At 62.1% G+C, this 55,388-nt stretch carries 45 protein-coding genes, 1 tRNA gene and 1 riboswitch (1 of these 47 only partly in view); of the genes, 34 read left to right on the forward strand and 12 right to left on the reverse strand.

Annotation, left to right across the window (positions count from 1 at the left end):
• On the forward strand, positions 1 to 213 hold the end of the coding sequence (locus tag BTW08_RS01325; protein ID WP_075560697.1) for an aconitase X. It extends 756 nt beyond the left edge of the window; the window shows 213 of its 969 coding nt (coding positions 757-969); the start codon falls outside the window, past its left edge; its stop codon occupies positions 211 to 213.
• Between the two features lie 50 nt (positions 214 to 263).
• Here BTW08_RS01325 and BTW08_RS01330 read toward each other — a convergent pair whose 3' ends face one another.
• From BTW08_RS01330 to BTW08_RS01340, 3 genes are all read right to left on the reverse strand, one after another.
• The gene (locus BTW08_RS01330; protein ID WP_075560698.1) at positions 264 to 1,022 is read right to left on the reverse strand and encodes an alpha/beta hydrolase; all 759 of its coding nucleotides are present in this window, start codon (positions 1,020 to 1,022) and stop codon (positions 264 to 266) included.
• 121 nt (positions 1,023 to 1,143) lie between these two features.
• Positions 1,144 to 1,872 carry an LrgB family protein gene (locus BTW08_RS01335; protein WP_075560699.1) on the reverse strand — a complete coding sequence of 243 codons (729 nt, stop codon included), beginning with the start codon at positions 1,870 to 1,872 and terminating at the stop codon, positions 1,144 to 1,146.
• A complete protein-coding gene (locus BTW08_RS01340) occupies positions 1,865 to 2,245 on the reverse strand; it encodes a CidA/LrgA family protein (protein ID WP_075560754.1) in 381 nt (126 codons plus the stop codon). Before BTW08_RS01340 ends, BTW08_RS01335 begins: the two co-directional genes overlap by 8 nt.
• A 561-nt stretch (positions 2,246 to 2,806) precedes the next feature.
• Here BTW08_RS01340 and BTW08_RS01345 point away from each other — a divergent pair.
• From BTW08_RS01345 to BTW08_RS01360, 4 genes are all read left to right on the forward strand, one after another.
• Positions 2,807 to 3,859: a class I fructose-bisphosphate aldolase gene (locus BTW08_RS01345; RefSeq protein ID WP_075560700.1), complete on the forward strand. Its 1,053-nt coding sequence runs from the start codon at positions 2,807 to 2,809 to the stop codon at positions 3,857 to 3,859.
• A 349-nt stretch (positions 3,860 to 4,208) separates the two neighbouring features.
• Positions 4,209 to 5,261 (forward strand): ABC transporter substrate-binding protein, encoded by a 1,053-nt coding sequence (locus BTW08_RS01350; RefSeq protein ID WP_075560701.1) that lies wholly within the window; start codon positions 4,209 to 4,211, stop codon positions 5,259 to 5,261.
• A gap of 97 nt (positions 5,262 to 5,358) precedes the next feature.
• Positions 5,359 to 5,802, forward strand: coding sequence for a tripartite tricarboxylate transporter TctB family protein (locus BTW08_RS01355; protein ID WP_075560702.1), 444 nt, complete (start codon positions 5,359 to 5,361; stop codon positions 5,800 to 5,802).
• A 32-nt stretch (positions 5,803 to 5,834) separates the two neighbouring features.
• Entirely contained in the window at positions 5,835 to 7,337 is a 1,503-nt protein-coding gene (locus BTW08_RS01360; protein WP_075560703.1) for a tripartite tricarboxylate transporter permease, read from the forward strand.
• A 71-nt stretch (positions 7,338 to 7,408) separates the two neighbouring features.
• Here the strand turns inward: BTW08_RS01360 and BTW08_RS01365 are convergent, their stop codons facing one another.
• Complete coding sequence (locus tag BTW08_RS01365) at positions 7,409 to 7,906, reverse strand: 6,7-dimethyl-8-ribityllumazine synthase (RefSeq protein ID WP_075560704.1); 498 nt, start codon at positions 7,904 to 7,906, stop codon at positions 7,409 to 7,411.
• 153 nt (positions 7,907 to 8,059) lie between these two features.
• A riboswitch (FMN riboswitch) is annotated at positions 8,060 to 8,224 on the reverse strand.
• Between the two features lie 153 nt (positions 8,225 to 8,377).
• Here BTW08_RS01365 and BTW08_RS01370 point away from each other — a divergent pair.
• Positions 8,378 to 9,364 carry a sugar-binding transcriptional regulator gene (locus BTW08_RS01370; RefSeq protein WP_075560755.1) on the forward strand — a complete coding sequence of 329 codons (987 nt, stop codon included), beginning with the start codon at positions 8,378 to 8,380 and terminating at the stop codon, positions 9,362 to 9,364.
• Between the two features lie 88 nt (positions 9,365 to 9,452).
• Here the strand turns inward: BTW08_RS01370 and tkt are convergent, their stop codons facing one another.
• The 3 genes from tkt to BTW08_RS01385 all read right to left on the reverse strand — a co-directional run bounded on the left by tkt (position 9,453) and on the right by BTW08_RS01385 (position 14,274).
• A complete protein-coding gene (tkt, locus tag BTW08_RS01375; protein ID WP_075560705.1) occupies positions 9,453 to 11,447 on the reverse strand; it encodes a transketolase in 1,995 nt (664 codons plus the stop codon).
• Positions 11,448 to 11,659: 212 nt separating this feature from the next.
• Positions 11,660 to 12,427: a triose-phosphate isomerase family protein gene (locus BTW08_RS01380; RefSeq protein ID WP_075560706.1), complete on the reverse strand. Its 768-nt coding sequence runs from the start codon at positions 12,425 to 12,427 to the stop codon at positions 11,660 to 11,662.
• Positions 12,428 to 12,549: 122 nt separating this feature from the next.
• Complete coding sequence (locus tag BTW08_RS01385; protein WP_075560707.1) at positions 12,550 to 14,274, reverse strand: dihydroxyacetone kinase family protein; 1,725 nt, start codon at positions 14,272 to 14,274, stop codon at positions 12,550 to 12,552.
• A 362-nt stretch (positions 14,275 to 14,636) separates the two neighbouring features.
• Between BTW08_RS01385 and rpiB the strand changes: the two genes are divergently transcribed.
• The 6 genes from rpiB (at position 14,637) to BTW08_RS01415 (ending at position 20,985) form a co-directional block, all read left to right on the forward strand.
• The gene (gene rpiB, locus BTW08_RS01390; protein WP_075560708.1) at positions 14,637 to 15,098 is read left to right on the forward strand and encodes a ribose 5-phosphate isomerase B; all 462 of its coding nucleotides are present in this window, start codon (positions 14,637 to 14,639) and stop codon (positions 15,096 to 15,098) included.
• A 293-nt stretch (positions 15,099 to 15,391) separates the two neighbouring features.
• Positions 15,392 to 16,504 (forward strand): alcohol dehydrogenase catalytic domain-containing protein, encoded by a 1,113-nt coding sequence (locus tag BTW08_RS01395; RefSeq protein WP_075560709.1) that lies wholly within the window; start codon positions 15,392 to 15,394, stop codon positions 16,502 to 16,504.
• A gap of 31 nt (positions 16,505 to 16,535) precedes the next feature.
• On the forward strand, positions 16,536 to 17,186 hold the full coding sequence (locus BTW08_RS01400) for a DUF2291 domain-containing protein (protein ID WP_075560710.1): 651 nt from the start codon (positions 16,536 to 16,538) through the stop codon (positions 17,184 to 17,186).
• On the forward strand, positions 17,186 to 18,742 hold the full coding sequence (locus BTW08_RS01405) for a sugar ABC transporter ATP-binding protein (protein ID WP_075560756.1): 1,557 nt from the start codon (positions 17,186 to 17,188) through the stop codon (positions 18,740 to 18,742). Before BTW08_RS01400 ends, BTW08_RS01405 begins: the two co-directional genes overlap by 1 nt.
• A gap of 39 nt (positions 18,743 to 18,781) precedes the next feature.
• Positions 18,782 to 19,951 (forward strand): ABC transporter permease, encoded by a 1,170-nt coding sequence (locus BTW08_RS01410; RefSeq protein WP_075560711.1) that lies wholly within the window; start codon positions 18,782 to 18,784, stop codon positions 19,949 to 19,951.
• A 77-nt stretch (positions 19,952 to 20,028) separates the two neighbouring features.
• Positions 20,029 to 20,985, forward strand: coding sequence for a D-ribose ABC transporter substrate-binding protein (locus tag BTW08_RS01415; RefSeq protein WP_075560712.1), 957 nt, complete (start codon positions 20,029 to 20,031; stop codon positions 20,983 to 20,985).
• Between the two features lie 82 nt (positions 20,986 to 21,067).
• Here the strand turns inward: BTW08_RS01415 and BTW08_RS01420 are convergent, their stop codons facing one another.
• Together BTW08_RS01420 and BTW08_RS01425 are read right to left on the reverse strand one after the other, a co-directional pair.
• Complete coding sequence (locus tag BTW08_RS01420) at positions 21,068 to 21,874, reverse strand: DeoR/GlpR family DNA-binding transcription regulator (RefSeq protein WP_075560713.1); 807 nt, start codon at positions 21,872 to 21,874, stop codon at positions 21,068 to 21,070.
• A complete protein-coding gene (locus BTW08_RS01425) occupies positions 21,871 to 22,977 on the reverse strand; it encodes an alcohol dehydrogenase catalytic domain-containing protein (protein WP_075560714.1) in 1,107 nt (368 codons plus the stop codon). The genes BTW08_RS01420 and BTW08_RS01425 overlap by 4 nt, the downstream gene beginning before the upstream one ends.
• A gap of 264 nt (positions 22,978 to 23,241) precedes the next feature.
• Between BTW08_RS01425 and BTW08_RS01430 the strand changes: the two genes are divergently transcribed.
• The 15 genes from BTW08_RS01430 to BTW08_RS19080 all read left to right on the forward strand — a co-directional run bounded on the left by BTW08_RS01430 (position 23,242) and on the right by BTW08_RS19080 (position 44,223).
• Positions 23,242 to 24,804 (forward strand): FGGY-family carbohydrate kinase, encoded by a 1,563-nt coding sequence (locus BTW08_RS01430; RefSeq protein WP_075560715.1) that lies wholly within the window; start codon positions 23,242 to 23,244, stop codon positions 24,802 to 24,804.
• Complete coding sequence (locus BTW08_RS01435; protein WP_075560716.1) at positions 24,801 to 26,558, forward strand: glycerol-3-phosphate dehydrogenase/oxidase; 1,758 nt, start codon at positions 24,801 to 24,803, stop codon at positions 26,556 to 26,558. Before BTW08_RS01430 ends, BTW08_RS01435 begins: the two co-directional genes overlap by 4 nt.
• Positions 26,555 to 27,358: a hypothetical protein gene (locus tag BTW08_RS01440; RefSeq protein ID WP_075560717.1), complete on the forward strand. Its 804-nt coding sequence runs from the start codon at positions 26,555 to 26,557 to the stop codon at positions 27,356 to 27,358. Before BTW08_RS01435 ends, BTW08_RS01440 begins: the two co-directional genes overlap by 4 nt.
• 207 nt (positions 27,359 to 27,565) lie before the next feature.
• A complete protein-coding gene (gene metK / locus BTW08_RS01445; protein ID WP_075560718.1) occupies positions 27,566 to 28,786 on the forward strand; it encodes a methionine adenosyltransferase in 1,221 nt (406 codons plus the stop codon).
• Between the two features lie 293 nt (positions 28,787 to 29,079).
• Positions 29,080 to 30,327, forward strand: a complete 1,248-nt coding sequence (locus BTW08_RS01450) for a sodium:proton antiporter (RefSeq protein ID WP_075560719.1) — start codon at positions 29,080 to 29,082, stop codon at positions 30,325 to 30,327.
• A 125-nt stretch (positions 30,328 to 30,452) separates the two neighbouring features.
• Positions 30,453 to 31,811: a TAXI family TRAP transporter solute-binding subunit gene (locus tag BTW08_RS01455; RefSeq protein ID WP_083627617.1), complete on the forward strand. Its 1,359-nt coding sequence runs from the start codon at positions 30,453 to 30,455 to the stop codon at positions 31,809 to 31,811.
• Positions 31,812 to 31,874: 63 nt separating this feature from the next.
• Positions 31,875 to 32,372 (forward strand): DUF1850 domain-containing protein, encoded by a 498-nt coding sequence (locus BTW08_RS01460; RefSeq protein ID WP_075560720.1) that lies wholly within the window; start codon positions 31,875 to 31,877, stop codon positions 32,370 to 32,372.
• A 24-nt stretch (positions 32,373 to 32,396) separates the two neighbouring features.
• Positions 32,397 to 34,586, forward strand: a complete 2,190-nt coding sequence (locus tag BTW08_RS01465) for a TRAP transporter permease (RefSeq protein WP_075560721.1) — start codon at positions 32,397 to 32,399, stop codon at positions 34,584 to 34,586.
• Positions 34,587 to 34,820: 234 nt separating this feature from the next.
• Entirely contained in the window at positions 34,821 to 37,895 is a 3,075-nt protein-coding gene (fdnG, locus tag BTW08_RS01475; protein WP_280951135.1) for a formate dehydrogenase-N subunit alpha, read from the forward strand.
• 10 nt (positions 37,896 to 37,905) lie between these two features.
• On the forward strand, positions 37,906 to 38,886 hold the full coding sequence (gene fdxH, locus BTW08_RS01480) for a formate dehydrogenase subunit beta (RefSeq protein ID WP_083627618.1): 981 nt from the start codon (positions 37,906 to 37,908) through the stop codon (positions 38,884 to 38,886).
• Positions 38,883 to 39,530, forward strand: a complete 648-nt coding sequence (locus BTW08_RS01485; protein WP_075560723.1) for a formate dehydrogenase subunit gamma — start codon at positions 38,883 to 38,885, stop codon at positions 39,528 to 39,530. The genes fdxH and BTW08_RS01485 overlap by 4 nt, the downstream gene beginning before the upstream one ends.
• On the forward strand, positions 39,514 to 40,521 hold the full coding sequence (gene fdhE, locus BTW08_RS01490; protein WP_083627619.1) for a formate dehydrogenase accessory protein FdhE: 1,008 nt from the start codon (positions 39,514 to 39,516) through the stop codon (positions 40,519 to 40,521). The genes BTW08_RS01485 and fdhE overlap by 17 nt, the downstream gene beginning before the upstream one ends.
• A gap of 142 nt (positions 40,522 to 40,663) precedes the next feature.
• Positions 40,664 to 42,130, forward strand: coding sequence for an L-seryl-tRNA(Sec) selenium transferase (selA, locus tag BTW08_RS01495; RefSeq protein ID WP_246837616.1), 1,467 nt, complete (start codon positions 40,664 to 40,666; stop codon positions 42,128 to 42,130).
• Positions 42,127 to 44,097, forward strand: coding sequence for a selenocysteine-specific translation elongation factor (gene selB / locus BTW08_RS01500; RefSeq protein WP_075560724.1), 1,971 nt, complete (start codon positions 42,127 to 42,129; stop codon positions 44,095 to 44,097). Before selA ends, selB begins: the two co-directional genes overlap by 4 nt.
• A 30-nt stretch (positions 44,098 to 44,127) precedes the next feature.
• Positions 44,128 to 44,223, forward strand: a tRNA-Sec gene (locus tag BTW08_RS19080).
• An 837-nt stretch (positions 44,224 to 45,060) separates the two neighbouring features.
• On the opposite strand, the gene BTW08_RS01505 is transcribed toward BTW08_RS19080, so the two are convergent.
• Positions 45,061 to 45,606 carry a ferritin-like domain-containing protein gene (locus tag BTW08_RS01505; protein WP_075560725.1) on the reverse strand — a complete coding sequence of 182 codons (546 nt, stop codon included), beginning with the start codon at positions 45,604 to 45,606 and terminating at the stop codon, positions 45,061 to 45,063.
• Positions 45,607 to 45,826: 220 nt separating this feature from the next.
• On the opposite strand from BTW08_RS01505, the gene BTW08_RS01510 reads away from it, so the two are divergent.
• From BTW08_RS01510 to BTW08_RS01530, 5 genes are all read left to right on the forward strand, one after another.
• A complete protein-coding gene (locus tag BTW08_RS01510; protein ID WP_075560726.1) occupies positions 45,827 to 46,810 on the forward strand; it encodes a cation diffusion facilitator family transporter in 984 nt (327 codons plus the stop codon).
• Between the two features lie 324 nt (positions 46,811 to 47,134).
• A complete protein-coding gene (metF, locus tag BTW08_RS01515; RefSeq protein ID WP_075560727.1) occupies positions 47,135 to 47,971 on the forward strand; it encodes a methylenetetrahydrofolate reductase [NAD(P)H] in 837 nt (278 codons plus the stop codon).
• 183 nt (positions 47,972 to 48,154) lie between these two features.
• On the forward strand, positions 48,155 to 48,688 hold the full coding sequence (sodC, locus tag BTW08_RS01520) for a superoxide dismutase family protein (protein WP_075560728.1): 534 nt from the start codon (positions 48,155 to 48,157) through the stop codon (positions 48,686 to 48,688).
• A gap of 169 nt (positions 48,689 to 48,857) precedes the next feature.
• A complete protein-coding gene (locus tag BTW08_RS01525) occupies positions 48,858 to 49,529 on the forward strand; it encodes a metal-dependent hydrolase (protein ID WP_075560729.1) in 672 nt (223 codons plus the stop codon).
• Between the two features lie 84 nt (positions 49,530 to 49,613).
• Positions 49,614 to 50,276, forward strand: a complete 663-nt coding sequence (locus BTW08_RS01530) for a haloacid dehalogenase type II (RefSeq protein WP_075560730.1) — start codon at positions 49,614 to 49,616, stop codon at positions 50,274 to 50,276.
• 31 nt (positions 50,277 to 50,307) lie between these two features.
• Here the strand turns inward: BTW08_RS01530 and BTW08_RS01535 are convergent, their stop codons facing one another.
• Both BTW08_RS01535 and prlC read right to left on the reverse strand, forming a co-directional pair.
• Positions 50,308 to 50,565 (reverse strand): YheV family putative zinc ribbon protein, encoded by a 258-nt coding sequence (locus BTW08_RS01535; protein WP_075560731.1) that lies wholly within the window; start codon positions 50,563 to 50,565, stop codon positions 50,308 to 50,310.
• A gap of 59 nt (positions 50,566 to 50,624) precedes the next feature.
• Positions 50,625 to 52,676 carry an oligopeptidase A gene (gene prlC, locus BTW08_RS01540; protein ID WP_075560732.1) on the reverse strand — a complete coding sequence of 684 codons (2,052 nt, stop codon included), beginning with the start codon at positions 52,674 to 52,676 and terminating at the stop codon, positions 50,625 to 50,627.
• Positions 52,677 to 52,899: 223 nt separating this feature from the next.
• Here prlC and BTW08_RS01550 point away from each other — a divergent pair, with 223 nt between their 5' ends.
• On the forward strand, positions 52,900 to 54,240 hold the full coding sequence (locus tag BTW08_RS01550; protein ID WP_075560734.1) for a sodium-dependent transporter: 1,341 nt from the start codon (positions 52,900 to 52,902) through the stop codon (positions 54,238 to 54,240).
• Positions 54,241 to 54,319: 79 nt separating this feature from the next.
• Positions 54,320 to 54,853, forward strand: coding sequence for a gamma carbonic anhydrase family protein (locus BTW08_RS01555; protein ID WP_075560760.1), 534 nt, complete (start codon positions 54,320 to 54,322; stop codon positions 54,851 to 54,853).
• Positions 54,854 to 55,388 lie beyond the last annotated feature (535 nt).

The following is a 55,388-nucleotide window of genomic DNA, read 5'->3' on the forward strand; positions in this document are numbered from 1 at the left end:
CGCCTCGACACGACCGTTTCGACAGTGGAAACGACCAGCGACTCGCTGGCTGCGTCGACGGAGGCGACGGAACGACTCATCGAGCTTTGCCGGAAGCTCGGTGCATCGCCCGTTGCCAGCGCAGAGACGGTGCTGGAGCGCACGCCATTGCCATGGCCGCTCGCACTATGTGTCGCGTTGACCGGGCGGGCGCCGGCGCCATTCGTCCACTGATCCCGCCACGGTCTCCATAGCCATGTTCTCCACAGCAACGTCCTCGTCGCTCAGCGGCTGGCGCTCCATTGGGCGGCGATCGCGTTGAGCTGTTCCGCCAGCGTTTCCGGCATCTCCATCGGCAGTAGATGGCCGTAGCCGGGGAACACCTCGAGCTTGCCCTGGGGCAGGTGCGGCATCACTTCCGCGCGCTGAGTGTCGGGAGGCAGCGATGGATCCTTGTCGCCGACCAGCACCCAGGCCGGGTAGGGGAGTTTGCCGACGGCCTCGCGCCAATCCTCGGCGTAGGTCGTCGTCGGCCAGGCGCGCCACGCCGCCGGGTTGGCGTTGATCGCGTCCTCCACCGCCTGCTGGTAAAGCGTGGGAGCGAGCGAGACTTCGCTGGCGCCGTCGATGAACTGACGAGCCTGGACCTCGCTGAAATCGAAGTCGAGCTGGAATCGATGCTCCTCGTCGCCGATCGACTGCGGCCCCGGCGGCGAGGGTGCGATCAGGACCAGCGCGCGCAGCCACGCCGGCCGAGCGGCGGCGACGGTCATGGCGATGCGACCGGAAAACGAGTGCCCGACCAGGATGACGTTGTCGAGTCCGGCGGCTTCGATGTACTGCTCGACATGCCGGGTCATCGAGGCGACGTCGAATCCCGCCACCTCGCTGGCGCGGCCGAATCCCGGCATGTCCAGCGTGACGACCCGGTATCGCTCGTCGAGAAGCGGCAGGACCGCTTCCCACTCATGGTGGGAACTGCCGAAAAAGTGCATCAGCACCAGCGTCGGGTCTCCCTGACCGCTATCACTGGCTATCGTCATCGAGGCTCTCCTTGAGGATCTGACTGAGACGTCGAAACATTCGACGAACTGCTCACAGCGTAGCGGGATCTGGACTGCTGTCAGGCTTTGGCGCCATTCGAACGACGACCGGTCGCGACGTTCAGTAGAAGAGATGCCAGACGAGGGGCAGCACGACGGCGGTGAAGGCGCCGGTCAGGCTCATGCCCAGGGAGGCGAAAGCGCCGGCGACGCTATTGATCTCGAAGGCGCGGACCGTGCCCAGGGCATGGCCGTTGATGCCCAGCGCCAGGCCGATCAGTCTCGGGTCGCGAATCTGCAGAATCCGGCTCAACCACTCCACGCCAAAAATGGCTGTCACGCCCGTGGTCAGTAGGGCGCCCATCAGCAGTGCTCTGGAGCCGCCGAGCTCTTCGGCCAGGCTCAAAGCGATGGGGGAAGTCACCGATTTCGGCGCCAGCGAGGCGAGCACGTTCTCCGGCGCTCCCATGACGGCGGCGATGATCACCGCGTAGCAGGCGGCCAGCGTCGCCGACAGTGGCAGCGTCATCAGGATCGGCTTCCACAGGGCGCGAATCTGCGGCAACTGCTGATAGAGCGGCACGGCCAGCGCGACGGTGGCAGGCCCCAGCAGCAGCATCAGCCAGCTAGCCCCCCGGTTGTAGTCCTCCACGCCGATCGGCAACAGGGCGATGATCACGGCAATCATGATCGCCGCGATCAGCATCGGCGGGCACCAGCTGGGCCTGCGCATCAGCTTGAACAGGCGAATGCCGATGAAATAGGCGCCAAGGGTGAGCGTGATGGCGGCGATGGGCGACTCGAACCACTGCTGCGGTAGCTGGGCAAGTCGTCCGAGCCAGTCACTCATGGTCGGCGCTCCTCAAGTCGCTCTCGGCGGCGCCCTGGGGCAGGTAGCGACGCATCAGCAGCAGACTCGACAACACGCTGAGCAGCGTGCCGACGATCAACGCGGTGAGAATTGCGGCCCATTGATCGGCAAATTGATCGGCGACAAAGAATATCTCGACGACACCGGGCATGATCAGTAGCGCCAGCATGGCGATCAGCGGCTGACTGATTCGAACGACGTCCGCATTCATCCCGCCGCGGTAGCCGAACCATAGCGTCAGCAGCAGCATGCCGATCACGCCGCTGGGCATGGGAATATGAAACAGTCGCACGAGGGCCTGGCCCAGCATCAGAAAGACGAGCAGCCACAGGAAACCGCGCAGAACGGACATCGCAGAAATCTCGGATTGCTGAAAGACGAGCATCATACCAAATGCGTCGTGCGGTTCCGGACGACATCTGCCATGACGGGCGCTCAACACTTTCCCATGACGATTTTCAGCCGATGCCCGGATACGAAACGTGACAATCTAGGAAAGCCCCGCCAGGGCGCCCGGCGACGGGAACAGGCAGTGCAGAAATGGTGCATGGGCGTGAACTGCGACGCATTGTCGCTTATTCTTGGCGCAGATATGGCCGCTGATCGAGGATCGCTGCGAGAGCGGAGGCCTGAAGCCGAGCGACGTGGCATGAAACGGCAGCGGATTTTGTCGATAAATTTGTGCGATGAACTTGTTCAATGGATTTGTTCGATGGATTTGTGCAACGGACAAGCGCGTGGTCGGACCGGGTGGGCTGATGCCAGCCTCTCGTGACGATACGCGGTAAAGCGACGCCAGGGCAGCCATTACCGGTTTGCCCTCTTTGGTAGAACGGGTAACCATCGCTGGTGGGCGGGAAGCGGTCGAGGTCGAGCCCCGCATGCCCCATCTTGAGTACAGAGGAAAAGCAACATGACCGATATCGCCAAGCTGCTGGGCAAGGAAGCGGATAGCCTTCTCGGCTACACCTGCACGGGTTTCAAGAAAGAGGACCTGTACCTGCCGGGACCCGACTTCGTCGATCGTGTGTTCTCCGACAACGATCGCAGCCCGCACGTGATGCGTAACCTGCAGACCCTGTTCAATACCGGTCGTCTCGGTGGCACCGGCTATCTCAGCATTCTGCCGGTCGATCAGGGGATCGAGCACTCGGCCGGGGCCTCTTTTGCGCCCAATCCGATGTATTTCGATCCCAAGAACATCGTCGAACTGGCGCTGCAGGGCGGTTGCAACTGCGTCTGTTCGACCCTGGGCGTGCTGTCGTCCGTAGCGCGGCGCTATGCCCACAAGATCCCGATGATGCTCAAGCTCAATCACAACGAGAGCCTGACGTTGCCGGCGATGTACGAACAGACGATGTTCGCGCAGATCGAGCAGGCCCATAACATGGGCTGCATCGCGGTCGGTGCCACCATCTATTTCGGCTCAGAAGATAGCCGTCGGCAGATCCAGGAAGTCAGCGAAGCCTTCGAGCGCGCGCACGAGCTGGGCATGGTCACCGTGCTGTGGTCGTATCTGCGCAATCCGGAGTTCAAGAAGGACGGCACCGACTATCACGTCTCCTCCGACCTCACCAGCCAGGCGGTGCACCTGGCGGCGACCATCAAGGCGGATATCGTCAAGCAGAAGCTGCCGGAGAACAACGGCGGCTACAAGGCGATCGGTTTCGGCCATACCCACGACAAGGTCTACAGCGAACTGACCAGCGATCATCCGATCGATCTGGCCCGCTATCAGGTGGCCAACTCGTTCATGGGGCGCGCCGGGCTGATCAACTCCGGTGGCGGCGCCAAGGGCCATTCCGATCTGGGTGAGGCGGTGCGTACCGCGGTCATCAACAAGCGCGCGGGTGGCATGGGGCTGATTTCGGGGCGCAAGGCGTTCCAGAAGCCGCTGAAGGAAGGTATCGAACTGCTCAATGCGGTTCAGGACGTCTATCTCTCCAAGGACGTGACGATCGCTTGATCGTGACCGTCCGACGTTAGACGTTGGTTGTCAGCGGTAAAAGCCCGGCCTAGTGCCGGGCTTTTTTTCGCCTCGATATCAGGTAGTTGCTAAAGCTCGTTGGGTGCGACTTTGGTCGGGCGACTTAAGTTGAATTGTCTGACAAAGTCGCTTTCTCTACCTTGCAAGACGTGTTCGATGATAACGCTATCATCTAGATCTTACGGACTGTCATCGAGATCTTGCGAACGGTCATTTGGATCTTGCGAACGGTCATTTGGATCTTGCGGACTGTCATTTAAATCTTGCGGAAGAGCGGAGCAGTGGTTCGTGCTCCGGCCGTGAGACAACGGTATGAGGGAGACGCATCATGAAAGCGATTCTGAGCAAGACCTGCCTGGCCGTGCTGGCTACCGCCGCTATCGGCGTATCGGCCTCCGCCCAGGCCGCCGACGACTGCCCGATTCCGGGCAACCTGCGGGTGGTGATCGGTTCGACGTCGACCGGCGGGGATACCTATCAGGCCTCCAGCATGGTGGTCGACAAGCTGGCCGACCAGCTCGATATCAACGCCAAGGTCGACGCCGTCGGCGTCATGCCCGGCTTCCAGGCGTTGGAGCGTAGTCGCCACGGCAACACGATCATGATCTTTCACGATGGCGCCTACCTGGGCAACCTCTACGGCGTGAACGGCTATCCGAACATCTTCGACAAGTTCGTCGTGGGGCCGACGGTGGCGATCAATCCGGGTAATGCCTACCTGGTACCCAAGAATTCACCCTATCAGTCGATGAGCGACATCATCGAAGCGGCGGGTGAGGGCAAGAAAGTGAAGGTCGCCATCCAGCCGGGCGGCGTTTCCGAGATCGGCCTGACGGCAATGAAGAACGCTGTGCGTGCGAAGTATCCGGGCAAGGAGAGCAACCTCGTTGCGGTCAACACCGGCTCTCAGGCCGACAAGAACCAGCTTCTGTTCGACGGTGCGGTGGATGTGATCAACGGCTCGGTCCAGGCCAACGAGCAGTACACCCAGCTGCCCGAGGACGACCAGAAGGCCATGCGCTTCGTCTGGATCACGGCGCGGGAAAAGACCATCGCCGAGACCAACGAAGAAGGCATGGGTGACACCACGCGGGAGCAGTTGCTGCAGTACGTGACGCCGAAGTCCAGCGTGCCGATGAGTGAAGACGAGGACTTCACCTTCGATAAGGAATTCTTCCTTCTCTACAACAAGGATATGGATCCCGCTGCCATCAAGTGCATCGATAATGCGCTCGCTGAGGTCTATAAGGACGACGAGTTCAAGGACCAGCTGAAGCGTTCGTTCTTCGTGCCTGATTACAAGCCTTCCGAAGAAGCCGCCAGCTACCTGAAAGAGAAGAACGACGAGTACAAGACCATCATCAGCAATCTGAAAGGCTGATCCTGCCGCGTGCCGGTCGACCAGGGTCGTCGACCGGCACGACTTCGTTTCCACCACTGAGACTGCCGGCGATGACCCGGCGCAGGAGCCGCTTTCCATGGAAAGCCAATGGCTGTCGATGCTCGATGTGACTATCGACTTCGACCAATCGCATCTCTTTTTCCCCCGTATCATCACCTGGATCCTGGTCATCCTGCTGGCGATGATCGTGGTCACCCGCTACCGCTTGCTGGTACCGGGGCTCAAACGCGCAGGCCGCGTACTGGTCGGGCGCGAGGGCGAGTTCGATCACAAGCGTTTCTTCGGCACGCTGGCCCTGACGACGGCCTACTTCTATCTGATGAGCGTGCTGAGCGACGTGTTTCCCAACACCGGCTACAGCTTTCTGATCATGTCGGTGGCGTTCGTGTTTCTGTTGTCGCTGCTGTATGTCGATCATCTGACGCGGCGCCTGTTCGTCATTCTCGTGCTGAACGCGCTGATTGCGCCGACGCTGGCGTGGTACGTGCTGGCGCAGCTGTTCCGCATCACCTTGCCCTGATTTCTTAGCCCTGTCCGTCGGAGACTCGTCTCATGGATATCCTGTCTCATCTCACGCCGATGTTCTTCGGGCTGATCGCCGCGGGAACGTTGATCGGCATCATTTTCGGCGCGATCCCCGGCATGACCGCCACCATGGCGGTGGCCGTGTGTCTGCCACTGACCTACGCCTTCGGGCTCCAGAACGGCATCGCGCTGCTGCTGGGGCTCTACGTCGGCGGTATCTCGGGCGGCATGGTGCCCGCGGTACTGATCAACATCCCCGGTACGCCATCGTCGATCACCACCACGTTCGACGGCTACCCGATGGCCAGGCGCGGCGAAGGCGAGCGCGCGCTCAAGATCGGTATCGTCGCCTCGGTCTTCGGCGGGCTGTTCAGCGCCGCGGTACTGTTCTTCTTCGCCCCGGTGCTGGCGGACTTCGCGATCAAGTTCTCCTATGTCGAGAAGTTCCTGATCATCCTGCTGGCGTTGACGGTCATTGCTTCACTCTGCTCCAACATGCTGATGGGGATCTTCAGCGGCGTGCTGGGCGTCTGGTTGAGCCTGATCGGCACCTACTCGATCACCGAGGGCGGCAATGGCGAGCCGCGGTTGATGTTCGATTTCATGCAGTACTACCTGATCGATGGGTTCTCGCTGCTGCCGGTACTGATCGGGATTTTCGGTCTGACCACCGTACTGCTGGATGCCGAGAAAGGGTTCAAGGACGAGACCGGCCAGGGGCCGATCTCGCTCAAGGGCGGCGCCAAGTTCAAGTTCAGCGTGTTCAAGGGCCAACTGACCAATCTGGTGCGCTCCTCGAGCATCGGTACCTTCATCGGAATTCTGCCGGGGGTCGGCGGTAGCGCCGCTTCGGTGCTGGCTTACAGCCAGGAGAAGAACTTCTCGCGGGACTCTTCCCAGATGGGCAAGGGCGCGCCGCAGGGGATCGTCTCTTCGGAATCGTCCAACAACGCGTTGACCGGTGGCGCACTGGTGCCATTGCTTTCGCTGGGCATCCCGGGGGATTCCACCACCGCGATCCTGATCGGTGCCTTCACGCTGCAGGGTATTCAGGTCGGGCCGCTGTTCATCGGCAACAACATCGATACCTGGTATCTGATGATCATCGCGCTGCTGGCGGCCAACGTGATGATGTTCGGGATCATGTACTTCGCGATCCGCCATATCGCCAAGGTGATCGAGGTACCCAAGTACATCCTCTACCCGCTGATCATCATGATGTGTGTGGTGGGCGCTTACGCCATCAACTACGGGATCATGTTCGATGTCTGGACACTGCTGCTGTTCGGTATCTTCGGCTGGGTCGCTCACAAGATCGGGCTGGAGACGGTACCGCTGATCATCGGCTTCATTCTGGGCAAGTCGGCGGAGGTCTACTTCGTCAAGAGCATCGAGTCCTACGGCAATCTCTCGATCTTCTTCACCAAGAGCCCGATCGCGATGTTCCTGTGGGTGTTGATCGCGGTCTCCGTGGCATTCGCGATCTATCTGCGGGTGCGCAATCGCCGGCAGCCGACCGTCGAAAGCTGACGCTTCTGTCACGAAAAAGCGCCCATGTCATCGAGGATGGCATGGGCGCTTTGCGTCGGGACGACAGAGACTTAATCGGCGCTCAGTTTGCGCACTTGGTTGAGATTTTCCATCGTCGTCAGGCACGCCTCGGCGGCTTCGCGACCCTTGGTCAGGAAGTGCTCGCGGAAGAAGGTCGTGTGCGCTTCGTGCTCGTGGAAGTGATGCGGCGTCAGCACCGCGGAGAGCACCGGCACTTCCTGCTCGACCTGCAGCGCCATCAGCGCATCGATCACGGCGGTGGAGACGAAATCGTGGCGGTAGATGCCGCCGTCGACGACGAATCCGGAGGCGACGATCGCGGCGTAACGACCGCTCTTGGCCAGCAGCTTGGCCTGCAGCGGAATCTCGAACACGCCCGGGACGGTAAAGGTGTCGACCTGATCGACGGCAAAGCCGCGTTCGGCGACGGTTTCCAGAAAGGCGGTGTGGCAGTTACCGACGATATCCCCGTGCCAGTCGGCGCGGATGAAGGCGATGCGTTGCGACAGCGTCTGGGAGGAGAGCTGCGGCGGATAGGACTGATTCATGGTCGTTTCCTGAACGTTGGTTAACCAGAATCAGGGCTGCGGATCCGCTTGGGGTCGGAGCTGGCGGGTAACAGCGTCGATCAATGGTGAAACATCGATAGCGACGGATGAACCGGCCGGATCGTCATTAGGTTTTCAAATCCTAGCAAGGGGAACCGTTCTCTTTCATCCGGACTATCACCGTCGGCTTCGGAATCTCACCGAATCTGCTGACCTCGATGGCGACGCCATCAAGCGCTCGCGGGCTGAGATGCTGGCGTCTTTTCACGCTGCATCATTACCGCCGGTGGGGACTTTCACCCCGCCCTGAGAACCGACTGCGGCGAACCGCAATCCGCCGATAGTCTACGCCGTTCCTGGCTCCTGAGAAAGCCGGAGTCGGTGGCGCCTGTGGTATCGTTGGGCGGCCAAGCCGAGCCGAATTCGACCTTTTCAAACCGACTCGATCTTTTTCAAATCATGGAAGCGTGCATGAACGAGCGCAACGAGAACGCCGATATTGCCCTGATGACGGAAATTGCCACCCTCTATTACACCGAGGGGGAAACGCAGGAGGTCATCGCCAATCGGCTGGGGATCTCTCGGGTCAAGGCGGGGCGATTGCTCAAGCGCGCCCAGGCGGAGGGGATCGTCGATGTCAGGGTGCGTCAGCATCCCGCCGTCAGTGCGGAAATCGAGCAGGCGCTCAAGCGGCGTTTCGGGATCAAGCGCGCCTTGATCGCGCTCGATCACGCCGAGTCCGATGGCCAGCGCGCCAACGTGGCGAGCCTGGTGGCCGATCATCTTTCCCGCCAGCTGAGCGAGGGGGCGATCGTCGCCGTCGGCATGGGCCGCAACGTGGGTGCGGTGGCGGACAACGTGTTCGAACAGGGTCAGCGCCAGTGTTCGTTCGTCTGCGCCATCGGCGGCTCGGTGCGGGCGGGGGAGTACATGAACCCCGACCACATCTGTCGCCGGTTGGCGATCAAGTTCGGCGGCGACAGCGAGACGCTCTACGCGCCGGCGCTGGTGCAGAATCTCGAGCTGCGTGATGCAATGTACGAAAACCCGACCATCCGCCAGACGCTGGACCGTGCCCGGCGCGCCGATCTCGCCCTGATCGGCATCGGCGATCTCAGCGAAAACAGCAACATGGTGCGGATGGGCTGGTTCACGCCCCAGGAGACGGCCGAGGCACGCCTCTCCGGCACGGTCGGCGACATGATGGGCTACGACTTCATCGACATCTACGGCCGCCCGTCGATGACGCCGATGCAGGGCCGCGTCATCGGCCTGACGATCACCGACCTGGCGCGGATTCCCGACGTCATCGCCATCGCCGCCGAGAATACCAAGGCGGCCGGCATTCTCGGTGCGCTGCGCACGGGTGTCATCGATACGCTGGCGACCAGCGTCACCAACGCTCACACCATTCTGCGTCTGGACGAAGCGACACGAATCGACGACAAGCCCGATTGAACGTTTTATGACCCCCGCAACGAAAAACGCCCGGCCATTCGATTCGAACAGGCCGGGCGCTTCGTTTCGAGCTTTCAGACGCTGAAAATTAACCCAGCAGCTTCTCGGCACGCGTGACGACGTTGTCGACGGTGAAGCCGAAGTGCTTGAACAGGTCGCCGGCCTTGCCGGATTCGCCGTAGGTCGTCATGCCGATGACATCGCCGTCGAGACCGACGTACTTGTACCAGGTCGACGGAATGGCCGCTTCCACCGCCAGACGCGAGCGGACCGCTTTGGGCAGCACGGACTCGCGATAGCTATCATCCTGCTCGTCGAAAGCGCTGGTGCACGGCATGGAAACCACGCGAACCTTCTTGCCCTTGCCTTCGAGTTCCTTGGCGGCGTCCATTGCCAGGCCCACTTCGGAACCGGTGGCGATCAGGATGAGTTCCGGCTTGCCGCCTTCGGCATCCTTCAACACGTAGCCACCGCGACGGATGTTCTTCAACTGAGCCTCGTCACGCGACTGTGCCGGCAGATCCTGACGCGAGAAGATCAGCGCGGTCGGACCTTTTTCACGCTTCAGACCCTCGACCCAGGCTGCCGTGGTTTCGGTGGCATCGCACGGGCGCCAGGTGGCCAGGCCCGGCAGATTGCGCAGGTCGGCCAGCTGTTCGATCGGCTGGTGCGTGGGACCGTCTTCGCCCAGGCCGATGGAGTCGTGAGTGAAGACGTGGAGGATCCGGGTGTGCGACAGCGACGACATGCGCACGGCGTTGTGCATGTACTCCATGAACACCAGGAAGGTGGCGTCATAGGGAATGAAGCCGCCATGGGTGGCGATACCGTTGGCGATCGCGCCCATGCCGAATTCGCGCACGCCATAGTGCAGATAGCCGCCGTTGAAGTCGTCCTTGGTGATCGCCTTGGCGCCTTTCCACAGCGTCAGGTTGGACGGCGCCAGGTCGGCACTGCCGCCGAACAGTTCGGGCAGATCCGGCCCCAGTTCGTTGAGCACGCCCAGCGACGCCTTGCGGGAAGCGGTGGTCTCGGACTTTTCCTGCGCTGCCTTGATCAGGGCATCGCCGTCGAAGCTGGCCGGCAGCTCGCCGTTGTAGCGGCGCTTGAGCTCCTTGGCGAGTTCCGGATGGGCCTTCTCGTAGGCGGCCAGTTTCTCGTCGTACTCGGCTTCGCGCTTCTTGCCCGCGTCGCGCGCGTCCCACGCCTGGTAGTACTCGTCCGGGATCTCGAACGCCGGATATTCCCAGCCAAGCTGTTTGCGCGCGGCGGCGACTTCGTCTTCACCCAGCGCGGCACCGTGGCTCTCTTCCTTGCCGGCCTTGTTGGGCGAGCCGAAGCCGATCACGGTCTTGCAGATGATCAGCGAGGGCTTGTCGGTGACGCTCTTGGCTTCTTCGATGGCGGCACTGATCTGTTCGGCATCGTGGCCGTCGACATCGCGGATCACATGCCAGTGGTAGGCCTCGAAGCGCTTGCCGGTATCGTCGGTGAACCAGCCCTCGACTTCGCCGTCGATCGAGATGCCGTTGTCGTCGTAGAACACGACCAGGTTGCCGAGGCCAAGCGTACCGGCCAGCGAGCAGGCTTCGTGGCTGATGCCTTCCATCAGGCAGCCGTCGCCGGCGAATACCCAGACGCGGTGGTCGACGATCTCGTGACCGTCACGGTTGAACTGCGCGGCCAGCGTGCGCTCGGCGATGGCCATGCCGACACCGTTGGCGAGGCCCTGACCCAGCGGACCGGTGGTGGTCTCGATGCCGGGTGTGTAGCCGTGTTCCGGGTGACCGGGGGTCTTCGAACCCAGCTGACGGAAGTTCTCGAGCTCCTTCATCGGCAGGTCGTAACCGGTCAGATGGAGCAGCGAGTAGTGCAGCATCGAGCCATGACCGTTGGAGAGAATGAAGCGGTCGCGATCTTCCCAGTCCGGATTGGCCGGGTTGTGCTTGAGATGATCGTTCCACAGCACTTCCGCGATATCCGCCATGCCCATCGGCATACCGGGATGGCCGGAGTTGGCCTTCTGTACGGCGTCCATGGAAAGCGCACGGATGGCGTTGGCTAGCTGGCGACGAGATGGCATTGGCTTTCGAATCCCCTAGATCTTGGATAAATAATGGCGCGAGACGCGATCTGGCTCTCAGTTTGACACGACTAGACTCTCAGTTTGACACGACTACCTAGTGTAGCGCGGCTGGTCGGCCTCATACCGCTGACCTGTTTTGCACGTCTGACAAGTGCCGCGCAGCTGAATGAACCAGTGCCGCGCAGCTGATTCAAGTGTAGCGCGACTGACTAGTTTGATGTGAGCAGCGCGGCTTCGTTCACGATGGTCTCGAAGGCCGCCGGATCGTGGGCAAATCGACCCAGAAACAAACCGTCGACCTGTCCTGCCAACCGGGTCAATAGACCGGAGCCCGCGCTGCCGCCATAGATCACCGTAGCAGATGAATGCCGGGACAGGTGTTCGCGCAAGCCCTGACAGACCGCTGCAATGTGGGCAAGTGATGCCGGCTCCGCCGCGCCGATCGCCCAGTGCGGTTCGTAGGCAATCACCAGTGGCTGCGAGCGCTGTGCCGGCGTCGCCAAGGACAGCGCCGAATCGATCTGTTCGCGACAGTCGGCAATGGCCTCGAACGGATCGCCATGATCGGCCTCGCCGATACACAGCACCGGAACCAAACCGTGTGCCAGTGCCACCTGGGTCTTGGCGGCGACGACGTGGGCATCTTCTCCGAACAGACGCCGCCGTTCGGCGTGGCCGATCTCGACATATCGACAGCCCATTTCGGCCAGCATGGCACCACTCACCTCTCCAGTATAAGCACCGTGCGGCGACTGATACAGGTTTTGGCCGCCGACGCCGATGGGCGTATCGGCAAAACACTCGAGCACCGGTGGCAGGGCAGGAAAGCTGGGCAGCACGAAAAGCGACACCCGGCCATCCTGGATGGCCGGGTGAGGGGCAACCTTGTCAGCGATCTGGCGACACCAACTGACTGTCTGGGCGTAGCCGAAATACATCTTGAAACTGATACCCAAGGTGATCGGGAGTTTGGCCATGACGTTCTCGGGATACTCGCTCTTGATTGACCACGAACCGGTGGTGACATCGCCCGGTTCGTGGCTATCCAGTTCGTGGCTGGACAGTTCGCGGTCAGACGGCTCGCGCCTGGCCGGTACGTTCAGCGCTGATCGATGACGGCCTGGACGGCAGCGACGATCAGCGAGAGCGATACCGCACCGGGGTCCGAGGTACCCAGACTCTTTTCCGCCAGTGGTCGAGCTCGTCCCAGCTTGGGCTTCAGATCGGCCGTGGCCTTGGCGGCATTGTCAGCCGCCTCGACGGCCTTGGCCCAGGCGGCCGGAAGTGTTTCTCCCTCGGCAACGGCGCGTTCGAGCGTTTCACTGAACGGTGCCAGCGCATCGACCAGCGTCTTGTCGCCCAGTTTGGCCTTGCCGAACGCCATGACGTCGTCCTTGGCCTTGGTGATGCCCTGCGCATAAAGCGCCGGTGTCGGCTCGTCGTCATCGCCGAGCGTCACGCTCAGTGCGTTGAGCATGACGCCCCAGATGGCGCCGGACGTGCCGCCCGCGCGATCCGACCACGCCTCTGCCGCCAAGCGTAGCAGCGTGCCGGCGCCCGCGTTGCGACTGACGGCGTCCTCGGCCGCCAGTTCGGCCGCCACCACGCCGCGCTGCATGCCGATGCCGTGGTCGCCGTCGCCGGCGATGGCGTCCAGACGGCCGAGCTCTTCCACGTTCTGATCGATGATCTTGCGCGTCGCGCTCAAGGCGCTATACAGGCAGCGGGCCGCGGCGATCGATGACTCGCTCGCCGGCGGAATGGCGTCGGCGTCGGGAATATCGAGCTGGGATGCATCGATCGGCGGCGCTGCTTCGAGACTGCCCTTGCGATAGGCCGGGGCGTCCGCGGGGGCTTTCCACAGCCGCTCCAGTTCGTCGTCAAGCCAGAACAGCGTCAACGATGCGCCTGCCATGTCGAGACTGGTCACCAGCTCGCCGACCTCCGGCTCGACAATCTCGAGCCCCGCATCGCCAAGGAGTTGGTGAACCCGGCGATAGACCACGAACAGCTCTTCGTACTTGATCGAACCCAGCCCATTGAGCAGCACCGACACTCTGGCGCCCTTGGCACTGTCGATCCCCTCGGGGATCTCGTCGAGGAGATGCGAGACGAGCAGTTCCGCCAGGGCGTCGGCGGTGGGCACGTCCTGCTCGCTGATGCCCGGCTCGCCGTGAATGCCGAGGCCGACCGCCATCTTGCCCGATGGCACATGAAACAGGGCATCCTTCGCCCCCGGCAAGGTACAGCCATCGAACGCCACGCCCATCGAGCGCGTGCGGAAATTGGCGGCGCGCGAGATGCGCACGACCTCTTCGAGCGAATAACCCGCCTCTGCGGCCGCCGCCGCGATCTTGAACACGGTCAAGTCGCCGGCGATGCCGCGCCGCTTGTGAATTTCATCCTGACTGGCGCTGGAAACGTCGTCGATGACGGCGACGATCTCGCAGGGAATACCCTCGCGAATCAGGCGTTCCCGCGCCTGACCGAAATGCAGCACGTCACCAGCGTAATTGCCGAAGCTGAGCAGCACGCCGGCACCGTTGTTGGCGGCCTTGCAGACGTTGTAGACCTGCTGCGCCGAGGGTGAGGCGAACAGGTTGCCCATGACCGCGCCGTGCGCCAGGCCCTGGCCGACCAGACCGGCGAAGGCGGGGTAGTGTCCCGAACCGCCGCCGATGACGACGGCAACGGTTCCCGGTTCGCTGCGAGTGCTGCGGATGACCCCCCCGGGGATCTGACAGACGCGCTGCGCATGCGCGGCGACGAATCCTTCGGTGGCTTCATCGACGAAATTCACAGGATCGTTGTAAAGACGTGTCATGGCCGACGCTCCCGGCAACTGGGTGAATGCCAGGCTGAGCGGCTCAGGATCGTCCTGGCGCCACCGCCTGATGAAAATATGATCTTGTTGTGCGCATTTGGTTTTGCGCGGCGATAGCGATCATCATAGCGACGGCAATCCCACGCGATATGCGACTTTGGTGGACAAGTGAACGGTGGGCTAGAGCGAATTCATTCACGGCGTCAGCCTGAATAGTGCCGTTCGGCGCTTTCCAAGAGCACGATTTTCTCTTTTGGAGTACTACTATTTGCCCATATGGATGCGTGTTGTTCATATGATCGGCGTGCCGCTATGATGTCCCATCGGCAATCGACGCCGTTGACGGCATGGGAGGGTGAGTAATGGCACAGAAATGGCGAGTGGCGCTGGGGTGTGATGAAGCGGCCTATGAAATGAAGCAGGCAATGATCGAGCACGTCAGATCCCTGGGGCACGAGGTCGAGGACTTTGGAACTCATGACGCGAAGCCGGTGCTCTATCCGGATATCGCGATCGCTGTCGCGGAAGCGATTGGTGAGGGGCGCTACGATCGCGGCATTCTGATGTGCGGCACGGGTATCGGCGTGGCGATATCGGCCAACAAGGTGCCGGGGATCCGCGCTGCACAGGCCCACGATACCTACTCGGCGGAGCGCGCGCGCAAGAGTAACGATGCCCAGATTGTCACCATGGGCGCTCGCGTCATCGGCATCGAGCTGGCCAAGACGATCGCCGAATCGTTTCTCAGCAACGAGTTCGACCCGGGCGGGAGATCACAACCCAAGGTGGATCGGATCGAGGCCTACGAACGGGATCATCGCTGAGGAGGATTTTCGCAGTCAGGGCGCCCGATGAGGCGCCTTTTTCTTGAAATTGTTCATATGATCGATATCGGTTCTTTTTTGTACCAATTTGAATTTGTTTTTATTTTGCCTAGATCAAATTTTGACCAATGACTTTAGTCTCATGTCTTTTTAGAACATAGAATAAATCACTGTTTTATATGATTAAAAAATAACTTTGGCTAAAGTCTTAGAGGGCTAGCTATTGATGTCATGGTCAAGATAAGGCTAAAAACATATGACCGAAGTTTGATCATGTGTTTTCCGGAGGCCCCATGAGCGAATCTACCGTTACATTCACGCAGCCGACTCCCGCTGGCGATATCCCCAAGACGATGAAGGCGGTGGTCGCCTATGCGCCCAACGATTATCGCTATGAGGAAGTGCCGGTTCCCGAGATCGATGACAAGGAAATTCTGATCAAGGTCGAGGGATGTGGCATCTGCGCCGGTGACATCAAGTCCTACGATGGCGCGCCCAGCTTCTGGGGTGACGAGACCCAGCCGGCCTATATCAAGGCGCCGATGATCCCGGGGCACGAGTTCATCGGGCGGGTGGTCAAGGTCGGCGCTCAGGTTGAAGGCTATGCAGTTGGCGATCGTGTGATCTCCGAACAGATCGTGCCGTGCTGGAACTGTCGCTTCTGCGGTCGGGGTCAGTACTGGATGTGCGAAAAGCACGACCTGTACGGCTTCCAGAACAACGTCAACGGCGGTATGGCCGAGTACATGAAGTTCACGAAGGAGGCGATCAATTATCACGTCCCCGAGGAACTGCCGCTGGAGAAGGCGATCCTGATCGAGCCCTACGCCTGCTCGCTGCATGCGGTGCAGCGCGCCAGAATCGAGCTGGGCGATGTGGTGGTGCTTTCCGGCGCCGGTACGCTGGGGCTGGGCATGGTCGGTGCGGCCAAGAAATCGGGTGCCGAGACATTGATCGTGCTGGACCTGTTCGACGATCGCCTGGAACTGGCCAAGAAGTTCGGCGCCGATCTGACCCTCAACCCCAAGCGCGATGACGTGGTCTCGATCATCAAGGAGATGACCGACGGCTACGGCTGCGACGTCTATATCGAGGCGACCGGGCATCCCAAGTCGGTGGAGCAGGGCCTGTCGATGATCCGAAAGCTGGGGCGCTTCGTCGAGTTCAGCGTGTTCAAGGATCCGGTCAGCGTCGACTGGAGCATCATCTCCGATCGCAAGGAACTCGACGTGCTGGGATCGCACCTGGGTCCGTACTGCTACCCGCTGGTGATCGAGGGGATTCGCAACGGCGACTATCCCACCGACGGCGTGGTGACCCACAAGCTGCCGCTGGAGAAGTATGAGGAAGGGTTCGAGCTGATGAAGAGCGGTTCGAAGTCCTTGAAGATCGTGCTGATCCCTTGAGCCGACAGGTTTGCAAAAGAGGACGCTTTTCATGAGTGCAGCAGTTGCCAGTCGGCCAGCGGCGCCGAACAAGCTGAAGGGACGTCTGATCATCGGTGCCTGCGTGGTCGTGGTGCTGGCTGTAATGGCCTGGGATACCAAGGTGGTCGAGATCGGCTCGGAAGCGGCGCTCGAGGGTGGTTTCTCGGCGGACACCTACGGTGGCGAGCATTTCCCCGACATCCAGGCCAGCGTCGAGGAGCGTGCGGTCGAGGCCAGTGAGCTGGCGTCGGCCGTTCTCGATGACTCCACCGCGGCGGGGCAGAAATATGGTGTTGGCGAAGGTTTCGGACCGGTGGTGCCGGTCACGTTCACCGGCACTTTCGGCGAAGCTCGTTCCGGCATCTATCCGGTCAGCGTGGACGGCGTGTCAGACGACATCACCATTCGCGTGCAGACCGGCCCGGCGATCAACGGCACCGACCTGCGCGATGCTACCGGCGAGATATCGTTCGGCGAGTTCACCAACCAGATCGAGTATCAGAATGCGGGCGCGTCGATCAACGATGCGATGAAGAAAGCGGTATTGGCGGATGTGGACACGGCCAACCTCGAGGGCAAGAGCGTCAGCGTGACCGGGGTGTTCAAGCTGATCAATCCCAAGAATTGGCAGGTGACGCCCGTCAGTCTGGAGGTGGAATGATGCCTTCATCTCCCATCCAGCCCGCGCCTGTAAGCGAACCCGCCGACGACATCGTGCTGTCGGCGCGGGATGTCGCCAAGTCGTTCGGTAGCGTGCAGGCGCTCAAGACGGTCAACTTCGATGTCTACCGGGGCCAGGTGACCACGCTGTTCGGCGAAAACGGCGCCGGCAAGTCGACGTTGATGAAAATCCTCTCCGGCGTGATGCAGCCGACCTCCGGCGAGATTCTGCTGGAGGGCGAGCCGGTGCGCTTTTCCTCGACGACCGATGCCCAGCGTCTGGGAATCTCGATCATCCATCAGGAGCTGAGCCTGGCGCCCAATCTCAGCGTCCGTGACAACATCTTCATGGGGCGCGAGATCAAGGGGGCAATGGGCATCGACTATGCCGAGGAAGCCCGTCAGACCCGCGCCTTGATGGAAGAACTCGACGAGCCGATCGATCCGCTGACGCCGGTGGAGGATCTGCGCCTGGGCCAGCAGCAGATCGTCGAAATTGCCCGTGCGCTATCGGTGAATTCCCGCATCCTGATCATGGACGAGCCGACCTCGGCGCTGTCGGCGACCGAGGTAGAGGTCCTGTTTCGGGTGATTCGCGACCTCAAGAGCCGTGGGGTATCGATCGTCTATATCTCCCACCACCTGGAAGAGGCGCTGCTCATCACCGAGCACGCAGTGGTGCTGCGTGACGGCGTGATGACCGCCTATGCCAGACGGGCGGACATCGATCTGGAGTGGATCGTGCGCAACATGGTTGGCGAGAACTTCGATCTCGGCTCGCCGCCGACCGGTCATGCCCTGGGCGAGATAGCGCTGTCGCTCGACGACGTCAGCATCGCCGACACCGCCGTGCCGGATCGCTCGGTGGTCGATCATCTGTCGCTGGACGTCCGTGCCGGCGAGATCGTCTGCATTTACGGGTTGATGGGCGCCGGGCGCACCGAGCTGCTCGAGTGCGTCGCCGGTCGCGTGCCGCTGAGCGGCGGGCGAGTGGTGCTGGAAGGCGAGGACGTCTCGCACCTGAGCATCGCCGAGCGCATCGCCAAGGGGCTGGTGCTGGTGCCGGAAGATCGCCAGCGAGATGGCCTGGTGCAGACCATGTCGGTGGGCGAGAACCTGTCGCTGGCCAGCATCAAGGCGTTCACTCGCTGGCTGCTGACGTCGGGAAACCGCGAGCGCGGTGTGGTCGACGAGTCGATCGCCAACGTCCATATCAAGACCGACGGCCCCAGTGCCGAGATCGGCTCGCTCTCCGGCGGCAACCAGCAAAAGGTGGTTATCGGCAAGATGCTGGCGACGCATCCGCGCGTGGTGGTGCTCGACGAACCGAGCCGCGGCATCGATATCGGTGCCAAGGCCGAGGTGTTCAAGCTGCTGGCGGAAGGGGCGGCCAAAAAGGGGCTTGCGGTGGTCTTCTCTACTTCCGAAGTCGGCGAATGTCTGAGCATTGCCCACCGGATTGTGGTGATGAGTCGTGGGCGTATCGCCGCCGAATTCGGCGCCGACGCTTCCAAGGAGCAGATCATGGCGGCCTCCGGCGAAGCGGTGGTCGCCTGAAAGAACACGTTAGCGCCTTTTCTCGAACGGAGTTTTGATATGTCCAAACACAGCCAAGCGGCAGAGCGCCAACGGGGTGGCTTCGATCTGGGGCGCCTGCTGCTCGAAGGGCGAGCCTTTTTCGCCCTGATCGCGATCATCATCATCTTCTCGTCGCTGTCGCCGGTCTATTTCTCGACCAGCAACTTCCTGACCATGTCCTCCCACGTGGCGATCTTCGGGCTGCTGTCGATCGGCATGCTGCTGGTCATTCTTACCGGCGGTATCGATCTGTCGGTGGGCTCGACGCTGGGACTGTGCGGGGTGGTCGCGGGCTTTCTGATGCAGGGCGTGAGCTTCGACATGTTCGGCGTCACGCTCTATCCGCCGGTGTGGGTGGTGGTCATCCTGACCTGCGCGGTCGGCGCGTTCATCGGCGCCATCAACGGCGTGCTGATCGCCTACTTCAAGGTGCCGGCCTTCGTCGCGACGCTGGGGCTGCTTTATGTCGCTCGCGGCGTGGCGCTGCTGATGACCGACGGTTTGACCTACAACAACCTCGGCGGCAGCGCGGAGCTCGGCAATACCGGCTTCGACTGGTTGGGTTTCAATCGCCTGTTCGGCGTGCCGGTGGGGGTATTGATCCTGGCGGTGGTGGCGATCGTCGCGCTGCTGGCGCTATCCCGTACGCCTTTCGGGCGTTGGGTCTACTCCACCGGGGGTAACGCACGGGCGGCCGAACTCTCGGGTGTGCCGGTCAAGCGAGTACAGGTCTCGGTCTACGTGCTCTCCGGCATCTGCGCGGCCATCGCCGGCCTGGTGTTGTCGTCCCAGCTGACTTCCGCCGGTCCGACCGCCGGCACCACCTACGAACTGACGGCCATTGCCGGCGTGGTCATCGGCGGCGCGGCGCTGACCGGCGGCCGCGGTAACGTGCGCGGCACGCTGCTCGGCGCCTTCGTGATCGGCTTTCTCTCCGACGGTCTCGTCATCATCGGCGTTTCTTCCTACTGGCAGACCGTGTTCACCGGTGCGGTGATCGTGCTGGCGGTTCTGCTCAACAGCATTCAGTACAGCGGGCGCAAGAAGCGCGTCGACAAGGTTTCCGAGCCGGGATCGCCGAATCCCGGGGCGCCTGCCAATCCTTCTTCTCCGTCCTCGAACGCCGACGCCGCACGCGTGACGAGCGAGGCGGAAAGTACCGCCGGCAAGCCGGCAACACAGCATTGATCGATGCGATTCCAATCAATGTGAGCCAGAGCAACACCAGCTATACAAACACAACCGCAACAGAAGGGTGATTCATCATGTTCAAGACAGGAAAACGCCTGCTGATCGCCGCCCTCGCCGTGAGTGCGCCACTACTCGCCGGCACTGCTATGGCGCAGGACAAGGGGCTGATCTCGATCATCGTCAACGACACCTCCAACCCTTACTGGTTCACGGAGGGCAAGATCGCCCGTGAAACCGCGGAAGAGTTGGGTTACGAGGCCAATGTCAGCGCCCATAAAGGGGATACCAATACCGAAAGCCGCCAGATCGATACCGCGATCACCAATCAGGCCAAGGCGATCATTCTCGACCCCGCCAACGCCGATGGGTCCGTCGGGGCGGTGCGCAAGGCCGTCAACGCCGGCATTCCGGTGTTCCTGGTCAATGCCGAAATCAACGAACAGGGGCTGGCCAAGGCGCAGCTGGTTTCCAACAATGCCCAGGGCGCGGCAATGGGTGCGCAGCAGTGGGTCCAGACGGTCGGCGACTCGGCCAACTACGTCGAGCTGAAAGGCGCGCCGTCGGACAACAACGCCGCGACGCGTTCCAACGGCTATGAAACCGTATTGAGCCAGTATCCGGACCTCAAGAAGGTCGGTGAGGATGTCGCCAACTGGGATCGGACTCAGGGCAACAACAAGATGCAGAGTCTGCTGCAGGCGCACCCGGATATTCAGGGCGTGATGAGCGGCAACGACGAGATGGCACTGGGCGCGATCTCTGCCCTCAAGGAAGCCGGCAAGCTGGATGGTATCGTTGTCGGCGGCTTCGACGGCTCGCCCGATGCGGTCGATGCGATCAAGGCCGGCGAACTGGCGTATACCGTGCTGCAGCCGGTGGCGATCTTCTCCGAAGACGCCGTGCGCATGGCTGACAAGTTCATCAATACCGGTGAAACCGGGATCGACGGCGAGAAGAAGCTCTATGATTGCCTGCTGATCACCCCGGACAATGTCGACAAGTACACGTCGCCGTTCGTGCTGGAGCAGTGATGCTCTGCTGAACATGTCAGGTTCTGTTGAGACGACACCGCCGCGGGCCTCTGGCTCGCGGCGATTCCGTTCGTGGGCTTCGCTACAAAATTCTGATCAAGCGGTAGCGGATGCCGGCGTCGTCCAGCTCGCGGCGATGCTCGGCGGCGAGGCCTTCATCGATCAACACCAGGTCGAATTCCGCAAGATCGGCCAGTCGGTGCAGCGCGCTGCGGCCGAACTTGGCGCTATGCACCAGCAGGATTCGGCGTTCGGCAGCCGCCATCTGGGCGCGCTTGATCTGGGTCACGGCAGGATCCTGCACGTAGGCGGTGGTACCCAGGATCGCCGAGGCAGACAGGATCGCGACATTGGCGCGCAGATTGGCGAGGGTCTGCTCGCAGAGCAGGCCGAAGGTCGCGTTGAAGCGCGGTTGATAGTCGCCGCCTAGCGTTATCAGCTTGATGCCGCTGGAGTATTTGAGCCGATCGATGCTTTCCAGCCCATTGGCAATGACGGTGAGCGGCTCGAGTGCCGGTAGCAGCGAGGCCAGCTCGCTGGCGGTAGTTGAGTCATCGAGCATCACCGCTTCGCCCGGCGCGATCTCCTCCAGCGCCGCGCGCGCCAGCGCCTGCTTTTCCCGCGTGGCGATGTGCGATCGCAACGCGAAATTGCTCTCGAATACGCTGGAAGAGCGAGTGGTAACGCCGCCGTGCTGCTTGTTGACCATGCCCTGTTCGGAAAGCGCATCGAGGTCTCGATGCACCGTCATGCGGCTGACGGCGAAGCGCGCGGCCAGCTCGTCGACCTGGGCCGAGCCGGCCTGAATGATGTAGTCCAGCATCGCCTGGCGACGTGCTGTTGCGCCCCTCGTCGTGGGTCGAGGCGGCACGGTTTCGAGCGAGGTCATGACGCTCCCGTCGTCAGCACGACCTTGATCGAATCACGCTGGGCGGCGATCTCGAAGCCGCGTTCGAAATCGGCCAGGGGCACGTGATGGGTGACGAGGCCGCGGGTCGTCACCAACCCGCGAGCCAGCAGGTCGATCGCCACCGGATACGTGTGCGGTGATAGGTGCGAGCCGCGAATATCCAGCTCCTTGCGATCACCGATCGTCGACCAGTCGACGGTAGTGGGTTCCTTGAACACGCTGAACTCGACGAAACGGCCGAGCTTGCGCAGCGATTCCAGACCCTGGATCACCCCGCTCGACGAGCCGGTAGCGTCGATATAGACCTCGCAGCCGTAGCCGCCGGTCAAGGCGCGTATCTCCCTGGCGATATCGTCGCGATGGGGGTTGAAGCCGTGATCGGCGCCATAGTCGCGAGCCAGTGCCAGACGCTCGTCATGGGTGTCGACCAAGATCAGCTGTCTGGGCGTCTTGAGTCTGGCGAGCTGCACCATCGCCAGGCCGATCGGTCCGCCGCCGGCGATCACCACGGTATCGTCGAACTGGATCTCGGCGCGATTGACCGCATGGATACCGCAGGCCAGCGGCTCGAGGAAGGCGGCGTCCTCGACGCTCAGGCGAGGATCGACCCGATGCAGCACCGCGTTGGCCGGCACGCGCAGGTATTCCGCCATTCCACCGTCGGCGACGCCGCCCTGGAAGCCGAAGATGTTGTGCACCTCGCACATCCAGTAGTGGCCGCGCTGGCAATAAAAGCACTGTCGACAGGGCAGAATCTGTTCCGGCACCACGCGCATGCCCAACTCGACGTTGAAGTGTTCAGCGGCGCCTTCGCCAAGGGCGACTACCTCACCGGCGAACTCGTGGCCGACGATCATCGGCGGCTTGACGAAGGGCGCGAAGCGATCGCCGTCACCCCAGTACATCGCGGCGCCGTCGCGACATTTGAGATCGCTCGAGCAGATGCCGCAGGCCTGAATCCTGAGCACCAGCTCGTTAAGGCCGGGGCGAGGCGTTGGCATGCGCTCGAGACGATAGTCGCCGGGTCCGCGGCAGACCACGGCATGCATGTCCTTGGGTAGAGAAAGGCGAGAGTCGGGCATCGGGCGTGCTCCGGTCATGTCGAGGGCGTGAATGATCCCTTTAGACATAACATCAAAAAGTGACGATTCGCCGTATGACTTTGGTCGCGGCAGTTATCTGCTTTTAGCGATGCGTTTCTAGTTCATTGAAAATGAAAGATTAGATTGGTATTTGCGCGATCTTTAACACTAACGTCTAACGTCGTTTTATCTCAACAAAGTGTTAGAAATGACCGTACAAGGTGCTGATCGCGTCAGGGGCAGCGCCGTCAACAGGAGACAGTCATGTCGCGCGGTTATCTGCTGGGGCTAGATGGCGGTTCCAGCTCCACCAAGGCGGTGATCTTCGATCTCCAGGGCACCGTCGTGGGGATCGGACGGGAGGATTCTCGACTCGAACACCCTAAAGCGCACTGGGTCGAGCGCGATATGACGGCGGCCTGGTCCAGCGCCGCCCAGGCGATACGCGCCGCGCTGACGAACGCCGAGCTGAATGGCGGCGATATTGTGGCAGTAGGTGTCACCGGCCATGGCGACGGGCTCTATCCGCTCGATCGGGAGGGCCGGCCGCTCGGTCATGCCATTACCTCCCTGGATAGCCGCGCCGCGGGTATCGTCGAGCGCTGGTGCCGCGAGGGGGTGCGCGAGGAGGCGCTGGCCCGTATCGGTCAGATGCCTTTCGCGTTCTCGCCGGTGACGTTGCTGGCGTGGATGCAGCAATATCAGCCCGAACGGTTTGCGGCGCTCGGGCACGTGCTGACCTGCAAGGACTGGTTGCGATTCAAGCTGACCGGCGAGCTGTCCACCGATTTCACCGAAGCCAGCACCGGTTACACCGACGTCAATACCCAACGCTATAGCCGAGAGGCGCTGACGATGCTGGGTATCGAATCCGTGTTCGAGGCGCTGCCGGACGTTCGCCTGTCCGACGAGATTGCCGGGCGTGTGTGCGAGGCGGCTGCCCGTGCCACCGGGCTGACGGCGGGCACGCCGGTGGCGACGGGGCTGCACGACGTCACGGCCAGCGCGGTGGGCCTGGGTAATATCGCGTCGGATACGCTGACCATCGCGGCCGGCACCTTTAGTATCAACGAGGTCTTCTCCGACGCACCCAAGCCCGATCCGCGCTGGGCGACGCGCAACGGTCTGCGTGCGGGTCAGTGGCTCAACATGGCGATCTCGCCGGCCTCCTCGAGCAATCTAGAATGGTTCCATCGCCAATGGGGACAGCCCGGCGATGGCGGCACCGGTGCCTTTCTCGCCGACATGGAGGCGGCGCTCGACGCTGCATTCCGCAGCTCGTCACGACTGGTCTATCACCCGTTCCTTTACGGCTCGCCCTACGACGAACCCGCCAGCGCCGGGCTGTTCGGCCTCCAGGGCTGGCACGATCGGGGCCACGTGCTGCGCGCCATTCTGGAAGGCGTGGTATTCAACCACCGCGTTCATGTCGATGCGCTGGCGTCGACGTTCAATATCGACCGCGTCCGTATCACCGGCGGCGGCAGTCACTCGCCGCGGCTGGCCCAGCTGTTCGCCGATTCGCTGGGGCGGCCGCTGGAGACGTCGCGGATTCACGAGGCTGCCGCCTGGGGCGCCGCGATCTGCGCGGGCGTGGCCGCCGAAGTCTTTCCCTCGATCGAGTCAGCGGCTCGGCTCTGCGAGGTCGGCCATCGTTACCTGCCGGATCAAGAGCGCCAGGCCGAATGTCAGCAGGGCTTCAAGCGTTATCAGCGGCTGGTCGAGGGGATGCGGTCGCTGTGGACGATGCTCGACGCCGAGGCCACGTCTTCGAATTCGTCCGCTACCTCGAGCGAATCCATGCCGCAACCGGGAGCCACCCGATGACGCAACCCTTGAATCCACCACCGTTGAGTCGTCGGCAGACGCTGGAACGTCTGCGTGCCGATCCCTCGGTGTCGGTACTGATCATCGGTGCCGGCATCAACGGTGCCGGCCTGTTTCGCGACCTGGCGCTGCAGGGGGTCGATGTCCTGATCGTCGACAAGCAGGACTTCTGTGCCGGCGCCAGCGCCGCGCCGTCGCGGCTGATCCACGGTGGCCTCAAGTATCTGGAGACCGGCGAGTTCCGGTTGGTGGCGCAGTCGACCCGCGAGCGTAATCTGCTACTGCGCAATGCGCCCCACGTGGTGCATCCGCTGCGCACCGCGATGCCGACGCACAGCTGGTTCGGCGGGATCTGGCCGTCGATTCAGCGTTTCTTTCGTCGTCCGGCGAAGATCGATGACCGTGGCATTCTGATCAGTGAGCTGGGGCTGACGCTTTATGACTTCTTCGGGCGTCATTTTCGCAGCATGCCGCGTCACTCGCTGACGCTGGGCCGCAGGGTGCATCAGTCGCTGCCGGATATCCGTCGCGACGTTCGCGCGCTGCACACCTATTACGACGCGGCGATCAGTCAGGCCGAGCGCCTCGGGTTCGAGCTGATCGACGACGGCTGCCGAACCCATCGCGGGGCGATGGCACTCAACCACGTCGATCTAATCGGCGCCGACAGTGGAACGGTAAATTTCGAGGATGAAGAGGGCAACGCTTTCACGGTGCGACCGCAGATCATCGTTAATGCCGGCGGCGCCTGGATCGACGAGATCAACCGTCAGTTGGGGCGCAGAACGCAGCACATCGGCGGCACCAAGGGCGGGCATCTGATCGTCGATGTGCCGCAGGTTCGCGATCAACTCGACGGCCGTATGATCTACTTCGGCACCCCGGACGGGCGCATCTGCCTGATTTATCCGTTCATGAATCACGTGCTGGTCGGCGCCACCGACATTCGCTGTACCGATCCCGATCGGGCCGTCTGCGACGACGACGAGCGCGACTATATGCTCGAGGCGGTGCGCTATCTGTTTCCCGACGTGCCGATCGGCCCCGAACAGGTCCGCTATCGCTATAGCGGGGTGCGTCCGCTGCCACGTAGCGACGCCGCCGATCCGGGGCAGATCAGCCGCGATCACGCCATCGTCGAGGACCGCATCCACGACTGGCCGGTGCTGTCGCTGGTCGGCGGCAAATGGACCACCTTTCGAGGGTTCGCTGAGGAGGTCGCCGACGACGTGCTCGCCAGACTGGGCCGGCGTCGCGAGCTCGATACCCGCCAGCTGGCGATCGGCGGGGGGAAGGATTACCCCCGAGATGCGGCGGCACGCGAGATGTGGCTGGTCCGCGTCACCGAACTCTGTGATGGAGATCGTGGCCGCGCAATCGTACTGCTGGCGCGCTACGGAACACGTGGCGACGCGGTGGCACGTCACTGTGAACGGATCGGTGTCGATGGCCTCTCTCGTCAGCGCCCGCTGGATTCGCTGGTCGACTATCGTGAAGGAGAGATCGATTTCGTCTGCCGCTTCGAGCGCGTCGAACATCTGGCCGATGTGCTGTTCCGGCGCTTGCCGATCGCGCTCTCCGGCCAGCTGGACGGCGCAGTGATCGACGAGGTGGCCGCGCTCTGCGGTGTCGCGCTGGGATGGTCGGATGCGCGCCGAGGCAGTGAAATCGAACGGGCTAGAGACGTCGCCATGCACGCACACGGCGTCTCGCTGACACCGGCAGAGTCGTCTTTTCAGGAGAACTCGCCATGACGACCGTCTTTTCTTCCAGTGGGTTGCGGACCGGGCGATTGTTCCGCCGCGACACGCAGTTGAGCTGCATGGTTGCGTTTGATCGGACGCTGCTGGCGGGGCCGGTCGCGCACGCGATCGATGCGCGGCTTACCTGCGAGGCCATCGTCGCGGCCAGGCCGGAGGCGGTACTGCTGTCGCCGGGCGTGCTCAAGTCCTGCGGGGATCTGTTCGCCGACAGTCGGGCGCCCAGGGTGGTGCTGCGAATCGACTACCCCATGGTGGGCGACTTCATGCTCGCCGGGGAGGAGTATCACCGTATGATCGCAACGCCGGCCCAGGCCCAGGCGATGGGGGCGGACGCGGCGGTGATGTGCCTGATATCCGGTTACGACGATCCCAGGCGGGAGGCCGACAACCTCGAGGCGGTGGCGGAAGCCGCGCGTCAATGTGAAGCGATCGGGTTGCCGCTGATCGTCGAAGCGGTGGTGTGGGGGAGCCGCGAGGAGGGTCGCCTCGACGCCGAACGGATCGCGCGAGTCGCGAGAATCGCCGCCGAGCTGGGCGCCGATCTGATCAAGGCGCAATATACCGATGATTCCGAGGACATGCGGACCCTGGTGCAGAGTTGTCCGGTTCCCGTGCTGGTGCTGGGCGGGGCGGCGATGAACGACGACGAGGCGTTGGCGCGCTTTACCCGCGATGCCCTGGACAACGGTGCGCGTGGGGTGATCTTCGGGCGTAACGCCTGGCAGCGCGAGAACGCGACGGCGGGTATCGAGCGACTGATCGATACTGTGCACGGTATGACCCGTGTCTGATAGTGCTGGTCAATCGGTGGCTTAGGTGGCAAAGAATAGGCAGCTAGCAATTCTGTGTGTAGACTTTCGTACCCTGTCCCGGCGCGTTCGGAACAGCGATGTCGTGCGTCGTTTCAACCGTCCTTCCGACCGGCGGCGCTGTGTTTTTTTGTTTCGCGGGTCGCATTGGCGGGCCGCAACCAGTGAACGAAGGGATCTCCGTACGCCATGAGCGAATACTCTCTGTTTACCTCCGAATCCGTGTCCGAAGGTCATCCGGACAAGATTGCCGACCAGATCTCCGATGCTGTCCTCGACGCCATCATCGCGCGCGACAAGCAGGCTCGCGTGGCCTGCGAAACGCTGGTGAAGACCGGCGTCGCCATCGTCGCCGGTGAAATTTCCACCACCGCCTGGGTCGATCTGGAAGACCTGGTGCGCAAGGTGATCATGGATATCGGCTACACCTCTTCGGAAGTCGGTTTCGATGGTGAAACCTGCGGCGTGATCAACTTGATCGGCAAGCAGAGCGTCGATATCGCCCAGGGCGTCGATCGCAGCAAGCCCGAAGATCAGGGCGCCGGCGATCAGGGCCTGATGTTCGGCTACGCCACCAACGAGACCGACTCTTTGATGCCGGCGCCGATTCACTACTCGCATAGGCTGGTCGAACGTCAGGCCGAGCTGCGCAAGAACGGCACGCTCTCGTGGCTGCGCCCGGACGCCAAGAGCCAGATAACCTTCAGCTATGACGACGACGGCAAGCCCAACGGCGTCGACGCCGTGGTGCTGTCGACCCAGCATGATCCAGACATCTCCCAGGAAGATCTGCGCAAGGCGGTGGAAGATCTGATCATCCGTGATGTTCTCCCGGCGGAGTGGATTCACGACAAGACGCGTTTTCACATCAACCCCACCGGCAAGTTCGTGATCGGTGGCCCGGTGGGCGATTGCGGCCTGACCGGACGCAAGATCATCGTCGACACCTACGGTGGCATGGCACGCCACGGCGGCGGGGCGTTCTCGGGCAAGGACCCGTCCAAGGTCGATCGCAGCGCCGCCTATGCCGGACGCTACGTGGCCAAGAACATCGTCGCCGCCGGGCTCGCCGACAAGTGCGAGATTCAGGTCTCCTACGCCATCGGCGTCGCCGAGCCGACCTCAGTCTCGATCAACACCTTCGGCACCGCCAGGATCAGCGAAGCCAAAATCATCGAGCTGGTGCGCGATCACTTCGATCTGCGCCCTCATGCGATCACGCGGATGCTCGACCTGCTCCACCCCATGTATCAGCTCACCGCCGCCTACGGTCACTTCGGCCGCGAGCCGTTCGAATCGAGCTACACCTGGACTGACGTCAACGGCGAAACCCAGACCGAGACCTTCACCGCGTTCCCGTGGGAAAAGACGGACAGGGCGGAAGACTTGAAGGCTGCTGCCGGTCTGTAAAAGCCGCAGTGGCTGATACGCCCCGGCCGGTTTGGAACCGGGCGTTGAAGTCCGACCTGTAGAGACGCAATAGCGGACCCGACTCGGGTCCGCTTTTTTTTCGAGCTTGTCTTACCAGGGCTACCGTTTTTCGAATCTGCTGGCGACCGGGTAGATCACCGATCGTGGTGATCGACGGCCCGAGCCACTATCGTTAATGGCGTAGCAGCCGTTGATGACGTAGCAGCCGTTAATGACGACGCCGCGAATACATCGACCATCCGCCAGGGCTGGCAACGACGGGAAAGGATTCCATGCTGGAAATCGCAGCAGTCTTCATCACGATCACCGCGCTGTTCGCGTGGTTCAACTACCGATTCATCAAGCTGCCGGCGACGATTGGCGTGATGTTCATCTCGCTGGTGGCGTCGGTGCTGTTGATCGTCCTGAGTCATGTCGGGTTCGATGCCATTACCGACTGGGCCGAAACCTGGCTGGGGCAGATAAACTTCAACGCCTTGCTGATGGACGGCATGCTGTCGTTTCTGCTGTTCGCCGGTGCCTTGCACGTCGATTTCCATAAGCTCAAGCGCTACCGCTACTCGATCGGTTTTCTCGCCACCATCGGCGTGGTGATCTCGACGCTGGCGGTCGGCAGCGCCGCCTGGTGGCTCTTTCGAACCTTTCATATCGATGTCCCCTATCTCTATTGCCTGGTCTTCGGTGCGCTGATTGCGCCGACCGATCCCATCGCGGTGCTTGGCATCATGCGCAGTGCGGGTGCGCCCGATGACATGGAGATCAAGATCGTCGGCGAGTCGCTGTTCAACGACGGTGTAGCCGTGGTGGTGTTCACCATGCTGCTGGGCGCGGCGACCGCCACCGAAGCGCTGACGGTCATGCACTCCGCGACGCTGTTCCTGGAAGAGGCGGGTGGCGGCATCCTGCTGGGGCTGGTGATGGGATATGTCGCCTACTGGATGATGAAGAGCATCGATCAGTATCAGATCGAAGTGCTGGTCAGTCTGGCGCTGGTCCTGGGCGGTTACACGCTGGCAACGCATCTTCACGTCTCGGGGCCGATCTCGATGGTCATCGCCGGGCTGTTCATCGGCAACCGCGGCCGAGAGCATGCCATGTCGGATACCACCCGTCGCTACGTCGACGGCTTCTGGGAGCTCATCGACGAGATTCTCAACGCCGTGCTGTTCGTACTGATCGGCCTCGAATTGCTGCTGATCCCGTTCGAGTGGTCGTACTTGATCGTCGCGGGGCCGGTGATCGTCGTCATTCTGGTGACGCGCCTGCTCACCATCGGTCTGCCCATCGCCGTATTGAACCGGTGGGTACACTTTCGTCCCGGCACCACGCGTGTGCTGACCTGGGGCGGGCTACGGGGCGGCATCTCGGTGGCATTGGCGCTGGGCCTGCCCGAGAGCGATTATCGAAATACCATCGTGATGGTGACCTACATCATCGTGCTGTTCTCGATCCTGGTTCAGGGGCTGACCATCGGCGGCGTGGTTCGGCACGTGTTATCCCAGGATGCTAAAAATTCTTAGACTTTAGTGGTATACGGCGGCTCAGGCATGGTATCGCCGCCGGGCGTTCCTTACTCTTGAGCCACTGTACGGTTTCTTTTTCGTCGATCAGCTGGGTCGATGACGTTTCAATGACGGGGTGAACCATGATGTTACGCACAGGAATGCTGGTCGCGGCGCTGGGCCTTTCCGGGGCACTGCTGGCGGGTTGCGGTGACGACGGCGACGATCAGGCGAAGAGCGAGGCTCAGGAGCAGTCATCGTCTCAGCAGGAGTCCCAATCTTCCAGCGGCAGCTCCGATTCACAGCAGACCGCGTCTTCCGGGGCTGCCGACAGCCAGAGTAGTGACGAGAGCGCCAGTCAAGGTAATGGTGAAGGCGGCGGTGATCCGGTCAACCTGATCTTCGGTACCGGCGGCACCGGCGGCAGTTACTACCCGATCGGCGGGGCGCTGAAGAGCGTGTTCGAGAAGAGCGATCTTGTCGACGGCGTGCAGGTCGTTTCCACCGGCGCCTCGGTGCAGAACATCAACAATATCAACGATGGCTTGAATCAGGTAGCTATCGTGATGAGCGACGTCGCCTATGACGCCGTCAAGGGCCAGAACCAGTTCGATGGCCAGCCTGCCGATATCGAAGCCATCGCCGGCATGTACCCCAACGTGGTGCAGGTCGTCGCCACGGGCGATAGCGACATCCACAGCATTGCCGATCTGAAAGGCAAGCGCGTCGGCGTTGGCAAGGTGGGCTCCGGGGTCGAGCAGAGCGCCGCCAAGGTGCTGGAATCTGCCGGTCTCAGCTACGACGATCTCGCCCAGGTCAGCCACACCGGCTACGCCGACAGCGTGACCGAGATGAGCAATGGCAATCTCGATGCCGCGTTCTTCACCTCCGGTGTGCCCAACTCCAGCATTACCGGACTGATGCAGAGCACCGACGTGACCTTCGTTCCGGTCGAGGGCGACGTTGCCTCCAAACTGCTGGAAAAGTATCCGTATTACGAAAATTACGAAATCCCGGCCGGTGCTCCCGAGCGCTATGACCTGGGGGACGCGGTGGATACGGTGGCGATCCGCAACATCATGATCGTGCCGTCGTCCATGCGTGACGATGTGGCCGAGGATCTGGCCAAGCGGTTCCACGACTATCTTGAGTCCGGCAACGTCTCCGTTGGCGCGCTCAAGCAGTTCGATCCCGCCACCCTGGACAAGGACCTGGTCGTGCCGGTGCATCCGGGCGCCGAAGCGTACTACGAGACGCTGTCCTCTTCCGAGGGATCGGCGACTAGTGATGATGCCGCCAATGGCGGTGACAATAGCGATCTGTCGGAAGACACCGCTTCGATGCCGGCCAACGAGAAGGCGGCGACGACCGACGCCGATGGCGCAGAGGCTGAGCCAGCCAAGCAGACCAGCGCCGAGACGCCGGAAGACAATGCCCAGCCCACCGAAAACAGCGAGACCAGTGGCGGTGATAACGCTCAGGACAAGGACCCGCAGTCCTGAGTGGGAGGGTCGTGGCTGGCCAATCGGAATCACGGCCTCGATGAATGGTCATGACCCCCGGCCATGACACGTAGAATCTGGCTAAGTGCCGTAGCGGTGGTGATCCTAGTGGTCGCCACCGCTGCGGTTCCGCTCCCCTGGTTGGTCATTCGTGACGGGCCACAGTGGCGATTCGCCTTCCCGGGGTGGCAGGGAACGACCTTCACGCTGCGCTGGATGCATTCGGTCGAGAAAGAAGATTGGGAAGAGTGGTTTGCGGTGACCGGAGATGATGCCATCGAGATCACCGGAACGCGCTTCAAGACGTTCGGAGCCGGCGTCCCCTCGCACGCGGGCACCGAAACCCATCTCGAGAATGGCTGGGTGGTAATGACCGGAATCGATCGGGTGGTCGATCCGTTGGCGGTACAGGCGGCGGTAGAAGAACACTACCGCTTGATCTATGCGGGCCACACCGTCCCCCTGGCGCGTGGGGATCCTCCCAGAATACTGACCTTTTCCATCCTCAGGGTGCCGCTGTGGCAAGTCTTGCCGGCACTGGTGCGACCCTGGTTGTCATAGATCCCCGCTTGGCGAGGAAGACATATGCCCGAACAGAAGAACACGATCTCCGCCGACGGCTCAGAAGATCCGGCGGTCAAGGAGGCGCTGGAGAAATTCGATCGCGAAAGCCTGGTAAGAGACAGGTTGCCGCGTTCGGTGATCCAGTTCGTTACCGCGGTGTCGGTACTGCTGGCGCTGTTCCATCTCTACACCTCGTTTTCGGGGCCGCTGGTGGACGTTGCTCAACGCAGCATCCACCTCTATACCCTGCTGGGCCTGGCGTTCATTCTCTATCCGTTGACTCGCAAGGGAGCCAGGGATCGCGTGCCATGGGGCGACGCACTGATCGCCCTGATCGCGTTCGGTATCGGCGTCTACATGCTGGTGGTGTCGGATCGGGTCATTGCCTCGGCAGGGCGTATCAACAACGTCGACATGGTGGTCGGCTTCACCGCCATTCTGCTGGTGCTGGATGCCACTCGGCGCGTCACCGGCTGGGGGCTGACGATCCTCGCGTCGCTGTTTCTGATCTACGGCTTCTACGCCAAACTCTCGTTCTATCCGCAGGTCAACGAGGCGATTCTGCTGGCCACCTGCAAGCAGATCGTCTCGCACCTAGTGTTCATTACCGAAGGGCTGCTGGGCACGGCGATCGGGGTCTCGGCGAGCTATATCGTTCTGTTCATCCTGTTCGGTGCCTTCCTCGGCAAGTCCGGGCTGGGACAGCTGTTCAACGATCTGGCACTGGCGATCGCCGGTCACACGCGTGGCGGTCCGGCCAAGGTGGCGGTGATCGCCAGCGGGTTTCTGGGATCGATCAACGGTTCGGCGATCGCCAATGTGGTGACCACCGGCGCCTTCACCATCCCCTTGATGAAGCGGACCGGCTACAAGGCGAACTTCGCCGGGGCGGTCGAAGCTGCAGCCAGCGTCGGCGGCCAGATTCTGCCGCCGATCATGGGCGCTGCCGCGTTCATCATGGCCGAGGTGTTGGCAGTTCCCTACACCCAGGTGATTCTGGCGGGGATCATTCCGGCACTACTCTACTATCTCGGCGTGCTGTTCCAGGTACATCTGCGCGCCATGCGCAACGGCCTCGAAGGCATTCCCCGTTCGCAGCTGACGCCCCTCAAGGAGGTCATGCTCAAGCGTGGCCACCTGCTGATACCCATGGCCGTGTTGCTGTGGCTATTGTTCGAAGGGCGGGCGCCGTTCTTTGCCGCATTCTGGTCCATCGCCGCGACCGTGCTGATCTGCGGTACACGCCGTGTCGCGATCGGACTCAGCGTGATTCTGGCACTGTTGATCTTCGAACCGCTGCTGCGGGCGCTGATCGGCGGCCACGCGCTGCCCAACTTCCCGGCCAGTCGCTGGATGCTGTTCGTGATCATCGCGATTCCGGTGGCGATCAACGCGCTGCGTGCGAGGCTCGGCATGGTCGCTGAGAAGATGGATATCGGCGATTGCCGCGATGCGATGCACGACGGGATACGCAATGCGATTCCGGTAGCCGTCGCCTGTGGCGCGGTGGGAATCATCGTCGGGATCGCCACGCTGACCGGGGTGGCGCTGGAGGCTGCCGATGCGGTGGTGACGCTGGGTCAGCAGATCCCGATTCCGATGATTCAGCTGCTGGTCACCCTGTTCCTGACCATGATCGCGTCGATCGTGCTGGGTATGGGGCTGCCGAGTATCCCGACCTACATCATCACCAGCACCATGGCCGCGCCGATCCTTCTGAACCTGCCGATGTTCCGTGAACTGGCAGGCAGCAACGAGACCGCGATCTTCGTGGCGCACATGTTCGTGTTCTACTTCGGGCTGTTCGCCAACCTGACGCCGCCGGTGGCGCTGGCGGCATACGCTGGGGCCGGGATCAGTGGCGGCTCGCCCAATGCCACCGGTTTCCAGGCGATGAAGCTGGCGATCGCCGGCTTCGTGGTGCCCTACATGTTCGTGTTCGCGCACAGCATGCTGATGATCGACGCGACGCTGTGGAACACCCTATGGGTGATCGTTACCGGCGTGGTCGGCGTGTTGCTGCTGGCGGTGGCGGTCGAGGGCTATCTGCGACGTCCGCTCAATGTCTTCTGGCGCATTCTGGCGGCGGTCGGTGCCCTGGCGCTGATCTTCCCGGGTCTTGCCAGTGACGTCATCGGTGCGGTGATTACCGGGGTGCTGTTCCTGTTGGCCAAGGCGAAGCCGGAAATAAAATCCGCTCAGGCGACCTAGCCCCGCGCTGCTGGGCGTCGTCACGACGCCCGTTGTGTTGATCCGCCATGACGCCCGCTTTCCGAACAGGAGAGCGGGCGTTTCTGTTGGTATTTCGCGATCGAAGCTCCCCCACGGATGGGAGACGATTGGCTAAGCGTGGGTACGAGCATCCGCGGGCAAGATTTGCTATAAGCAATGTCATGCACCCGTTCATTAATAGAGGTGCTGGTCACAGACCGATGAGGTAGGCATATGTCGATCAACGTCACTCGGCGCCAGTTTTTCAAACTGGGCGGGGCGGGGTTGGCGAGTTCGAGTCTGGCGATGATGGGCTTCGCGCCCGAACCCGCCGAGGCCTCGATTCGCCAGTTCAAGCTGACCCACGCCAAAGAGACTCGTAACACCTGCACCTACTGCTCCGTGGGGTGCGGGATCCTGATTTACAGCAAAGGCGATGGGTCCAAGAACGTCGAACAGAACGTCTTCCATATCGAGGGCGATCCGGATCATCCGGTGTCTCGAGGCTCGCTGTGTCCGAAAGGCGCCGGCCTGCTCGATTTCGTCCACAGCAAGGGCCGTCTCGAGTATCCGCAGGTTCGTGAAGCGGGTTCCAGCGAGTGGACGCGTATCACCTGGGACGACGCGCTGAACCGTATCGCTCGCCATATGAAGGACGATCGGGACGCCAATTTCGTCCAGCGCACCGCGCAGGGCGAGACGGTCAACCACTGGACGACGACCGGCTTCCTGGCGGCGTCGGGTTCTTCCAACGAATCCGGCTATATCACCCACAAGGTGGTGCGCAATCTCGGCATGGTGGCGTTCGACAACCAGGCACGCGTCTGACACGGACCGACGGTGGCAGGTCTTGCCCCTTCATTCGGTCGCGGTGCCATGACCAATCACTGGGTCGACATCCGCAATGCCAATCTGATTCTGTCGATGGGCGGCAACTCCGCCGAAGCGCACCCCGTGGGCTTCCGCTGGGTGACAGAGGCCATCGAACACAATAAAGCCGAGTTGATCACGATCGACCCGCGCTTCACCCGTACCGGTGCCGTGGCGCAGGACAAGGCGTTCATCCGCACGGGGACCGATATCGCCTTCTTGGGCGGTTTGATCAGCTATCTGATCGAGACCGATCAGATCCAGCGCGAGTACGTGCTGAACTACACCGATGCGGCGCTGATCGTGCGCGAGGACTACGGCTTCGAGGATGGCCTGTTCTCGGGTTACGACGAGCAGACCCGTAGCTATGAGAAAGAGTCGTGGATGTACGAGATGGGCGAGGATGGCTTCGTTCGCCGCGACGAGTCGCTGCAGGATCCGCGCTGCGTCTATCAGCTGCTGCGCGAGCACTTCGCGCGATATACCCCTGACATGGTCTCAAGCATCACCGGTATTCCACTGGATGCCATCCAGCGCATCTGGAAGAAGATCGCGGCGATGGCGGTGCCCGACAAGACCATGACCATTCTCTATGCGCTGGGCTGGACGCAGCACTCCATCGGCTCGCAGATCATTCGTACGGCGGCAATGGTTCAGCTGCTGCTGGGCAATATGGGCATGCCGGGCGGTGGCGTGAACGCGTTGCGAGGGCATTCCAATATCCAGGGGCTGACCGATCTGGGTCTGCTGTCGCAGCTGCTGCCGGGCTACATGACCTTGGCCAATGCCAAGGAGCAGGATTACGACGCCTATATCGACAAGCGCACCAAGCAGCCGACCGTGGAAGGCCAGGTCTCCTATTGGAAGAACTACGAGAAATTCCACGTCAGCCTGATGAAGTCCTGGTACGGCGACGCCGCCAATGAAGGCAACAACTGGTGTTTCGACTGGCTGCCCAAGCTCGAAAGGCCGCTCTACGACATCCTCGATACGTTCGAACGCATGTCCAAGGGCGAGCTCAATGGCTACTTCTGTCAGGGCTTCAACCCGCTGGCCTCGTTCCCCAATCGGTCCAAGGTCACCAAGGCGCTCTCGTCGCTGAAGTATCTGGTGGTGATGGACCCGCTCAACACCGAGACCAGCGAATTCTGGAAAAACTACGGCGAGTACAACGATGTCGACTCCAGCCAGATCGACACCGAAGTCTTCCGGCTGCCGACCTGCTGCTTCGCCGAGGACGAGGGCTCGATCGTCAACAGCGCCCGCTGGCTGCAGTGGCACTGGGCCGCGGCACCGCCGCCGGGGGATTCGCGTCCGGATACCCGGATCATGGGCGAGCTGTTCCTCAAGCTGAAGCAGCTCTATCAGGATGAGGGCGGCGTTTTTGCCGATCCAATTCTCAACCTGACTTGGGATTACCGGATTCCGGCCGATCCCAAGGCGGACGAGCTGGCACGCGAATTCAACGGGCGTGCGCTCGAGGATCTCACCGACGAGCAGGGTAACGTGACGCGTCGCGCCGGCGAGCAGCTGGCCGGCTTTGCCGAGCTGACCAGCGACGGCAAGACGGCGTCGGGCTGCTGGATATTTTCCGGCTGCTGGACCGAAGCCGGCAACCAGATGGCGAACCGCGACAACTCCGATCCCTACGGCACCGGCAACACGCTGGGCTGGGCCTGGGCCTGGCCGATGAACCGGCGGATTCTTTACAACCGCGCCAGCGCGGACGTGGAAGGCCGGCCCTGGGGGCCCGACAAGGCGTTCGTCTGGTGGGATAGCGAGCAGGGCGCCTGGGTCGGCGCCGACGTGCCCGATTTCCCGACCAACTCGGCCCCATCGCAGGGACAGATGCCGTTCATCATGCAACCGGAGGGCGTCGGTCACCTGTTTGCCGGTCAGAGCATGGTCGACGGCCCGTTCCCCGAGCACTACGAGCCGTTCGAGTCTCCGGTGCCCCAGAACCTGTTGCACCCCGGCAAGAAAAAGGCGCGCAACAATCCGGCGGCGCGCATCTTCGACGCGGATCGCGAGGACCTGGGCACGCCGGAGGAGTTCCCGCATGCGGCGACGACCTATCGCCTCACCGAGCACTTCCACTTCTGGACCAAGCATGCCGAGCTCAACGCCATCGTGCAGCCGCAACAGTTCGTCGAGATCGGCGAAGCGCTGGCCAACGAGATCGGCATCGCCGCCGGCGACTGGGTGAAGGTGTCGTCCAAGCGCGGCTTCATCAAGGCCGTGGCGGTGGTGACCAAGCGCCTGCGACCGATGATGATCGGCGACCAGCAGGTTCATCACGTGGGGATTCCGCTGCACTGGGGATTCACCGGGGTGGCCAAGAAGGGCTACCTGGTCAATGCGTTGACGCCGTTCGTCGGCGATGCCAACACCCAGACGCCGGAATACAAGTCGTTCACCGTCCGCGTCGAGAAGGCTTGAGGAGCGAAAAATGGATAATTCTCAGAACATCATCGCCCGCTCCGCCACGACCACGGCGCCCCCCCAGGTCCGGGGTCACGTCGAGGAAGTGGCCAAGCTGATCGATGTCTCCAAGTGCATCGGCTGCAAGGCGTGTCAGGTGGCGTGCATGGAGTGGAACGATCTGCGCGACGACGTCGGCGAGTGCCACGGCACCTACGACAACCCCACCGATCTGACCGCCAATTCGTGGACGGTCATGCGTTTCAGTGAGTACGAATCGCAGGAGGGCAACCTCGAGTGGCTGATCCGCAAAGATGGCTGCATGCACTGCGCCGAGCCGGGTTGTCTGACGGCCTGCCCGGCGCCCGGCGCGATCGTGCAGTACGCCAACGGCATCGTCGATTTCGACTCCAACCACTGCATCGGCTGCGGCTACTGCATTACCGGGTGCCCGTTCGATATTCCGCGAATCTCGCCGAAGGATCAGAAGTCCTACAAGTGCACGCTGTGTTCCGATCGGGTCAATGCCGGTATGGAGCCGGCCTGCGTCAAGACTTGCCCGACCAACTGCATCGAGTTCGGCACCAAGACGGACATGCTGGCTCGGGCGGAAAAGCGGGTAGGCGATCTCAAGGAACTCGGCTTCCGGGACGCGGGGGTCTACGATCCGGCCGGGGTCGGCGGCACGCACGTCATGTATGTGCTGCACCACGCCAACGATCCCAATCGTTACGCCGGTCTGCCCAAGGACCCGCGGATCTCGCCGTTGGTCGGGGCATGGAAGGGCGCGACCAAGCCCTTCATGTCGGCGATCATCGGTATCACCGCATTCGCCGGGGTTATCCACTACATGACCAAGGGGCCCAAGGAGGAGCCCGAAGAGGATCCGAGGGGGTACGACGATACGCCGCCGGAATCGCTCGGTTACGATGCGACTCGGCAGCCGCCCCGGCACGCCCCTGATTGGGACAACAGCGCGGGCGGTCGTCCGCCGGGAGAGAATCGATGAAGATGCCACGCGATCGTCTGATTCGTTATTCGCCGCTGGATCGTGCCAATCACTGGACCATGGCCATGGTCTTCGTGCTGTTGGCGCTTTCCGGGCTGGCATTCTTCCATCCCGCCTTCTTCTTCCTCAGTCATACGCTGGGCGGGCCGGTCTGGGCGCGGATCCTGCATCCGTTTCTCGGGGTGGCGCTGGTGCTGCTTTTCTACGCCATGGCGGTGCGCCACGTGCGGCGCAACCTGCTTGGCGAGAACGACGTCCAGTGGATGCGCCAGATCGATGACGTTCTCGACAACCGCGATGAGAAGTTGCCGCCCATCGGCAAGTACAACCCGGGCCAGAAGCTGGTCTATTGGGCGCTGGTGGTGTCGATCGCGCTGCTGCTGATCAGCGGCGTGATCATGTGGCGGCCGTGGTTTGCCGGCTTCTTCCCGATCCCGTTGATCCGCTTCGCCAGTCTGCTCCATGCCGTGTCGGCGTTCGTGGCCATCGTCACCATCGTGGTTCACGTCTACGCCGCCATTTGGGTCAAGGGCTCTATCCGTGCGATGACACGGGGCTGGGTAACCCGCGCCTGGGCGCGTCATCATCACGGCCTGTGGGCCCGCGAACAAGAGGAGGCGCAGCGCCGTGAGCGACAGCCCTGATAACGACGGTCCTGATGACCACAGCCCGGAGAGCGAGAGCTCTGATCATCACAGCCAGGCGCGTGCGACGGGTCAACACGCCTTCGGTCAGACACCGCCTTCGCCGGGTGCGCCGCCGGTGGTTGGACTGCCGCCACGCAAGCTGTTTGCCGAGCGCGCCCAGCGCTTGAACAAGCTAGGCGAGCGCGTGCCGGCGATGGCGGCTTATCTGCAATTCATGGCGATGATCGTCGAAGCCCAGCATCGTGTCCTGCAACAGCCGCGGCCCTCCTTGATCGGCGGGGCGGAACTGGCGATGACCCATGGCATTCCGCCGCTGTCGGTCGACGGTTTGTGGCGGGACATGTCTTGGCCGGCCGACCTCGAGGCGCTGCTGGACGCGCTCGATACACGTGTCGAAGCCCCTCAGCGCGTCTGGTTCGACGCCCTGCGCGAGCTGCCGGACGCGGATCGTGCGGACTTGGCTCGCGCCGTGCTCGAAGGCCAGCCGTTGGCGATCGAGCAGCGCGCGATGGCACCGCTGATGGGCGCGGCGCTGCAGGTGGCGTGGACGCGTCAGGCGCGGCTGCTGCCCGCCACGCCGCCCAGACCGGCGGGGCTGGGGGATAATCTTTGTCCGTGTTGTGGCGCTCCCGCCGTTGGCAGTCTGATCCAGATCGGCATGGCGCGTTCCCGGGTGCGCTACCTGCAGTGCGGCCTGTGCGCCAGCGAGTGGTACGCCGAACGGGCCAAGTGCGTTCAGTGCGGCGATAGCCGGACGCTCGACTATGTCAGCCTCGAGGACGAGCAGGGCGAGCGGGTGCTGCCGGTCCAGGCGGAAACCTGTGATCACTGTCACAGCTATCTGAAACGGGTCAACCGCGAGTGGGAGGCGGATGCCGATCCGCTGGCCGACGATCTTGCCAGCCTGACGCTGGACATGATGATCGCCGATCGTGATCTGGCGCGGCGGGCTTTCAATCCGCTGCTGGTGCTGGGCGAGCCGGCCTGAGCTTCGAGCTTCGAGAAAGGGATTGCGAACTTCGCGAGTCGACGGGGATTGTCTTCGCGGCTCGCGGCTCGCGGCTCGCGGCTTGTATTGGCGCCAGCTCGACGATTAAATCGAGGTCACAGTCAGCGACCTCGAGCCCGTCATGCCCGACACGATCGACTCATCGATGGATCTTCGCCGCCAGTTGCCGGGGGTAACGATACTGCTCGAGCATGCCGAACTGCGGCCATGGCGGCAGCAACATGGCGACCGGCTGCTGACCCGTGCCATTCGCGACACGCTCGCGCAATATCGCCAGCGCTTGAGTGCGGGCTCGGCCACTGAAGACAGTGTTTCAGACGCTGTCGATGGTGCCAAACGGCCAGAGGAGAGCGGTCTGGTCGCAGCGATCATCGTTCGACTCGAGCTTTTGGCCCGGCCCAATACCCGGCCGGTCTTCAATCTCACCGGCACCGTCATCCACACCAACCTGGGGCGTTCGCCTCTTTCCGAGTCAGCCATCGAGGCGGTGGTCCAGGCCGCGCGCCATCCCATCGCGCTGGAATACGATCTGGAAAAGGGCCGACGCGGCGATCGCGACCGCCTGGTGGAAGATCTGCTGATCGAACTGACCGGGGCCGAAGCGGCCACAGTGGTCAACAACAACGCCGCCGCGGTGCTGCTGGCACTCACCGCGCTCGCCGCCGGGCGCGAGGCGGTGATCTCTCGCGGGGAAATGATCGAAATCGGCGGTGCTTTTCGGATCCCCGACGTCATGTCCGCCGCCGGTTGCCGGCTGGTGGAGGTCGGCGCCACCAATCGCACCCATGCTCGGGATTTTCGCCAGGCGCTCGGTGACGACAGCGGGCTGATCGTTAAGGCGCACACATCGAACTACGTGATTACCGGTTTTACCCGCAGCGTGCCAGAGCACGAACTCGCCACTATCGCCCACGACCACGGCATCCCGTTCATGATCGATCTGGGTAGCGGCGCGCTGACCGACTTTCGCGCGCTGGGCCTGCCGCACGAGTCACAGCCGGCGGAGGCGATCGCGGCCGGTGCCGATCTGGTCACGTTCAGCGGCGACAAGCTGCTCGGCGGGCCGCAGGCGGGCATCGTGGTCGGCAAGCGCGAACTGATCGATCGCTTGAAGACGCATCCGCTCAAGCGAGCCTTGCGCTGCGACAAGCTGACGCTGGCGGCACTGGAAGCGACGCTCCGATGCTATCGAGACAGTGACGCGCCGTCACGATCCCTCCCCACTCTGCTGATGCTGTCCCGCGGTATCGACACGATTGCCGAGCAGGCGGAGCGCCTGCTGCCGGCGATGCAGGCCGCGTTCGACGGCATCGCCGAGGTCGCCTGCCGGGATTGTCGTAGCCAACTGGGCAGTGGCTCGCTGCCGGTGGATCGGCTCGATAGCCGCGCCCTGGTGCTGCGAGGTCGAGGGAGTCGTGAGCTGTCCCGCCTCGAGCGTGTACTTCGTGCGCTGCCGCGCCCGGTGATCGGGCGGGTGCACGACGGGGCAGTGTGGCTGGATCTGCGCTGTCTGCATGATGAAGCGGACGAGCGTCGATTCGTGGTACAGCTCGACGATATCCCGGCCCTGTGGGATGGCATGCCATGATCGTCGGCACGGCGGGTCACGTCGATCATGGCAAGACGGCGTTGATCCAGGGCCTGACCGGGATCGCCACCGACCGCTTGAAGGAAGAGCAGGCACGCGGACTGACCATCGAAGCGGGCTACGCCTATCCCGACCCGCCACCGCAATACGGTGACGTGACGCTGGGGTTCATCGATGTGCCCGGCCACGAACGCTTCATCGCCAATATGCTGTCCGGCGCTGCCGGCATCCAAGCCATGCTGCTGGTGGTCGCTGCCGATGACGGCATCATGCCGCAGACCGTCGAGCATGCGCGGATTCTGGAGCTGCTGGGGGTGACACGGGCGTGGGTAGCGCTGACCAAGATCGATCGCGTCGAGCCTGCACGCGTGGCACAGATAACGCAGGAACTGCGGGCGTGGTTGGCCGCAACGCCTTTTTCCGGGGCACCGATCTTTCCGCTCTCCAACACGACGGGAGAGGGGATAGACGCCCTCCGGCATGTGCTGTGGACGACAGCGAGCGACCTTTCCCAGGGCGGCGCTTCTTCATCCGCTGCGATGGCGTCTGCCGGTTCGGGCCGTTTCCGGCTGGCTGTCGACCGGGTCTTCGTCAAGCAAGGAGCCGGCGTGGTGGTGACGGGGACGGTACGTAGTGGCCAGCTTTCGAGCGGCGACAGGGTGAAATTGCTACCGGCCGGTCTGACGGCTCGTGTGCGTGGCCTGCGCTGTCAGAATCGCGACGTGGAAACCGCAAAGCGTGGCGATCGCTGTGCCATCAATCTCAGCGGGGCCGATATCGAACGTGGTCGGCTGGAGCGTGGTGACTGGGTCGTCGCCGAGCGCTCCCGGGTGGAGGATCGCGTCCGCCTGGACGTCACGCTTAAGGCGTTGCCCGAGACTCCAGAACTCACCCACTGGATGCCGGTTCATCTGCATCATGTCAGCGCGCATGTCACCGGGCGGCTGTCGCTGCTGGAGGGCGAGGTGTTGGCTGCGAATGGCACGATGCTGGCGCAACTGGTGCTGGATTCGCCGCTTCAGACGGTCCATGGCGATATTGTGGTCGTTCGAGATCAGGGCGCTCGCCACACACTGGCCGGCGCCCGGGTACTGGATGTCGCGCCGCCGCGTCGAGGCGCCCGCAAGGCTGCGCGTCTTCGCTGGCTGAGTGCGCTGCGATCGATCCTGCCCGGCGCCTCGGAAGTGCCGTCGATCGACGAGCTGTGGGCGAATATCGACGATGGCGAGGGTATCGATCTCGATGCGCTGGCGGCCAACCTCGATCTGCCTACGGAGACACTGCAGGCCTCCGCGCAGCGTAGCGGATGGCAGGTGATCGCGAATCGCGCCACTCGCTTCGCTTTCCTGGCGTCGGCATTGATGTCCCTTTACGACCAGGTCCTGAACTGCCTGACGGCCGTCCACGATCAGGAGCCCGCCATGCGAGGGGCGGAGATCGACCGGCTGCGTCGAATGAGTGCGCCGCGCCTGCCGCCCGATCTATTTCGACCGTTGCTGGAACGATGGGTCGCCCAGGGAACGATCGTGCAACACGGCCCGTTCGTGGCGCTGACGACGCACCGCGCCACGATGGCGGAAGCGGATCTGGCGCGGTGGGAGCTCGTGCGCCCCCAGCTGGCGGCCTCCCCGTTCGAGCCGCCGCGGGTGCGCGATATTGCGCAACGGCTCGCGTGGGATGAGCGCGAAACGCGAAGGCTGCTGCATAACGCGGCGTTGCTGGGGGAGGTCTATCAGTTGCGCCAGGATCATTTCTTTCTGGCATGTCACGTGGCCGAACTGGCCGACCGGGTCCGCGAGCTCGATGCCTGTTCGCCGGTCGGTGCCACTGCCTCGGATTTCCGTGATGGTATCGGCTGTGGGCGGAAATTGGCCGTCGCGATACTCGAGTTTTTCGATCGTGTGGGCTTCACCCGGCGAATCGGAGATGGTCACAAGGTGATCCGAGGCGATATGCTATTCGACTGATGGAGTTCGACTTTCACGAGTCGAAGCCCTGGAAGAGAATCGTTCCCCGGTGGGGCGACAGGACTTCAACTCCTGGAGGGGCTGCCAGCGGTCCCTGGTGGGTTCGACTCCCACTCTCTTCCGCCATATCCGGGCAGAAGTTGGCGCTGAGTGGCGTTCACCGTGTCAGATTTGCCAGCGATCGAGGCGCTTGCGCAAGCGTGATGTCGGTCAACCGACGGGATCCGAATGCATTGCAAAAAGTTACATCTTTTATTGAATCGTCAGTCACTTATAAGCTTATGATTAAGAACACTTAAGTTTTGCGATTAGCAAAATCGATCGGGGAAGTACGAAAACTACCTTGGATGGCAGCTGTTTACAGTCCATTCTTGAATTGCCCACTTAGCCAAGTGGCTCTTATCGCAAAGGAATGCGGGAGTGGGCGTCCATAGCTGTACACACTTCCTTCCGCTTTCTCCCCTGTTTTTGCCAGCTCGCCCTTCGAGTCGTCTCGGTCGAATCCGGTCGTTTACCCTTTGTTAACGTAGTTAACGTAGGTGACGAGCGTCGTTCTTATTCTCTCCGCGCATTCTCTCTAAACATCTTGATCGGGTGTCACCTCGCCGTGACCATCCTCGTGAGCACTTAGTTGGTCGTCGCGACTGTCTGGCGAGGCCATGCGGGCGTGATAACTGGTAGCATCAATGACGCTTAGTGCTGACACCGTCACAGGACATCCATCGAGTGGGGCTGACATGCAAGGGTCGTTGATAGGGATTGTGGTCGGTGTCGCCGTATGGGCGGCAACGGCCGAATGGGGCTGGGGAATCGGCATCGGGATTGCATCCGGTATCGCCTGGGACCTCTGGCGCCAGCGCCCGGGCCGCGGAGATTGATCGTCGCGCTTCGACGAAAGCCGATGACACACCCCGCGGCTACGGGGTGTGAATTGCCTGCTCGAGGGCCGAAGTGACATCGACGCTAGGTCTTGGTTCTGACGCCTTCGAGCAGTGACGCCATATCGTCGGCATGCTCCTCTTCCTGGGCAAGAATATCTTCCATCACCCGACGCGATGTCGGGTCCTTGTCGCCCAGGTAGTTGATGATCTCGCGATAACTGTCGATGGCGATGCGCTCGGCGATCAGATCTTCCTTGATCATCTCCTCCAGCGTTTCTCCTTCAGCGTACTCGGAGTGCGAGCGGCTCAGCAGCCCCTCGGGTGAGAAGTTGGGAGCACCGCCCAGCTGGGTGATCCGTTCGGCCAGCTGGTCGGCGTGCTGCTGCTCTTCCTGAGCATGCTCCAGGAACTCGTCCTTGGCGATGCTCGAACTGAGCCCGTCTGCCATGTAGTAGTGACGCTTGTAGCGCAGCACGCAGACGATTTCGGTGGCCAGGGCTTCGTTGAGGATTTTGATGACCGTTTCGCGATCGGCGGTATAACCTTCGGTGACCGCGCCATTCTCGATGTGCTGACGCGCACGTTCGCGAATTGTCTGAATATCGGTCAAGAATGTCTGTTCGCTCATGCTTCTCCTCCGTGATGACAATAAGTACAGCGATGACAATAAGTGCGGCGCCAAGATGACCGCGCAACATCGACATGATGTCGCGGCGCTTCACTGTCGTGATCTCAACGTAGTCGATAGCCGCGAGTTGGCCCAGAGATATCGATGGCGGGGCTGTGTAATACAATAGCGTCGGGGTCTTGGGCTAAGATTCGAGCACATTCCAGGCAGGACAGGTCTCATGACCGACCACGATCATTCTCGACATCATGATCACTCGCACGAACACGATCACTCTCACCATGACCACGGTCACTCGCACGACCATGCGCCTACCGTGACCGCGGATAGTGCCAAACGTGTCAAGCTGGCGATGATCCTGACCGCAGGCTTCATGCTGGCCGAGGTGATCGGCGGCTGGATCTCCGGCTCCCTGGCGCTGCTGGCCGACGCCGGGCACATGTTCAGCGACAGCTTCTCGCTGGGTCTGGCGCTGTTCGCTTTCTATATCGGCGATAGGGCGCCCGACAAATTGCGTACCTTCGGCTATCAGCGCTTCCAGGTGCTCGCGGCTTTCGTCAACGGTCTGACGCTGGTGGCGATTTCGGTATGGATCCTGATTGCGGCGATCGAGCGCTTCACGCAACCGACGGAGGTGTTGGCCGGACCGATGCTGGTCATTGCGGTGCTCGGCCTGCTCATCAATCTCGTGGTCTTCAAGATTCTGCACGGTGGCGATCAGGAAAATCTCAACCTGCGCGGTGCCGTCCTTCATGTCATCGGCGACCTGTTGGGTTCCGTGGCGGCGATCGTCGCCTCCGTCGTGATCATGCTCACCGGCTGGATGCCGATCGATCCGCTGCTGTCGATGCTCGCGGCAGCGCTGATCCTGCGCGCGGCGTGGAAGATCCTGCGGCGCTCGTCTCATACGCTGCTGGAGGGCACGCCGGAGGGGGTCGATATTGCGCAGATCCGTGACGCTCTGCTCGGTGTCGAAGGCGTCAAGGGCCTGCATGACATTCACGTCTGGGGGCTGACCCCGCAGGATCCCCTGCTCAGCGTCCATCTGGTCATCGAGGCACCGGAACTGCACGACAGCGTGATCGAGCGCGCCTACAACGTGCTGCAGACGCGATTCGGCATTCAGCATGCGACACTGCAAGTCGAAACGCGGGACTGCCTGACCGGCGGGGAGTGCAATCACGGCATGGTCGTGCATCCCTGAATTGGCCGTGTACCTGTGAATGATCGTGCACCTGTGAGTGGCCATATATCTGTGAATGGCCATATACCTGTGAATGGCCACACACCCGTAAATGAGCGATCGCGAGAGGGTGCCCGCGGCCCCGGGATGACCGGGACTCATGATCGGTCGGGAAAGTTTCATTGGCTGTCGCCGGCCGGTGCAGGCAAAATCGCCGTTATTCAGTCTTCAATTCACCACTGGTGGTCGTTGCCGGCAGGGTCCGATCGGGGACGGCGCACTCGGCCGGCGTAGCGCCACGCCGGCTAGTATCGAAACCGGCTAGTATCGAAAAGAGTATCGCTCATGAGCACGCAGCCATCGCTGGGCATCAGCTTCGAATTCTTCCCTCCCAATACCGATGCGGGGCGAGAGAAACTCGGTGGCGTGCGTGACGCGCTGGCCGCACGCAGCCCGCGCTTTTTTTCCGTCACCTACGGCGCTGGGGGTTCCACCCAGGCGCGTACTTTCGACACCGTCAATAAGGTTCGGCGCAGCGGCGTGAACACGGCACCGCATCTCTCCTGTATCGGCAGCGAGAAGAGTGCGCTGCGAGAGCTGCTGCAAACCTACCGTGAGGAGGGGATCGATAGCCTGGTAGCGCTGCGCGGTGATCTGCCGTCGGGTATGGGCGGTGCCGGCGAGCTGCGCTACGCCAACGAGCTCGTCGAGTTCATCCGATCCGAAACCGGCGACCATTTCGAGATCGCCGTGGCAGCCTACCCGGAAGCCCACCCTCAGGCGCCGAGTTTCGAGCGGGATCTGGAAAACTTCGCCCGCAAGGCGAAGGCGGGGGCCGACCTGGCGATCACGCAGTACTTCTTTACCGCCGACGCCTACTTTCATTTCGTGGATCGTGTGCGCGGGATGGGGATCGAGACGCCGATCGTGCCGGGCATCATGCCAATCACCAATTACACCAAGCTGGCCCGGTTTTCCGATGCTTGCGGCGCCGATATTCCGCGCTGGATTCGCAAACAGCTCGAGTCCTACGGCGACGATAGCGAGAGCATCCAGGACTTCGGCACCGAGGTGGTCTCTAACCTCTGCCATCGGCTGCTGGATGGCGGCGCGCCGGGGCTGCATTTCTACACGCTCAATCAGTCGGCTCCTACCCTGAGGGTGCTCGACAATCTGTCCTGACCCGGTCCCCGCTCGCGGGGTTCGACAGGCAAGGAAAACGGGCCAGCGCTCCAGGCGCTGGCCCGTTCGCGTTCATGGCGGCTATTGGCTAGGTTGAAAGGAGTCAGCGCCGGAATCGGCGTTGAGCAGGATCTTGCCGACAGTCTATTTTGCAGCGAGATTCACCACGGACAGGAGAACGAGATGCGACACAAGACACTATTGGCGCTCGGCGCCAGTCTGGCAATGACCATGAGCGCTGCAACCCAGGCGCAGACCCGCGTGGAGATGCGTTCGGTTTCCAAGGACGGTGTCGGTGATAGCGTTGGCACCGTAATGGCCGAAGATACCGATCACGGCTTGTTGCTGACCCCGGATCTCTCCGATCTGAACGCCGGAATTCACGGATTCCACCTTCATCAGAACGCCAGCTGCGAGACGAGCAAGAGTGACGGTGAGGTGACGCCGGCCGGCGCGGCTGGAGGCCATTTCGATCCAGAAGAAACCGGTACTCACCAAGGGCCTTACAGTGATGAAGGCCACCTCGGCGATCTTCCCGCGCTGATGGTCGACGAGGACGGCAATGCCACCACGCCAGTATTGGCTCCCCGGCTGAAGGAGTCTGACTTGAGCGGTCATGCCTTCATGATCCATGAAGGGGGCGATAACTACTCCGACCAGCCCAAGCTTGGCGGCGGCGGCAGCCGCGTAGCCTGTGGGGTCATCGAAGGCAGCTGATACGTCTACCCGCAAGATTCGTGTGTTCCAGGACGGCTCTGTCATCGGCAGGGCCGTCTTTAGCTCGAGCCAAGCCGGCACTCGGATTCATTGTTCGTAAGCTATTGTTTTAAGAACGGCTATCGCGCCATAATCTGTTTATTTATCCAGTTATGGGGCGCTCGGGCCGATGGCCAATTTTCGAACTCACTTCGGCGTGGCGAGTGTCGGGGGGGCAGCGGTTGCCCAGGCCGGTTGGCAGGCAGGGCAGTGGAACGGTTGGCAAGCGTTGGCGGTGGCCCTGCTCGTGGCATTCGGCGGGATTCTGCCGGACATCGATGCGGACCAGTCCCAGGCCATTCGCCTGATCTTCAATATTCTGGCGGTCGTCGCCGTCATCGTGGCGGTGCTGATTCTCCAGCATCGGGTGACCCCGGCCTATCTTTTCGCTGCCTGCGGGGGCGCCTACTTCGGCATGCGCTATCTGGCCGGCGCCCTGTTTTCTCGCTTTACCGTCCATCGCGGGCTCTGGCACTCGTTGCTGGCGGCGATCGTCAGCGGTCTCTCGACGGCGGCGATCAGCTTTTCCGTCATGGGGCAGTCGGAGCGGTTGGCCTGGATCCACGGGCTGGCGTTGACGCTGGGATTCGTTATCCATCTGACGCTGGACGAATGCTACAGCGTCGATCTCACCGGGGCGCGGTTCAAACGCTCGTTCGGCACGGCGCTCAAGCTCTTCAGCTGGCGAGCGCCGGGCAGCGCGTTGATGCTGGTGCTGGTGTCGGCGCACCTGCTCAGTTGGTTGCCCTCGTTTACGGCACTGCGTCAGGTGGTCGCTCAGGGCCTGGCGCTCTGGCACTGAGCGGCGGGCGCGATCCGTAACGGGACTCTACACTAAAGCACTTTCCGCCTTTGAAACGTTCTCTCCAGTGACCCGGAGGTCTTGATGCATCTGGTATTCGATGTCAATGAAACGCTGCTCGACACGAGTTCACTCGATCCCCTGTTCCGCCGCTGGTTCGGTCAGGACGGGCATCGCCCGGAGTGGTTTCTGACGCTCCAGGAGGCGTGGATGACGACCAACCTGATCGGTCGTTTCGAGCCCTTCGCCGAGCTGGCAAAGAGCGCCTTGCGCCAGCTCGGGGCCAAACATGACGTCTCGATCTCGACCGCCGACGAGCAGGTGTTGATCGAGGGTATTCTCACGATGCCCGCCCACGGCGATGCCGCGACGGCACTGGCGACACTACGTGATCAGGGGCACACGCTGACCGCTCTGACCAACAGCGCGCTGAAGGCCGCCCACCAGCAGCTGGCGCATGCCGGGTTGGCCGACTACTTCGATGCCATTCTCAGCGTGGAGAGCGTCGAACGATACAAACCGTCGCCGGAGCCCTATCAGCACGCGGCAGCCCACTGGGCGGTGGATCCCAGCGAGATGGTGATGATTGCCGCCCACAGCTGGGATCTCGTCGGTGCCCATGCCGCCGGCCTGCGCACCGGTTTCATCGCGCGGCCAGGCAAGGCGATGGATCCGAAGATCGAGGGCGTGCCGGATTGGCACGACGACCATCTCGTTCAACTGGTCGAGCGAGTCGCCTCTGCCTGACGCGGGCTGAATGCCAAGATGAATACCACGATCAGTGCGGCTTCTTGGGATCGAGAATGCGTACCGGCGTGATCTCCTCGCTGGCCGGTCGCTGGCGTTCCCGAGGCTGATTGACCCGGGTGGGCACTTCGGGAATCGTATCGTCCTCGATCGGCAGCTGTTCGAAGAAGTCGCAGCTCACGCAATCGCGATAGCGGATGCCGTTCTGTTCCCACGAGCGGATGCGGTCCATGGCGGAACAGCGCGGGCAGATCGCGCCGGCGATGAAACGCTTGGGTGTCTGGGGCATGAGTTACCTCAAAATTGATGAGCGGATGCCGGTGGGCATCCGCTCGAGGCATCGCGTGTCTAAGCGACGCGGCGCGGTTCGATGCCGGAATGGCGCAACAAGGGGTCGATGCTCGGCTCGCGGCCGCGGAAGGCTTGGAACAGCTCTGCCGCTTCCTGCGATCCGCCCTGTTCGAGAACTGTTTCGCGGAAACGACGACCCGTCTCGGCATCGAAAATCCCGGCTTCCTCGAAGGCGCTGTAGGCATCCGCGGAGAGCACTTCGGCCCATTTGTAGCTGTAGTAGCCGGCGGCATAGCCCCCGGCAAAGATGTGGGCAAATCCGTTCTGGAAACGATTGAAATCGACCGTGGGAACGACCGAGGCCTTGGCGCGGACGTCGTCGAGCAACGCCTGTATGTCGGCGGAACTGGGCTCGCGATATTCGTGATGCAGCCGGAAATCGAACAGCGAGAACTCCAGCTGGCGCATCATCTGCATCGCCGACTGGAAATTTCGTGCGGCCTGCAGTTTGTCCAGTAGTTCGTCGGGCAGCTTCTCGCCCGTGTCGACATGGCCGGCGATCAGGTCGAGACCCTCGCGTTCCCAGCAGAAATTTTCCATGAACTGACTCGGCAATTCGACGGCGTCCCAAGCGACGCCGCTGATACCGGAGACGTCCGCGACCGTTTGTTGGGTCAGCATGTGGTGCAGACCGTGGCCGAATTCGTGGAACAGTGTCAGCACTTCATCGTGAGTCAGCAGGGCCGGTTTGCCGCCGACCGGTGGGGTGAAGTTGCACGTCAGATAGGCGACGGGCAGTTGCAGTTCGCCGTCTTCGCGCTGGAGACGCGTTCGGCAGACATCCATCCAGGCCCCGCCTCGCTTGCCCTCCCGGGCGTACAGATCGAGGTAGAAGCCGGCAATCGGCCGGTCGCCGTCGAGCACGTCGAAGTAGCGGACATCGGGGTGGTAGCTTGGCGCTTCCGGGTTTTCCGCCATGCGGATCCCGTAAAGCTTGTCAGTGACGCTGAACAGTCCTTCGACGGCTCGCGGCGCCGGAAAATAGGGGCGCAGCTGTTCCTGTGAAATATCGTAGCGTGCCTGACGCAGCTTCTCGCTGGCAAAAGCGGTGTCCCATGGCTTCAGGGCGTCGAGACCGAGCGTCTCCTTGGCATAGGCTTCGAGTTCGTTGAACTCCTGCTGCGCCTGAGGATGGGCGCGTTCGGCGAGATCGTCGAGGAAGCCCAGCACTTGCTCGGGGCTTTCGGCCATCTTGGTATCCAGCGAATAGTCGGCGTAGGTGTCGAAGCCGAGCAGCTTCGCCAGCTCCTGGCGCAGTGCCAGCGTCTCCTCGATCACGGGTGCGTTGTCGTTTTCGCCCGCTTTGGGGCCCTGATCGGAGGCGCGCGTCACGTAGGCGGTGTAGACCTCGCGACGCAGCTCGCGATCCTCGGCAAACGTCATGACCGGCAGAAAACTGGGAACGTCCAGAGTGATGCGATAACCGGAAACACCCTTGGCTTCGGCGTTGGCCTTCAGCATCTCCAGCGCGCTTTCCGGCAAGCCGGTCAGACGTTCGGCATCATCGAAGTCGCGGTGCCAGGACTGCGTGGCATCGAGTAGCTGATTGGAGAAGGTGTTGCCCAGTTCCGACAGGCGCGCCTGGATCTGCCCATAGCGTTTCTTTTCGGCGGCCGGCAGATCGACGCCCGCCAGACGGAAGTTGCGTAGGGTATTATCGATTGCCTTGCGCTGCGCCGCATCGAGTGCGCTGAATTCGTCGCTCTGGTGGAGTCGCTCGAAAGCCTGGAATAGCGCAGTGTTCTGACCGACCCAGGTGCTGTACTCGGAGAGCATGGCGAGACAATGCTGATAGGCGTCGCGCAGCGCATCGCTGTTCATCGTCGAATTGAGGTGGGAAACCGGTGACCAGGCTTGGGAAAGGCGGTCGTCGAGTGCTTCCAGCGGCGCGGCCAGCGACTGCCAGCTCACATCCTGCTGCTGGGCGAGCGTCTCGATGGCCTGCCGGTTGTCGGCAATGATTTTTTCGATGGCCGGAACGACGTGTTCGGCACGAATCGCTTCGAATGGCGGCAGGGTATGATGCTCGAGCAGCGGATTATTCGACATGGTCACCTCGGACGAAGAAATCGATGCCTTGCTATATGGGGGGAGCCGAAGCCGGTTTCAATCCGGATCGCCATCCCGGTTTCAACGATTCAGCGGGGGAGGCTTCGCTCGATTGGCCCCTCGCCAGCGGCCTGATAGGCTCTCCGCGCTTTCGCGCCAGCCGCGCACCTGGCAATTCGCTTGTCGCCGGCGGCCGCAACCCGTTCGATAAAGGTCCTCACTAATGAGTGAAACTCTGGAGCGCTGGCAGTCCCGCCGAGCTTTTATTCTGGCGGTTACCGGTGCAGCCGTCGGTCTGGGCAATATCTGGCGTTTTCCGTACATGACCGGCGAGAACGGCGGGTCGGCGTTTCTGCTTCTCTATATCGTGTTCGTGCTGCTGCTTGGGCTGCCGATGATGATGGCGGAGATCATGATCGGGCGCGCCGGCCGCCGCAGCCCGATGCAGGCGCTGGCGTTCCTGGCGGAAGAAGCCGATGTCAGCCGCCACTGGAAATGGCTGGGGCTCTTCGGGGCGATCACCGTGTTCTTCATCCTGTCGTTTTATTCGGTCGTCTCCGGCTGGTCGATCGAATATCTGGTGAGTGCGGTTAACGGCAGCTTCGTGGGTCGCTCGCCGCAGGAGATCGGCGCGAGTTTCGATGCTTTCCTGGCCGACCCGCTGCGTATGACCTTCAATCACACCCTGTTCATGCTGTTGACGATGTCGGTGGTGGCAGCCGGTGTCGCCAACGGCATCGAGAAGCTCAACAACGTGATGATGCCGCTGTTGTACGGCGTCCTGATCGTTCTCGGCGGTTACGCCATCACGACGCCCGGTTTCGGCCCGGCCTTGCACTGGTTGTTCACCCCCAACGTTGCCGCGATCACCTGGAGCGTGGTGCTCAATGCCATGGGGCATGCCTTTTTCACATTGGCGGTGGGTGCCTGTGCGCTGATGGCTTACGGTGCCTATATGCCCGACGAGCAGAGCCTGCCGAAGGCGGTGTTCGCCGTGGCGCTGCTCGATATCGCCGTGGCGCTGCTTTCCGGTATCGCCATCTTTTCGGTCGTTTTCACTCATGGTCTCGATCCCAGCGAGGGGCCGGGGCTGATGTTCGTCACCTTGCCGATCGCCTTCAGCGAACTGCCGGGCGGCCAGATATGGCTGGGGGCATTCTTCCTGCTGCTGCTCGTCGCAACGTGGACCTCGTCGATCAACCTGGCCGAGCCGATGGTGTCGATGCTGGTGGGGGCCGGGTGGCGACGGAGCCGGGCTGCTATTCTGATTGGATCACTGGTATGGCTGGTAGGGTTGTTGTCGGTATTGTCGTTCTCGACGCTGTCGGAGGTGCATTGGGTAGGGGAGATGAACTTCTTCACGCTGGTGTCGACCATTCCGCCGGACATCTTTCTGCCGATCGGAGGCTTGCTGATCGCCATCTTCGCAGCGTGGCGGATGTCCCGGGAAGCTGCCGTGGCGGCGATGGGTATCAGCCCCGGCGGATTTCGTCTCTGGCGAGGGCTGGTACGTTACGTCTCGATTCCGCTGACCGTGGTCGTGTTGATGACGAGCCTGATGTAGGCAACGCGCTTTGGGGTGGCTTCCAGTATTTTGGGGAGCTCCCGGCATACTGAATAACCCGGCGACAGGAGTAGCCATGATGGCCGTTCGAACTTTTCAGGGCGTCACGCCCAGTCTCGGTGAGCGGGTGTTCATCGATGACACCAGTGTGGTGCTGGGAGACGTTGCGCTTGGCGATGATTGCTCGGTATGGCCGATGGCGGTCATTCGCGGCGACGTTCATCGCATTCGTATCGGCGCGCGGACCAGCGTGCAGGATGGCTGCGTGCTGCACTGCACTCACGCCAGCGACTTTAACCCCGGCGGCCATCCGCTGGTGATCGGGGACGAAGTCACGATTGGCCATCAGGCCACGCTGCATGGCTGCAGGATCGGCAACCGAGTGCTGATCGGAATGGGCGCCGTGGTGCTGGACGGTGTCGTAGTCGAGGAAGAAGTGATCATTGCCGCTGGCGCCATGGTACCGCCGGGCAAGGTGCTGGAAAGCGGTTATGTCTATGCGGGTAATCCCGCCAAGCCGCTGCGTGAACTCAAGGCCGCCGAGCGCGAATTCTTCAGCTATACCGCGGGTAACTACGTCAAGCTGAAGGATCAACACCTGTCCGGCGAGTGATGGGGATGTATCGCGACAGGCTCCTCCCATCGATTTCACTTTTTTCGACTCAGGGGCTTGCCAACTCGGCGGCGGGCCCGTAAAGTACGCATCCGCTGCCGCCGAGAGAGGTTTTCGGGGACAGCGAGAAGAATTCCAAGCGTTTGATTTGATTGAAGAAATCGGTTGACGCAAGGCGGTGAAGCCAGTAAGATCGCTTCCCAGTTCTTCAAGGATCGGCGCCGCTAAGCAGCAACGGCGCCAGGCAGGATTCGACAAGAAAGACGTTGACATCCTCACCCAGATCCTTAAAATACGCCACTCCTTACGGCGGCCCAGAAAACAAGCGCTGACAAGCACTTGGGTTCGACGGCAGAAGCGAAGCGCTTCAAGTAGGGGCGCTCTTTAACAATCGATCAGGTAATTGATGTGGGCGCTTGTTCTCGCGTGACAGCCAGTCACGACATATCGAGGCAAGCGACTCGTCAAGATTCGTTTGACCTTGAACCAAGTTTGGTCCGCTTTTCTTCTTGTTCTTCGGGATGAGAGAAGTAAG

It is taken from the genome of Salinicola sp. MH3R3-1 (assembly GCF_001937155.1).
In the GTDB taxonomy this organism is placed as follows: domain Bacteria; phylum Pseudomonadota; class Gammaproteobacteria; order Pseudomonadales; family Halomonadaceae; genus Salinicola; species Salinicola halophyticus.

Coding starts and splice junctions, on each gene's coding strand:
- BTW08_RS01330 (WP_075560698.1), bottom strand. CDS start 1,022: ATGACGATAGCCAGTGATAGCGGTCAGGGAGACCCGACGCTGGTGCTG.
- BTW08_RS01335 (WP_075560699.1), bottom strand. CDS start 1,872: ATGAGTGACTGGCTCGGACGACTTGCCCAGCTACCGCAGCAGTGGTTC.
- BTW08_RS01340 (WP_075560754.1), bottom strand. CDS start 2,245: ATGTCCGTTCTGCGCGGTTTCCTGTGGCTGCTCGTCTTTCTGATGCTG.
- BTW08_RS01345 (WP_075560700.1), top strand. CDS start 2,807: ATGACCGATATCGCCAAGCTGCTGGGCAAGGAAGCGGATAGCCTTCTC.
- BTW08_RS01350 (WP_075560701.1), top strand. CDS start 4,209: ATGAAAGCGATTCTGAGCAAGACCTGCCTGGCCGTGCTGGCTACCGCC.
- BTW08_RS01355 (WP_075560702.1), top strand. CDS start 5,359: ATGGAAAGCCAATGGCTGTCGATGCTCGATGTGACTATCGACTTCGAC.
- BTW08_RS01360 (WP_075560703.1), top strand. CDS start 5,835: ATGGATATCCTGTCTCATCTCACGCCGATGTTCTTCGGGCTGATCGCC.
- BTW08_RS01365 (WP_075560704.1), bottom strand. CDS start 7,906: ATGAATCAGTCCTATCCGCCGCAGCTCTCCTCCCAGACGCTGTCGCAA.
- BTW08_RS01370 (WP_075560755.1), top strand. CDS start 8,378: ATGAACGAGCGCAACGAGAACGCCGATATTGCCCTGATGACGGAAATT.
- tkt (WP_075560705.1), bottom strand. CDS start 11,447: ATGCCATCTCGTCGCCAGCTAGCCAACGCCATCCGTGCGCTTTCCATG.
- BTW08_RS01380 (WP_075560706.1), bottom strand. CDS start 12,427: ATGGCCAAACTCCCGATCACCTTGGGTATCAGTTTCAAGATGTATTTC.
- BTW08_RS01385 (WP_075560707.1), bottom strand. CDS start 14,274: ATGACACGTCTTTACAACGATCCTGTGAATTTCGTCGATGAAGCCACC.
- rpiB (WP_075560708.1), top strand. CDS start 14,637: ATGGCACAGAAATGGCGAGTGGCGCTGGGGTGTGATGAAGCGGCCTAT.
- BTW08_RS01395 (WP_075560709.1), top strand. CDS start 15,392: ATGAGCGAATCTACCGTTACATTCACGCAGCCGACTCCCGCTGGCGAT.
- BTW08_RS01400 (WP_075560710.1), top strand. CDS start 16,536: ATGAGTGCAGCAGTTGCCAGTCGGCCAGCGGCGCCGAACAAGCTGAAG.
- BTW08_RS01405 (WP_075560756.1), top strand. CDS start 17,186: ATGCCTTCATCTCCCATCCAGCCCGCGCCTGTAAGCGAACCCGCCGAC.
- BTW08_RS01410 (WP_075560711.1), top strand. CDS start 18,782: ATGTCCAAACACAGCCAAGCGGCAGAGCGCCAACGGGGTGGCTTCGAT.
- BTW08_RS01415 (WP_075560712.1), top strand. CDS start 20,029: ATGTTCAAGACAGGAAAACGCCTGCTGATCGCCGCCCTCGCCGTGAGT.
- BTW08_RS01420 (WP_075560713.1), bottom strand. CDS start 21,874: ATGACCTCGCTCGAAACCGTGCCGCCTCGACCCACGACGAGGGGCGCA.
- BTW08_RS01425 (WP_075560714.1), bottom strand. CDS start 22,977: ATGCCCGACTCTCGCCTTTCTCTACCCAAGGACATGCATGCCGTGGTC.
- BTW08_RS01430 (WP_075560715.1), top strand. CDS start 23,242: ATGTCGCGCGGTTATCTGCTGGGGCTAGATGGCGGTTCCAGCTCCACC.
- BTW08_RS01435 (WP_075560716.1), top strand. CDS start 24,801: ATGACGCAACCCTTGAATCCACCACCGTTGAGTCGTCGGCAGACGCTG.
- BTW08_RS01440 (WP_075560717.1), top strand. CDS start 26,555: ATGACGACCGTCTTTTCTTCCAGTGGGTTGCGGACCGGGCGATTGTTC.
- metK (WP_075560718.1), top strand. CDS start 27,566: ATGAGCGAATACTCTCTGTTTACCTCCGAATCCGTGTCCGAAGGTCAT.
- BTW08_RS01450 (WP_075560719.1), top strand. CDS start 29,080: ATGCTGGAAATCGCAGCAGTCTTCATCACGATCACCGCGCTGTTCGCG.
- BTW08_RS01455 (WP_083627617.1), top strand. CDS start 30,453: ATGATGTTACGCACAGGAATGCTGGTCGCGGCGCTGGGCCTTTCCGGG.
- BTW08_RS01460 (WP_075560720.1), top strand. CDS start 31,875: ATGACACGTAGAATCTGGCTAAGTGCCGTAGCGGTGGTGATCCTAGTG.
- BTW08_RS01465 (WP_075560721.1), top strand. CDS start 32,397: ATGCCCGAACAGAAGAACACGATCTCCGCCGACGGCTCAGAAGATCCG.
- fdxH (WP_083627618.1), top strand. CDS start 37,906: ATGGATAATTCTCAGAACATCATCGCCCGCTCCGCCACGACCACGGCG.
- BTW08_RS01485 (WP_075560723.1), top strand. CDS start 38,883: ATGAAGATGCCACGCGATCGTCTGATTCGTTATTCGCCGCTGGATCGT.
- selA (WP_246837616.1), top strand. CDS start 40,664: ATGCCCGACACGATCGACTCATCGATGGATCTTCGCCGCCAGTTGCCG.
- selB (WP_075560724.1), top strand. CDS start 42,127: ATGATCGTCGGCACGGCGGGTCACGTCGATCATGGCAAGACGGCGTTG.
- BTW08_RS01505 (WP_075560725.1), bottom strand. CDS start 45,606: ATGAGCGAACAGACATTCTTGACCGATATTCAGACAATTCGCGAACGT.
- BTW08_RS01510 (WP_075560726.1), top strand. CDS start 45,827: ATGACCGACCACGATCATTCTCGACATCATGATCACTCGCACGAACAC.
- metF (WP_075560727.1), top strand. CDS start 47,135: ATGAGCACGCAGCCATCGCTGGGCATCAGCTTCGAATTCTTCCCTCCC.
- sodC (WP_075560728.1), top strand. CDS start 48,155: ATGCGACACAAGACACTATTGGCGCTCGGCGCCAGTCTGGCAATGACC.
- BTW08_RS01525 (WP_075560729.1), top strand. CDS start 48,858: ATGGCCAATTTTCGAACTCACTTCGGCGTGGCGAGTGTCGGGGGGGCA.
- BTW08_RS01530 (WP_075560730.1), top strand. CDS start 49,614: ATGCATCTGGTATTCGATGTCAATGAAACGCTGCTCGACACGAGTTCA.
- BTW08_RS01535 (WP_075560731.1), bottom strand. CDS start 50,565: ATGCCCCAGACACCCAAGCGTTTCATCGCCGGCGCGATCTGCCCGCGC.
- prlC (WP_075560732.1), bottom strand. CDS start 52,676: ATGTCGAATAATCCGCTGCTCGAGCATCATACCCTGCCGCCATTCGAA.
- BTW08_RS01550 (WP_075560734.1), top strand. CDS start 52,900: ATGAGTGAAACTCTGGAGCGCTGGCAGTCCCGCCGAGCTTTTATTCTG.
- BTW08_RS01555 (WP_075560760.1), top strand. CDS start 54,320: ATGGCCGTTCGAACTTTTCAGGGCGTCACGCCCAGTCTCGGTGAGCGG.